67 protein-coding genes (2 of these 67 cut by a window edge) are annotated in these 56,533 nt (G+C 36.0%); 56 read left to right on the top strand and 11 right to left on the bottom strand.

The features are described from left to right. From LF845_RS02025 to LF845_RS01770, 52 genes are all read left to right on the top strand, one after another. A protein-coding gene (locus LF845_RS02025; protein ID WP_242819324.1) for a DUF1385 domain-containing protein crosses the window boundary here: on the top strand, positions 1 to 461 show its 3' portion. It extends 442 nt beyond the left edge of the window; only the last 461 of its 903 coding nucleotides appear in the window; its start codon lies beyond the left edge, outside the window; its stop codon occupies positions 459 to 461. After that, positions 454 to 1,524 carry a peptide chain release factor 1 gene (gene prfA, locus LF845_RS02020; protein ID WP_242819323.1) on the top strand — a complete coding sequence of 357 codons (1,071 nt, stop codon included), beginning with the start codon at positions 454 to 456 and terminating at the stop codon, positions 1,522 to 1,524. The genes LF845_RS02025 and prfA overlap by 8 nt, the downstream gene beginning before the upstream one ends. Before the next feature lie 7 nt (positions 1,525 to 1,531). Beyond that, positions 1,532 to 2,374 (top strand): peptide chain release factor N(5)-glutamine methyltransferase, encoded by an 843-nt coding sequence (prmC, locus tag LF845_RS02015; protein WP_242819322.1) that lies wholly within the window; start codon positions 1,532 to 1,534, stop codon positions 2,372 to 2,374. Beyond that, positions 2,362 to 3,618: a UDP-N-acetylglucosamine 1-carboxyvinyltransferase gene (gene murA / locus LF845_RS02010; protein ID WP_242819321.1), complete on the top strand. Its 1,257-nt coding sequence runs from the start codon at positions 2,362 to 2,364 to the stop codon at positions 3,616 to 3,618. The genes prmC and murA overlap by 13 nt, the downstream gene beginning before the upstream one ends. A 2-nt stretch (positions 3,619 to 3,620) precedes the next feature. After that, entirely contained in the window at positions 3,621 to 4,250 is a 630-nt protein-coding gene (gene hisG / locus LF845_RS02005) for an ATP phosphoribosyltransferase (protein ID WP_242819320.1), read from the top strand. Next, positions 4,247 to 6,478 (top strand): outer membrane protein assembly factor BamA, encoded by a 2,232-nt coding sequence (gene bamA, locus LF845_RS02000; RefSeq protein WP_242819319.1) that lies wholly within the window; start codon positions 4,247 to 4,249, stop codon positions 6,476 to 6,478. Before hisG ends, bamA begins: the two co-directional genes overlap by 4 nt. Before the next feature lie 29 nt (positions 6,479 to 6,507). Continuing rightward, positions 6,508 to 7,026 (top strand): OmpH/Skp family outer membrane protein, encoded by a 519-nt coding sequence (locus tag LF845_RS01995; RefSeq protein ID WP_242819318.1) that lies wholly within the window; start codon positions 6,508 to 6,510, stop codon positions 7,024 to 7,026. Between the two features lies 1 nt (position 7,027). Further along, positions 7,028 to 8,023, top strand: a complete 996-nt coding sequence (gene lpxD, locus LF845_RS01990) for a UDP-3-O-(3-hydroxymyristoyl)glucosamine N-acyltransferase (protein ID WP_242819317.1) — start codon at positions 7,028 to 7,030, stop codon at positions 8,021 to 8,023. A gap of 3 nt (positions 8,024 to 8,026) precedes the next feature. After that, positions 8,027 to 8,458, top strand: coding sequence for a 3-hydroxyacyl-ACP dehydratase FabZ (gene fabZ, locus LF845_RS01985; RefSeq protein WP_242819316.1), 432 nt, complete (start codon positions 8,027 to 8,029; stop codon positions 8,456 to 8,458). Next, positions 8,458 to 9,228 carry an acyl-ACP--UDP-N-acetylglucosamine O-acyltransferase gene (gene lpxA / locus LF845_RS01980; protein ID WP_242819315.1) on the top strand — a complete coding sequence of 257 codons (771 nt, stop codon included), beginning with the start codon at positions 8,458 to 8,460 and terminating at the stop codon, positions 9,226 to 9,228. Before fabZ ends, lpxA begins: the two co-directional genes overlap by 1 nt. 2 nt (positions 9,229 to 9,230) lie before the next feature. After that, complete coding sequence (locus LF845_RS01975; RefSeq protein WP_242819314.1) at positions 9,231 to 10,205, top strand: Gfo/Idh/MocA family protein; 975 nt, start codon at positions 9,231 to 9,233, stop codon at positions 10,203 to 10,205. Beyond that, positions 10,202 to 11,008, top strand: coding sequence for an LpxI family protein (locus LF845_RS01970; RefSeq protein WP_242819313.1), 807 nt, complete (start codon positions 10,202 to 10,204; stop codon positions 11,006 to 11,008). The genes LF845_RS01975 and LF845_RS01970 overlap by 4 nt, the downstream gene beginning before the upstream one ends. Further along, entirely contained in the window at positions 11,009 to 11,473 is a 465-nt protein-coding gene (locus LF845_RS01965; RefSeq protein WP_242819312.1) for a chemotaxis protein CheX, read from the top strand. It abuts the gene before it with no gap. Between the two features lie 5 nt (positions 11,474 to 11,478). After that, positions 11,479 to 12,276, top strand: a complete 798-nt coding sequence (locus LF845_RS01960; RefSeq protein WP_278252125.1) for a prepilin peptidase — start codon at positions 11,479 to 11,481, stop codon at positions 12,274 to 12,276. Next, positions 12,277 to 13,479 carry a tyrosine--tRNA ligase gene (gene tyrS, locus LF845_RS01955; RefSeq protein WP_242819310.1) on the top strand — a complete coding sequence of 401 codons (1,203 nt, stop codon included), beginning with the start codon at positions 12,277 to 12,279 and terminating at the stop codon, positions 13,477 to 13,479. 10 nt (positions 13,480 to 13,489) lie between these two features. Further along, a complete protein-coding gene (locus LF845_RS01950) occupies positions 13,490 to 14,737 on the top strand; it encodes a DUF1015 domain-containing protein (protein ID WP_242819309.1) in 1,248 nt (415 codons plus the stop codon). Positions 14,738 to 14,865: 128 nt separating this feature from the next. Then, the gene (gene ffh / locus LF845_RS01945) at positions 14,866 to 16,215 is read left to right on the top strand and encodes a signal recognition particle protein (RefSeq protein WP_242819308.1); all 1,350 of its coding nucleotides are present in this window, start codon (positions 14,866 to 14,868) and stop codon (positions 16,213 to 16,215) included. Between the two features lie 14 nt (positions 16,216 to 16,229). Further along, the gene (gene rpsP / locus LF845_RS01940; RefSeq protein ID WP_242819307.1) at positions 16,230 to 16,502 is read left to right on the top strand and encodes a 30S ribosomal protein S16; all 273 of its coding nucleotides are present in this window, start codon (positions 16,230 to 16,232) and stop codon (positions 16,500 to 16,502) included. Positions 16,503 to 16,518: 16 nt separating this feature from the next. Continuing rightward, complete coding sequence (locus LF845_RS01935; RefSeq protein ID WP_242819306.1) at positions 16,519 to 16,749, top strand: KH domain-containing protein; 231 nt, start codon at positions 16,519 to 16,521, stop codon at positions 16,747 to 16,749. A gap of 43 nt (positions 16,750 to 16,792) precedes the next feature. After that, positions 16,793 to 17,311 (top strand): ribosome maturation factor RimM, encoded by a 519-nt coding sequence (gene rimM / locus LF845_RS01930; protein ID WP_242819305.1) that lies wholly within the window; start codon positions 16,793 to 16,795, stop codon positions 17,309 to 17,311. Beyond that, complete coding sequence (gene trmD / locus LF845_RS01925; RefSeq protein WP_242819304.1) at positions 17,298 to 18,620, top strand: tRNA (guanosine(37)-N1)-methyltransferase TrmD; 1,323 nt, start codon at positions 17,298 to 17,300, stop codon at positions 18,618 to 18,620. The genes rimM and trmD overlap by 14 nt, the downstream gene beginning before the upstream one ends. After that, positions 18,601 to 18,957, top strand: a complete 357-nt coding sequence (gene rplS, locus LF845_RS01920; RefSeq protein WP_242819303.1) for a 50S ribosomal protein L19 — start codon at positions 18,601 to 18,603, stop codon at positions 18,955 to 18,957. The genes trmD and rplS overlap by 20 nt, the downstream gene beginning before the upstream one ends. 14 nt (positions 18,958 to 18,971) lie before the next feature. Further along, positions 18,972 to 19,397 (top strand): 50S ribosomal protein L13, encoded by a 426-nt coding sequence (gene rplM / locus LF845_RS01915; protein WP_242819302.1) that lies wholly within the window; start codon positions 18,972 to 18,974, stop codon positions 19,395 to 19,397. Between the two features lie 9 nt (positions 19,398 to 19,406). After that, on the top strand, positions 19,407 to 19,793 hold the full coding sequence (rpsI, locus tag LF845_RS01910; protein ID WP_242819301.1) for a 30S ribosomal protein S9: 387 nt from the start codon (positions 19,407 to 19,409) through the stop codon (positions 19,791 to 19,793). A gap of 120 nt (positions 19,794 to 19,913) precedes the next feature. Then, complete coding sequence (locus LF845_RS01905; protein ID WP_242819300.1) at positions 19,914 to 20,162, top strand: hypothetical protein; 249 nt, start codon at positions 19,914 to 19,916, stop codon at positions 20,160 to 20,162. Positions 20,163 to 20,352: 190 nt separating this feature from the next. Continuing rightward, a complete protein-coding gene (gene rpsF / locus LF845_RS01900; protein ID WP_242819299.1) occupies positions 20,353 to 20,817 on the top strand; it encodes a 30S ribosomal protein S6 in 465 nt (154 codons plus the stop codon). 2 nt (positions 20,818 to 20,819) lie between these two features. Beyond that, a complete protein-coding gene (ssb, locus tag LF845_RS01895) occupies positions 20,820 to 21,218 on the top strand; it encodes a single-stranded DNA-binding protein (RefSeq protein WP_242819298.1) in 399 nt (132 codons plus the stop codon). A 15-nt stretch (positions 21,219 to 21,233) separates the two neighbouring features. Further along, entirely contained in the window at positions 21,234 to 21,461 is a 228-nt protein-coding gene (gene rpsR / locus LF845_RS01890; protein ID WP_242819297.1) for a 30S ribosomal protein S18, read from the top strand. A 4-nt stretch (positions 21,462 to 21,465) separates the two neighbouring features. Continuing rightward, positions 21,466 to 22,395 (top strand): DUF2232 domain-containing protein, encoded by a 930-nt coding sequence (locus LF845_RS01885; RefSeq protein ID WP_242819296.1) that lies wholly within the window; start codon positions 21,466 to 21,468, stop codon positions 22,393 to 22,395. Positions 22,396 to 22,405: 10 nt separating this feature from the next. Then, positions 22,406 to 23,347, top strand: a complete 942-nt coding sequence (locus LF845_RS01880; protein WP_242819295.1) for a cation diffusion facilitator family transporter — start codon at positions 22,406 to 22,408, stop codon at positions 23,345 to 23,347. A 1-nt stretch (position 23,348) separates the two neighbouring features. Then, entirely contained in the window at positions 23,349 to 24,578 is a 1,230-nt protein-coding gene (locus tag LF845_RS01875) for an LL-diaminopimelate aminotransferase (RefSeq protein ID WP_242819294.1), read from the top strand. Positions 24,579 to 24,596: 18 nt separating this feature from the next. Next, positions 24,597 to 25,526 (top strand): methionyl-tRNA formyltransferase, encoded by a 930-nt coding sequence (gene fmt / locus LF845_RS01870; protein ID WP_242819293.1) that lies wholly within the window; start codon positions 24,597 to 24,599, stop codon positions 25,524 to 25,526. Positions 25,527 to 25,593: 67 nt separating this feature from the next. Then, on the top strand, positions 25,594 to 26,304 hold the full coding sequence (locus LF845_RS01865) for a DUF116 domain-containing protein (RefSeq protein ID WP_242819292.1): 711 nt from the start codon (positions 25,594 to 25,596) through the stop codon (positions 26,302 to 26,304). After that, a complete protein-coding gene (gene htpX, locus LF845_RS01860; RefSeq protein ID WP_242819291.1) occupies positions 26,288 to 27,139 on the top strand; it encodes a zinc metalloprotease HtpX in 852 nt (283 codons plus the stop codon). Before LF845_RS01865 ends, htpX begins: the two co-directional genes overlap by 17 nt. Beyond that, positions 27,114 to 28,280 (top strand): RsmB/NOP family class I SAM-dependent RNA methyltransferase, encoded by a 1,167-nt coding sequence (locus tag LF845_RS01855; RefSeq protein ID WP_242819290.1) that lies wholly within the window; start codon positions 27,114 to 27,116, stop codon positions 28,278 to 28,280. The genes htpX and LF845_RS01855 overlap by 26 nt, the downstream gene beginning before the upstream one ends. Positions 28,281 to 28,289: 9 nt before the next feature. Beyond that, the gene (locus LF845_RS01850; protein ID WP_242819289.1) at positions 28,290 to 29,210 is read left to right on the top strand and encodes an RluA family pseudouridine synthase; all 921 of its coding nucleotides are present in this window, start codon (positions 28,290 to 28,292) and stop codon (positions 29,208 to 29,210) included. Positions 29,211 to 29,358: 148 nt separating this feature from the next. Then, entirely contained in the window at positions 29,359 to 29,712 is a 354-nt protein-coding gene (locus LF845_RS01845) for an NADH-quinone oxidoreductase subunit A (protein WP_242819288.1), read from the top strand. After that, a complete protein-coding gene (locus LF845_RS01840; protein WP_242819287.1) occupies positions 29,703 to 30,179 on the top strand; it encodes a NuoB/complex I 20 kDa subunit family protein in 477 nt (158 codons plus the stop codon). Before LF845_RS01845 ends, LF845_RS01840 begins: the two co-directional genes overlap by 10 nt. An 8-nt stretch (positions 30,180 to 30,187) precedes the next feature. After that, positions 30,188 to 30,682 (top strand): NADH-quinone oxidoreductase subunit C, encoded by a 495-nt coding sequence (locus tag LF845_RS01835; protein WP_242819286.1) that lies wholly within the window; start codon positions 30,188 to 30,190, stop codon positions 30,680 to 30,682. Positions 30,683 to 30,698: 16 nt separating this feature from the next. Beyond that, positions 30,699 to 31,892: an NADH dehydrogenase (quinone) subunit D gene (gene nuoD / locus LF845_RS01830; RefSeq protein ID WP_242819285.1), complete on the top strand. Its 1,194-nt coding sequence runs from the start codon at positions 30,699 to 30,701 to the stop codon at positions 31,890 to 31,892. A gap of 7 nt (positions 31,893 to 31,899) precedes the next feature. Continuing rightward, positions 31,900 to 32,418, top strand: a complete 519-nt coding sequence (gene nuoE, locus LF845_RS01825) for an NADH-quinone oxidoreductase subunit NuoE (RefSeq protein WP_242819284.1) — start codon at positions 31,900 to 31,902, stop codon at positions 32,416 to 32,418. A 9-nt stretch (positions 32,419 to 32,427) separates the two neighbouring features. Beyond that, on the top strand, positions 32,428 to 34,218 hold the full coding sequence (gene nuoF, locus LF845_RS01820; RefSeq protein ID WP_242819283.1) for an NADH-quinone oxidoreductase subunit NuoF: 1,791 nt from the start codon (positions 32,428 to 32,430) through the stop codon (positions 34,216 to 34,218). A gap of 17 nt (positions 34,219 to 34,235) precedes the next feature. Beyond that, entirely contained in the window at positions 34,236 to 36,530 is a 2,295-nt protein-coding gene (locus LF845_RS01815) for a molybdopterin-dependent oxidoreductase (protein WP_242819282.1), read from the top strand. Beyond that, positions 36,523 to 37,290, top strand: a complete 768-nt coding sequence (locus LF845_RS01810) for a tetratricopeptide repeat protein (RefSeq protein ID WP_242819281.1) — start codon at positions 36,523 to 36,525, stop codon at positions 37,288 to 37,290. The genes LF845_RS01815 and LF845_RS01810 overlap by 8 nt, the downstream gene beginning before the upstream one ends. Positions 37,291 to 37,300: 10 nt before the next feature. Next, positions 37,301 to 38,287 carry an NADH-quinone oxidoreductase subunit NuoH gene (nuoH, locus tag LF845_RS01805; RefSeq protein ID WP_242819280.1) on the top strand — a complete coding sequence of 329 codons (987 nt, stop codon included), beginning with the start codon at positions 37,301 to 37,303 and terminating at the stop codon, positions 38,285 to 38,287. A gap of 10 nt (positions 38,288 to 38,297) precedes the next feature. Further along, the gene (nuoI, locus tag LF845_RS01800; protein WP_242819279.1) at positions 38,298 to 38,738 is read left to right on the top strand and encodes an NADH-quinone oxidoreductase subunit NuoI; all 441 of its coding nucleotides are present in this window, start codon (positions 38,298 to 38,300) and stop codon (positions 38,736 to 38,738) included. Between the two features lie 3 nt (positions 38,739 to 38,741). After that, positions 38,742 to 39,242 carry an NADH-quinone oxidoreductase subunit J family protein gene (locus LF845_RS01795; protein ID WP_242819278.1) on the top strand — a complete coding sequence of 167 codons (501 nt, stop codon included), beginning with the start codon at positions 38,742 to 38,744 and terminating at the stop codon, positions 39,240 to 39,242. A 12-nt stretch (positions 39,243 to 39,254) separates the two neighbouring features. Further along, positions 39,255 to 39,554, top strand: a complete 300-nt coding sequence (gene nuoK / locus LF845_RS01790) for an NADH-quinone oxidoreductase subunit NuoK (RefSeq protein ID WP_242819277.1) — start codon at positions 39,255 to 39,257, stop codon at positions 39,552 to 39,554. A gap of 9 nt (positions 39,555 to 39,563) precedes the next feature. After that, positions 39,564 to 41,480 (top strand): NADH-quinone oxidoreductase subunit L, encoded by a 1,917-nt coding sequence (nuoL, locus tag LF845_RS01785; protein WP_463062121.1) that lies wholly within the window; start codon positions 39,564 to 39,566, stop codon positions 41,478 to 41,480. Between the two features lie 10 nt (positions 41,481 to 41,490). Next, positions 41,491 to 42,987 (top strand): NADH-quinone oxidoreductase subunit M, encoded by a 1,497-nt coding sequence (locus LF845_RS01780; protein WP_242819275.1) that lies wholly within the window; start codon positions 41,491 to 41,493, stop codon positions 42,985 to 42,987. 13 nt (positions 42,988 to 43,000) lie between these two features. Then, on the top strand, positions 43,001 to 44,428 hold the full coding sequence (locus tag LF845_RS01775; protein WP_242819274.1) for an NADH-quinone oxidoreductase subunit N: 1,428 nt from the start codon (positions 43,001 to 43,003) through the stop codon (positions 44,426 to 44,428). An 8-nt stretch (positions 44,429 to 44,436) separates the two neighbouring features. Continuing rightward, positions 44,437 to 44,898, top strand: a complete 462-nt coding sequence (locus LF845_RS01770) for a ferritin family protein (RefSeq protein WP_242819273.1) — start codon at positions 44,437 to 44,439, stop codon at positions 44,896 to 44,898. Between the two features lie 26 nt (positions 44,899 to 44,924). Here LF845_RS01770 and LF845_RS01765 read toward each other — a convergent pair whose 3' ends face one another. Continuing rightward, positions 44,925 to 45,206: a late competence development ComFB family protein gene (locus LF845_RS01765; protein WP_242819272.1), complete on the bottom strand. Its 282-nt coding sequence runs from the start codon at positions 45,204 to 45,206 to the stop codon at positions 44,925 to 44,927. Between the two features lie 49 nt (positions 45,207 to 45,255). On the opposite strand from LF845_RS01765, the gene LF845_RS01760 reads away from it, so the two are divergent. Continuing rightward, positions 45,256 to 46,245: an NAD(P)H-dependent glycerol-3-phosphate dehydrogenase gene (locus LF845_RS01760; protein WP_242819271.1), complete on the top strand. Its 990-nt coding sequence runs from the start codon at positions 45,256 to 45,258 to the stop codon at positions 46,243 to 46,245. Here the strand turns inward: LF845_RS01760 and LF845_RS01755 are convergent, their stop codons facing one another. Both LF845_RS01755 and LF845_RS01750 read right to left on the bottom strand, forming a co-directional pair. Further along, complete coding sequence (locus LF845_RS01755) at positions 46,246 to 47,337, bottom strand: branched-chain amino acid aminotransferase (RefSeq protein ID WP_242819270.1); 1,092 nt, start codon at positions 47,335 to 47,337, stop codon at positions 46,246 to 46,248. It abuts the gene before it with no gap. Positions 47,338 to 47,404: 67 nt separating this feature from the next. Continuing rightward, a complete protein-coding gene (locus LF845_RS01750; RefSeq protein WP_242819269.1) occupies positions 47,405 to 48,028 on the bottom strand; it encodes a LysE/ArgO family amino acid transporter in 624 nt (207 codons plus the stop codon). 133 nt (positions 48,029 to 48,161) lie between these two features. Between LF845_RS01750 and hcp the strand changes: the two genes are divergently transcribed. Next, complete coding sequence (gene hcp / locus LF845_RS01745) at positions 48,162 to 49,796, top strand: hydroxylamine reductase (RefSeq protein WP_423220566.1); 1,635 nt, start codon at positions 48,162 to 48,164, stop codon at positions 49,794 to 49,796. Between the two features lie 16 nt (positions 49,797 to 49,812). Here the strand turns inward: hcp and LF845_RS01740 are convergent, their stop codons facing one another. Beyond that, positions 49,813 to 50,667 carry an NAD(P)-dependent oxidoreductase gene (locus LF845_RS01740; protein WP_242819267.1) on the bottom strand — a complete coding sequence of 285 codons (855 nt, stop codon included), beginning with the start codon at positions 50,665 to 50,667 and terminating at the stop codon, positions 49,813 to 49,815. Positions 50,668 to 50,858: 191 nt separating this feature from the next. Between LF845_RS01740 and LF845_RS01735 the strand changes: the two genes are divergently transcribed. Next, positions 50,859 to 51,062, top strand: coding sequence for a cold-shock protein (locus LF845_RS01735; RefSeq protein WP_242819266.1), 204 nt, complete (start codon positions 50,859 to 50,861; stop codon positions 51,060 to 51,062). A gap of 58 nt (positions 51,063 to 51,120) precedes the next feature. Here LF845_RS01735 and LF845_RS01730 read toward each other — a convergent pair whose 3' ends face one another. The 7 genes from LF845_RS01730 to argC are packed head-to-tail and all read right to left on the bottom strand — an operon-like array spanning position 51,121 to position 56,407. Then, the gene (locus tag LF845_RS01730) at positions 51,121 to 51,336 is read right to left on the bottom strand and encodes a DUF2905 family protein (RefSeq protein ID WP_242819265.1); all 216 of its coding nucleotides are present in this window, start codon (positions 51,334 to 51,336) and stop codon (positions 51,121 to 51,123) included. Next, positions 51,333 to 51,917 (bottom strand): epoxyqueuosine reductase QueH, encoded by a 585-nt coding sequence (locus LF845_RS01725; RefSeq protein WP_242819264.1) that lies wholly within the window; start codon positions 51,915 to 51,917, stop codon positions 51,333 to 51,335. The genes LF845_RS01730 and LF845_RS01725 overlap by 4 nt, the downstream gene beginning before the upstream one ends. 4 nt (positions 51,918 to 51,921) lie before the next feature. Then, on the bottom strand, positions 51,922 to 52,323 hold the full coding sequence (gene mce / locus LF845_RS01720; RefSeq protein ID WP_242819263.1) for a methylmalonyl-CoA epimerase: 402 nt from the start codon (positions 52,321 to 52,323) through the stop codon (positions 51,922 to 51,924). A 16-nt stretch (positions 52,324 to 52,339) separates the two neighbouring features. After that, complete coding sequence (gatB, locus tag LF845_RS01715; RefSeq protein ID WP_242819262.1) at positions 52,340 to 53,776, bottom strand: Asp-tRNA(Asn)/Glu-tRNA(Gln) amidotransferase subunit GatB; 1,437 nt, start codon at positions 53,774 to 53,776, stop codon at positions 52,340 to 52,342. 43 nt (positions 53,777 to 53,819) lie between these two features. Beyond that, positions 53,820 to 54,185, bottom strand: coding sequence for a gamma-glutamylcyclotransferase family protein (locus LF845_RS01710; protein WP_242819261.1), 366 nt, complete (start codon positions 54,183 to 54,185; stop codon positions 53,820 to 53,822). Positions 54,186 to 54,188: 3 nt separating this feature from the next. Then, on the bottom strand, positions 54,189 to 55,409 hold the full coding sequence (argJ, locus tag LF845_RS01705; protein WP_242819260.1) for a bifunctional glutamate N-acetyltransferase/amino-acid acetyltransferase ArgJ: 1,221 nt from the start codon (positions 55,407 to 55,409) through the stop codon (positions 54,189 to 54,191). Next, complete coding sequence (argC, locus tag LF845_RS01700) at positions 55,406 to 56,407, bottom strand: N-acetyl-gamma-glutamyl-phosphate reductase (RefSeq protein WP_242819259.1); 1,002 nt, start codon at positions 56,405 to 56,407, stop codon at positions 55,406 to 55,408. The genes argJ and argC overlap by 4 nt, the downstream gene beginning before the upstream one ends. A 59-nt stretch (positions 56,408 to 56,466) precedes the next feature. Between argC and LF845_RS01695 the strand changes: the two genes are divergently transcribed. Further along, on the top strand, positions 56,467 to 56,533 hold the 5' portion of the coding sequence (locus LF845_RS01695; protein ID WP_242819258.1) for a P-loop NTPase. The gene runs 1,871 nt beyond the window's last position; only the first 67 of its 1,938 coding nucleotides appear in the window; the start codon lies at positions 56,467 to 56,469; its stop codon lies beyond the right edge, outside the window.

Here is a 56,533-nt window from a genome sequence, read left to right as displayed (position 1 = left end):
TATATCTGATTTCTTTTATGAAAGATATTAAAAGGGTTTTTGAGTATCACGGTGCTGAGCATAAGGCGATTTTTACATATGAAAGCGGACTCCCCTTGACAGTTGAAAATGCCAGAGGGATGAGTAGGCTTCATCCCAGATGCGGGACAAGCTTTTTACTGATTGTTATGATAGTCAGTATTTTTGTATTTTCTCTAATACCCAAAGATTCTCATTTTCTCATAAAATTATCATCCCGATTGATTTTGCTACCTGTGATTGCAGGCATTTCATATGAAGTGCTAAAATTAAGCAGTAAGTATAAAGATAATTTTATTGTAAATATGCTTATAAAACCGGGACTATGGCTTCAAAAAATCACTACAAGGGAGCCGGATGATTCTCAGCTTGAAGTTGCACTTATATCAATAAAAGAAGCACTTGGTGAAAATAATGATTCTGAGGAGTTGATATATGTTTAGTAAGCTTGAGGAAATTGTTGATAAATATAATGAAATAACAGGAATGATAAGTGACCCTGCAATAATATCCGATCAGGAAAAGTATCAAAAACTTGCCAAAGAGTTATCAGATTTAAAACCTATAGTTGAAAAATATGAAGAGTATAAAGCAGTATTGACTGTTATTGACGAAGCTAAAGAGATTCTAAAAAGTTCTGATGATAAAGAGCTGGTTGAAATGGCAGAAATGGATATTGATGAAAATAAAGAAAAGATTGCAAAGTTAACAGAGGAATTAAAATTACTACTTTTGCCAAAAGATCCATATGATGAAAAAAATATTTATCTTGAAATTAGAGCGGGTACCGGTGGTGATGAGGCTTCACTTTTTGCCGGGGATCTTTTAAGGATGTATACACGTTATGCTGAGATGAGAAGGTGGAAAGCAGAGATTGTGGATTTTAACGAGACAGGCGTAGGTGGTTACAAAGAGGTAGTTGTTTTAATTAAGGGGTATGGAGCATACAGCAGGTTAAAATATGAAGCAGGCGGGCATAGAGTTCAGAGGATACCGACTACTGAATCTGGCGGAAGGATTCATACATCTGCTTGCACTGTTGCAGTTTTACCTGAGGCAGAAGATGTTGATATAGAAATAAATCCTACTGACTTAAGGATTGATGTGTACAGAAGTAGTGGTGCGGGAGGTCAGCACGTAAATACTACTGATTCGGCAGTGCGTATTACCCACGAACCTACAGGTATAGTTGTTACCTGCCAGGATGAGAGGAGTCAGATTAAAAACAGGGAAAAAGCGATGAAGCTTCTAAAAGCAAAACTTCTTGAGATGGAGATAAGGAAACAAGCTGAGGAGGTTGCAGAAAATAGAAAGCTTCAGGTAGGTTCAGGTGATAGAAGTGAAAGGATAAGGACTTACAACTTCCCTCAAAATAGGGTTACTGATCACAGGATAAATCTTACTATTTATCACCTTGACAGGGTATTGGAAGGCGAGTTGGATGAGCTTATAGACGCGCTGATAACCTTCGACCAAACTGAAAAGCTAAAACAGGCAGGTCTGTAAATTATAAATGTCTTTTGAGCTGAAAAAAGATGTGCCGATAAAAATAGGGGAGCTTTTTTCATACATTCAGACCTATATTCCACATCTTTCAAAAGCAGCTTCCATAGATCTTTTATCTTATTTGACAGGTATTAACAGAAGCGTTGTGTTGACAAAGCTTAATGAACTTGTCCTTACAAATGAGAAAATTATCAGTACTGTGGCACTAGTCAAAAAAGGATATCCTGTCTCATATCTAAGAAAAAAACACGATTTTTTTGGTTATGAACTCTATATAGATGAAAATGTATTGATTCCGAGAGTTGAAACGGAAACTCTTGTAGAGAACGTTCTTAAACGTGTTGATAGGGGGAAAAAATATAAAATTTTAGATTTATGCACAGGCTCTGGTTGTATATTAATTGCTTTGTTAAAGGAGCTTAAAGATTCTGTTGGTTATGGTGTTGACCTAAGCTATGATGCATTAAAGGTTGCTTGGAAAAATATTTATGACTTAGGATTAAATGACAGGGCTTTTCTGATAAATGGCGATGTGCTTAAAATTGACAGCTTTATTAAAGATAAGTTTGATATTATTACAATGAACCCACCTTATGTTAGCAGGATGGGTGATTATTGTGAATTTATAAAGTATGAGCCGGATATAGCACTTTTTGTTGATGGTGATGATACATTTTTTTATAAAAATATGTTGTTTATATTAGATAAATTATGTAAAAAAGGTGGATTAATTTTTTTCGAGATTGGCGCTAATCAGGCTGAAAGGCTTGCTGAGCTGTATTTTGAAAAAAATATAGAGTTTATTGAAGATTATTTTGGACATAAAAGGGTGATGATTTGGAAAAATTAGTTATAAATGGTGGTAAAAAGCTTTCAGGTGATGTAAAAATTAGTGGTGCCAAAAACTCTGCTTTGCCAATACTTTCTGCTGTGCTTCTTGCTGAAGGTAAATACCTTCTTCAGAATATTCCACAATTAAAAGATATTTCTACTATGCTCAAGCTTCTTGAAACACTTGGTGTTTCATCATTGCAAAAAGAGAATGATGTCACAGTTATCAATACCGAAAATTTAGAGCTTTTTACTGCTGACTATGAGCTTGTGAGGACAATGAGGGCAAGTATTCTTGTGCTGGGACCGCTTTTGGCAAAAAGAGGAAGAGCAAAAGTTTCTTTGCCGGGTGGTTGTGCTATAGGAGAAAGACCGGTTGATTTACACATCAAGGCCCTAAAGCAGATGGGTGCAGATATTGAAGTTGAGCATGGGTATATAAATGCAAAATGCAATAAGCTTAAAGGTAGTATAATAAATTTTGATATTGTCACTGTAACAGGCACTGAAAATATAATGATGGCAGCAGCTTTGGCTGAAGGCACAACAGTAATCAAAAATGCGGCTCAGGAGCCTGAAGTAATAGATTTGGCAAGGTTTTTAAAGGGGATGGGGGCTAAAATTACTGGTGAAGGGACTAAAACGATTGAGGTAGAAGGGGTAAGTGAGCTTAAGTCAGTAGACTACAGTGTAATGACTGACAGGATAGAGGCCGGCACATTTTTGGCTGCGGTGGCTGCTACCGGCGGAAAAATAAAGTTGCTTAATTGTCCTGTATGGGCGATGACGTCTGTTTTGGAGAAATTTTCTGAAATCGGGCTTAAAATGGAAGTTAGTGAAGATAGTATTGTGGCTGTTATGGATAAAAAACCGAAAGCGGTTGATGTGACAACTTTGCCTTACCCGGGATTTCCAACAGATATGCAGGCACAACTAATGGCAGTGATGACTTTGTCTGACGGGTTATCTGTGATTACGGAAAATATCTTTGAAAACAGGTTTATGCACGTATCTGAGCTTAAGAGGATGGGGGCAAATATAAAATTAAAAGATAGGTCAGCAGTAATAAAAGGGGAAGATAAGCTTACAGGAGCTCAAGTGATGGCTTCTGATTTGAGAGCAAGTGCTTCTCTTGTGATAGCAGCACTCGCTGCTGAAGGTGAATCACAGGTTCACAGGATATATCATCTTGACCGAGGGTATGAAAAGTTTGACGAGAAATTAAGAGCTCTATCTGCAGATATTAGAAGAGAGAGAGAATAGATATGCAAGATTATATTACAATTGCACTGCCTAAGGGTAGGCTTGCGGAAGAGACTTTGAGTTTGCTTGAAAAACTTAATATTGTTGAAAAAGGTTGCATAGACTTTAACTCAAGGAAGCTGATTTTTGAAGACAGTAAGAATAAAATAAAATTTATTTTGATTCGCAACATGGATGTCACCACATATGTGGAGTATGGTGCTTGTGATTTGGGTGTGGTTGGTAAGGATATAATCTTGGAAACCAGAGCTGATGTATATGAGCTTCTTGACTTCGGTTTTGGATTTTGCAGGATGTGTGTTGCTGCTCCTGAGAATTTTGATGTCACATATTATCATGATATGCGTGTAGCTACTAAATTTGTTAATATTGCAAAGAACTTTTTTCAGGGTAAAGGTATCTTCATAGAAGTGATTAAACTTTACGGCTCAATAGAGATAGCACCTATATTGAATCTTTCCGATGTTATCGTTGATTTGGTGTCAACGGGAGAGACGCTTAGGAAAAATGGGTTGAAAGAGGTAGAGACTATTATGGAGTCTACGGCAAGACTTATTGCCAATAAAAATCTTCTGAAATATAAGCATGACAGACTTAAAAAAATAATAAATACATTGGAAGAAAACTTATGAAAAGAATATTTGTTTTGTTGATTTTATTTTTAAGTACAGTTGTATTTGCGACACAGATAGACAAGGTTAAAATAAATGGTAACAAAAGGGTGCCTGAATCTAAAATCAAACTGTATACGGTCAGTGAAAAAAGTGAGTTTGACCTTGAGAAGATTGACAGTTCAATAAGGCAGCTTTATCAAACAGGCCTTTTCTTAAATGTTAGCGCTGACTTGGAAGTGGAAGGGGATGAAATTGTTCTTATATACAATGTGTCCGAAAAACCTTTTGTAAATAAAATATATTTTGAAGGAAATGATGAAATTAGCGAGGAAAGCTTAAAAGAAAAGTTGGCTATTAATGAGGGTGAGCCTTTTGACAAAAGAAAAATTGAGGCAACTATAAAAGAGATAAGAAAGAAGTATCAGGATGAAAACTTTTTTAATGTTAGAATTAATTATGATATTGAGGAAAGGGAAAACAATAGTGTCGATCTGATTTTTAGCATTGATGAGGGGAAAGAGGCAAAAGTCTATAATATAGAAATACTTGGAAATGAATTTTATAAAGATAAAGAGATTAAGAAGCTTCTTGAAACTGATGAAAAAGGCTTCTTTTCATGGCTAACAGGGAGTGGAAAGCTTGTTAGTGAGGAGCTTGCACTTGATAGAGAAAGAATCAGGGCACACTATCTCAATAACGGGTTTATGAGGGTCCAGGTGGCTGAGCCTGAAATCATTTATAATGATGATAAAACAAAAATTACATTAATTTTTAGAATTGTCGAAGGTGCTCGCTATAAAATAGATAGTATAAATGTAAAAGGGAATATACATATTGATGAAAAAACACTTCTTGATAGAGCCAGCTTAAAACCGGGTGATTATTTTAGCAGTGAAAAATTTCAAAAAGATATAGAAAGTCTTACCGATGCATTTACTTCAATCGGATATCCCTTTGCTAACGTTGACCCTGAAACAAATGTAGATGATGAGAAGCATATTGTAAAAATAACTTATAATATTGAAGAAAATATGCTTTATAGAATTGAGCGTATAGAGATATTTGGAAATGAGAAAACAAGGGACAGGGTAATAAGAAGAGAGCTTAGTATTGCTGAAGGGGATATTTATAGTAGTGCAAGGATTAAAAATTCAAAACAAAATGTTCAATATACGAACTATTTTGAAGAAGTAACTATGACTGAAGAGCCTTTGCCTGATAACAAAATGAAATTAAAGCTAAATGTTAAAGAAAAGCCTACGGGTACATTTAGTATTGGTGCTGGATATTCTACATTAGATGGCTTTGTGGGTACATTACAGATACAGAAAGATAACCTTTTTGGGATGGGGTATTCTTTGAATTTAAAGGGTGAGTTTTCTTCAAATAGGACTGACTATACATTGAGTTTTACAAATAAATGGTTGTTTGACAGGCCGATAACATTTGGATTTGACGTTTATAGCCTTGAGAGAAGCTATTATGACTATACAAAAAAATCAGAAGGGGTTGCATTAAGATTGGGGCATCCGGTAATCGGAAGAAAACTATATATGTATTACAAATTGGCATATGATGTAGAAGATATTTATGACATAGACACGGATGCGTCAGATTATGTTAAAGAGCAGGAAGGGAAAACCACTACTATAAGTTTTACCCCGACCCTTGCTTATAATACTACAAATCACCCTTTGACACCATCAAAAGGGAATAAGTCAAGGTTATACGTAAAATATGCGGGTGGAGTACTTGGTGGTGATAATAATTATGTTAAAATAGGGCTTGAAAGTTCGCAATTTTTCCCGCTATTTTGGAAATTTGTAGGTATGGTTCATGGTGAGGTTGGCTACTTAACTGCCCTTGACAACAATCCATTGCCTATTGACGAAAGATTTAGATTGGGTGGTATGTACAGTGTAAGAGGTTTTAAATATGGAGATATTTCGCCGAAGGATGAGAATGGTTATGATTATGGTGGAGATAAATATGTGTTGTTTAACGTAGAAGCAGTCTTTCCTATTTCAGAGTCAGCAAATCTTATGGGTGTGATATTTTATGATACAGGTCAGGTTTATGACGAGGGCGAAGCGTATTTTTCATATGATTTAAGGAAATCAGCTGGATTTGGGTTTAGATGGTACAGCCCAATTGGACCATTAAGACTTGAATATGGTAAGAAATTAGATAAAAAAGAAGGGGAATCAAGTGACAGGTGGGATTTCTCAATTGGCGGAATGTTTTAAAAAATAAAAATATATTTGGAGGTTATGTTATGAAAAAGATTTTAGGGGTGCTTTTAGTTTTATCCATGTTTATTACTACGGGAGCTTTTGCGGAAGTGAAGATTGGTGTCGTTAATATGCAAAAAGCCCTTGATGAGAGTGATGCAGGGAAAGATGCTGTTGCTAAGATGAAAAAAGAGTATGACCAGATGCAGCAGGAAATTAATAAAGAGAGCGAAACTTTAAAGAAGATGCAAGAGGAGTTAAACAATCAGAGTTCACTTCTTACAGAAGAAGCTAAACAGAAGAAGCTTGATGAATATCAGAAAAAATTAAAAGAAGTTCAAAGACTTGTAAAAGATGCTAATGATGAACTTAAGAAGAAAGAGCAGGATTATGTGGCAAAAATTGCAAAAGAGTTGGCTGAATTGGTTGAAAAACTTGGGAAAGAACTTAACTATGATTTGATAGTTGAAGCAAAAGAGTCAGGTGTAATGTATAACTCCAAAAAGATTGATATTACGGATATTCTTATAGACAGATACAACAAAGAGTGGCACAAGAAATAACATGCTTTTGTCAGAGATTGCAAAGAAGTTAAATGCTGAACTTGTAGGTGAAGATGTTGAGATTTTAAACTTTACATCTTTAGACATGCCAAAAGATAAGAGCTTGTCAATATTAAACTCAAAGAAAATGATTAGTTTTATTGACAACCCTAATGTTGTGGCTGTTGTAACTACCAAGAAGTTTCAGCAGTATGTTAATAAGCCTGTTGTTATCGTAGATGAAATTAAAAGTGCGATGATAGTATTACTCGATCTTTTTTACCCTACTCAGGAGCATGTCGGGCAAGTATCTGATAGAGCATTTGTTTCTAAAAGCGCAAATTTAGGTGACAATATAGTTGTTGAGCCATTTTCCGTTATTAAAGATAGGGTAAAGATTGGCAAAAATGCCTATATTGGTGCAAACGTTATTATCGGCGAAGATGTTGAAATTGGTGAAAATACAAAGATTTATCCGAATGTTGTGATATATGAAGGTTGTAAAATTGGCGACAATGTTACTATTCATTCAGGTGCTATTATTGGTGCAGATGGATTCGGATATCTGAATACGCCTAAAGGTCATATTAAAATAAGGCAAGTGGGAAATGTCGTGATTGAAGATAATGTGGAAATAGGTGCAAATACAACAATTGACAGAGGTGCTTTGTCGTCTACCGTTATCGGTGAAGGCACTAAGATTGACAATCTTGTTCAAATTGGTCACAACGTTAAAATCGGAAAACATTGTATAATAGTTTCCCAGACTGGGATAGCAGGTAGTACGACAATCGGCAATTTTGTTGTAATTGGCGGACAGGTTGGTATAGCTGACCATGTTAATATTTCTGATGGTGTGATGTTGGCCTCTAAGTCTGGTGTTATGTCGGATATTACTGAGCCTGGAGTATATTCAGGAGTCCCTTTGGTTGAACATAGAAAGTGGTTGAAAAACCAATCTGCACTTAAAGATATAGCAAATACTCTCAAGCAAATTGATAAATTTTTGAAAGGGTGAATTATGGATATTAAAACAATAATGAAAAATTTGCCACATAGGTACCCTTTTCTTTTAGTTGATAAGGTGGTTGAACTTAACGATACATCTATAAAAGCTATTAAAAATGTTACAATAAACGAAAATTTTTTTATGGGGCACTTTCCGGGGGAGCCTGTAATGCCAGGAGTTTTGATTGTAGAGGCAATGGCTCAGGCTGGTGGTCTTATTGCACTTAATGAGCAAAGTGACAAGACTCATGAAGATATACTTGTTTATTTTATGGCAATAGATAATGTCAAGTTTAGAAGGCCCGTTGTCCCGGGGGATGTATTAATGCTTGATGTTGAGTTAGTTAAAAAGAAAAGAAATATTTGGAGAATGAAAGGGGTCGCAACCGTAGAAGGTGAGGTTGCATGCGAAGCCGAATTTATGGCTATGGTAAAGGAGAAATAATGATACATCATACCGCAATTATTGACAAAACAGCCGAAGTTTCGGAAAGTGCAATTATCGGACCTAATGTTTTTATAGGTAAGAATTGTATAATACATGATAATGTTCAAATAGGTGTCAACAGTGTAATTGAAGAAAATACCGAAATAAAAAAAGGTACAATACTGTCTCCGAATGTTCACGTCGGCGGTGCTCCACAGGATTTAAGTTACAAGGGTGAAGATACTAAGCTTGTGATTGGAGAAAATTGCAGGATAAGAGAGTTTACTACAATTCACAGAGCAAGTACCAAGGAAGATTGGATTACTGAAGTGGGAAATAATTGTTTTATCATGAACTCTGTCCACATAGCACATGATTGCAAAGTGGGGAATAACGTTATAATGACGAGCTATGCGGCCCTTGCAGGTCATACACATGTTGGGGATAAGGCAGTTATTTCCGGGCTTACCGGCACTCATCAGTTTGTAAGAATTGGTAAAATGGCTATGGTGGGCGGGATGTCAAGAATTGTAAAAGATGTGCCGCCATTTTGTCTTATTGAAGGGAATCCGGCAATTGTTCACGGACTGAATATAGTTGGTCTAAGAAGAAACGGTGTAGGGCCTGAAGCACGCAGCAGCCTAAAAAAAGCTCTTGCTATATTTTTAGATAGAAGCCTGCTTCTTGAAGATGCCATAGCTGAGATTGAAAAACTTGCAGGCTGTGATGAAGTAGTTGAATTTTGTGAATTCCTTAAAAGTTCAAAAAGAGGGATAACCAGGAGATAATTATGCTAAGAATGGGTTTGATTGGTATCGGACGGATGGGGACATACCATCTGAATTTATATGATGAAATACCTTCTGTAAAACTAACGGCACTGAGTGATGTAGATGCAGAAAACCTTAGAGAAAAAGCAGAGAAATTTAATGTTTATTCCAGTGTTAATTATGAAGATATACTTGATAAGGTAGATATTGTAACAGTTGCCGCACCTACCAAATTTCATTTTGAAATAGTAAAAAAGTGTTTGTTGAAAGGGAAACATGTATTGGTGGAAAAACCAATTACAACAAACTTTGAAGAAGCGGTGGAGCTTTTTGAAATTGCCGAGAAGAATAATCTTGTATTACATATAGGGCACGTTGAAAGATTTAATGGTGCCGTGCAGGAGCTTAAAAAAATAGTAGACAACCCCTATCTTATAGAATCAAGAAGGGTTGGGCCGTATGTTGAAAGGATGAAGGATGACAGCATTGTTCTTGATTTGATGATTCACGATATTGATATCATATTGAATATAATGAATAAGGAAGTTATTGATGTGGAAGCAAAAGGGAGTAAGGTCTATTCAAATTTACCCGACTTTGCATCTGTTAGTTTGGTATTTGAAAACAATGCTATTGCCAATATTCTTGTAAGTAGAATTACTCAAAAGAAAGATAGGACGATGAGTATCTCCCAAGAAGACGCATTTATCCATCTTGATTACACAAGTCAGGATATTAATATTTATAGAAAGGGTCTGTCCCAGCATATATTTGGGAATAAAGAGCTGACATATAAAAATGAATATATATTAGAAAGACTTTTTGTTTATAAAGATAACCCTTTAAAGTTGGAAATAAAGCATTTTATTGATTGTATTGAGGGGAAAAAGCCACGTATAGTTTCTGTAAAGCACGAGTTAAGGTCCCTTAAAGTTGCCCTTGAAGTGGATAAAATTTTAAAGAAAAAAGAGGGCAGGTGTGAGGTAAATCCTTGAAAATAGCTCTACTAGCAGGTTATGGTAAGCTTCCTGTATTTGCAGTGAAGTCATTGCAGGAGGCAAATAGAGATTTTATAGTTATTACCTTTAGTGAAGAGTTCAATCAAAGTATAGAAACTGACGGCATTGTCGTTTACAGTCTTAGCGTAGGTCAGGTAGGTAAGATTCTCGATATTTTAAAGAAAGAGAATGTTACCGATGTCGTTTTTGCCGGAAAGGTTAACAAGTCTCTCCTTTATAATAATTTGAAGTTAGATATGAAGGCAGTTAAAATTCTTTTTTCTCTCAAAGACAGAAAGGACGATACGATAATGAACGCTGTCATAAATGAACTAGATAAAATGGGGATAAATGTTTTAAAACAGACGGATGTCCTAAAAAGTCTTCTTGCAGAAGAAGATATTCTTATAGGGAAAAGCCCAACAAATAAAGAAAAAGAGGATATAGAGTTTGGATTTAAGATAGCAAAAGAGCTGGGAAGGCTTGATATTGGTCAAACTGTAGTTATTAAAAACAAGGCGGTAATGGCGTTAGAGGCGATTGAAGGTACTGATGCAGCAATAGAAAGAGGGTTACAGTTAGCCAAAAAAGGTGGAATAGTGGTGAAAGTAGCCAAGCCTGACCAGGATGAAAGATTTGATGTGCCGACGGTAGGAGTTGACACTTTAAAAAAAATAGCGGATAATAAGGGCCGGCTGTTGGCTGTAGAGGCTGGTAAGACATTTATAGTAGACAAGAAAGAATGTGAAAACTTTGCTAAAAAGAATAGAATAACATTAATCTCGGTGCAGGGGGCATAGATGAAGGCGGAGTATATAAACCCATTTATAGAGTCAACACTTTCAGTGTTTAATACAATGATAGGTATAGAGCCCAAAAAAGGTGAGCTTTATTTAAAAAAAGATGATGAGCCCTCTTTTGATATTTCCGGTGTTATCGGTCTTGCCGGTCAGGCTGTAGGGTCAGTTGTAATTAGTTTACCTGAAAAATTGGCTTTAAAGGTTGTGTCAAAGTTTTTAGGTGAGGAAAAGAACCAAGTGGATGATGATGTTGTGGATGCCGTTGGAGAGCTTATCAATATGGTTGCAGGAAGTACCAAAAAAGTGTTTTCCGAGAAAGGATTGAGGTTTAAAATTTCTATTCCAAATGTTATTGTAGGGAAAGGGCATAAAATAAAAAGGCCATCTAATGTCCCGTGCCTAGGAGTATTTTTTAATATAGATGATGAGAAATTTACGGTGGAAGTAGCTCTTAAAGAAAGCTAAAATAGATGTATTCTATCATTTTTTTTATATTAGGCTTAATATTTGGAAGCTTTATGAATGTGCTAATCTGCAGACTCCCTTACGGTAAGTCAATAGTTTACCCAAGCTCAAGTTGTCAAACCTGCGGACATAAAATAAGATTTTATGAAAATATCCCTATATTAAGTTATATATTTTTAAAAGGAAGATGCAGTAGCTGTAAAACTAAAATATCTATACAGTATCCTTTCGTTGAGCTTGCGACAGGGTTTGCATTTTTATTTGCCTACAAATATTTTGGGGTTTCAGTTTTAACCCTTAAAATGATTGTTTTTCTTTATCTTCTGTTAGTAATTGCATTTACGGATTTTTTTACCTCTCTGGATTCAGATAATTTTGAATGCGGTGTAATTCCGGTTGTTTTGACAAGAGGAGGGATTGTTTTAGGTGTTATTTTATCTTTAATGGTTGCACCAGGGTTAAAGACATTTTTGGATTCATTAATAGGTATTTTAGTGGGTGGGCTTATAATTTGGCTCCCAGGCTTTATATACCAGTTGATTACAAAAAAAGAGGGTATGGGTTTTGGTGATGTGGAACTTTTAGCTATGATTGGAGCATTTCTTGGCTATAAACCATTGTTCTTAATACTTATGCTAAGCTCTATTTTTGGTACAATTATTGGAATTCCAGTGATATTAATTAAAAAAGATAGAAATTTCCCTTTACCTTTTGGACCATTCATTTCTATTGCAACTATTGTATATATATTTTATGGTGATTTCCTTGTAAATTTATATTTAAATACAATGTTTGGAGGATAAATGTTACCGGTTGAAGAACAGTTGAAGGTGATTAAAAGAGGAACAGAAGAGATTATTGTAGAAGAGGAGCTTGTAGCTAAGTTAACATACTCATACGAGAACAATATCCCTTTAAGAGTTAAAGCAGGGTTTGACCCTACAGCACCTGATTTGCATCTTGGCCATACAGTTTTAATACACAAAATGAGACATTTTCAGGAGCTTGGTCATCACGTTATATTTCTTATTGGCGACTTTACAGGTATGATTGGAGACCCTACCGGCAAAAATGAGACAAGAAAGGCTTTATCAAAAGAAGAAGTCTTAAAAAATGCTGAAACTTATAAAGAGCAGGTATTTAAGATATTAGACCCGGAAAAAACTGAAATAGCATTCAATAGTAAATGGATGCTTGAGATGGGGACGACTGGACTTATAAAGCTTGCTTCTCAGTATACGGTAGCGAGAATGCTTGAGAGGGATGACTTTGCAAAGAGATATGAATCAAATAAACCTATAAGTATACATGAATTTTTGTACCCCCTTGTGCAGGGGTATGATTCTGTGGCACTAAGATCAGATGTTGAATTGGGAGGCACAGATCAGAAATTTAATCTTTTGGTAGGGAGGGATTTACAGAGAAATTACGGGCAAAAGCCTCAGATAGCTATTACTGTTCCAATCCTTGAAGGGCTTGATGGCGTTCAGAAAATGAGCAAATCTCTTGGTAATTATGTTGGGATTAACGAGCCGGCCAATGATATGTTTGGTAAAATAATGTCTATCAGCGATGAATTAATGTTTAGATATTATCTTTTGCTAAGTGAAAAGAGCCTTGAAGATATAGAAAAAATGAAGAATGATATAGCATCTGAAAAACTTCATCCTATGAAAGCAAAGAAGGACTTAGCTTATGAGATAGTAAGAAGATATCATGGGGAGGATGGAGCTAAAGGTGCCTTGACTCATTTTGAAACACTTTTCTCCAAAAAAGAGATACCGGATGATTTAGTTGAAGTCAGTATTGAGACTGGACTTAGGGTAATTGAAATTATAAACAGATTAAACTTTGTTAGTTCAAACTCTGAAGCAAGAAGACTTGCTAATCAAGGAGGGGTTACAATTAACGGTGAAAAAGTTGCAGATTTAAATACAATCTTGGAAGCAGGGGAGTACATTTTGAAAGTTGGTAAGCGTAAATTTGCAAAAATAGTTGTAGGTTAGGGAGGAAATTATGGTGTATGTTAAACCGTTTAAGGGTGTTAGATATAACTTGGAAAAGTCTCTTCTGAAAAATGTAATTGCTCCACCATATGATGTCATTTCTAAGGAGATGAAAGAGAGCTTACTTACAAAATCCCCTTATAATATTGTGAAGTTAATTCTTCCTGAAGGGGAAGATAAGTATGAGATGGCTGCTAAGGAGTATAAAGAGTGGAAAGAGGAAGGTATCTTAATAAAAGATCAAAATCCATCATTTTACATATATGAGCAAGAGTACGAATATGCAGGCACAGTTTATGTGAGGACAGGATTTGTTGGGTTGCTAAAATTAGAAGAGCTTGGCAAAGGTAAAGTATTTCCTCATGAAAAAACATTGTCTGGGCCGAAAGAGGATAGATTTAATCTGATGAAGGCCTGTAGGACAAATTTTAGTCAAATTTTTGGGCTTTATATGGACAAAGAGAATAAGCTTGAGAGAGTTTTTTCGACTGTTAAAAAGGATATGGCCGTTTCTTCAGCAGTGGATATTTATGGGGTTAAGAATACATTATGGACTGTAAATGATCCTGAGGTTATTGATAAAGTAGAAAAGTTTATGCTAGATAAGGCTGTCTACATAGCTGATGGTCATCACAGATATGAAACGGCATTGAATTTTAAAAAGTATATGAGAGAGCTGAATGGTGATGACCCTGAAAATACAAGACCTTATGATTATGTAATGATGATGTTTGTTAATTTTTATGATGAAGGGCTCAAAATATTTCCTACACATAGAGTGGTGAAGATTGACGAGGGTTTTAGCGAAAAAGATTTCAAAGAGAAGTTGAAAAATTATTTTACAGTTAAAGAGATTGCAAAGGACGAGAAAGAGCAATTTTTGAACGAGGACAGCAACAAAAAAATAGTGTGGAAACATTTAGATAAATACTATGGTTTAACCTTACTTGATAATGTTTTTGAAGGGCTGCATACTGTTTATAGAAAAGTTAATACTTATATTTTACAGGAAGTAATATTAAAAGAAGCATTAGGTATGGATGAAGAGAAAATTTTAAGAAAAGAGGGGATATACTTTGTTCAATCTGAGGAAGAAATTGAGAAGTTGTCGAAAAAGTTCCCAGTTACCTCTTTCTTGCTTAAAGGGATTGACATAGATATTATTAGAGATATTTCCGAAAATGGATTAGTTATGCCTCAAAAATCAACATACTTTTATCCTAAGCTTCAGACAGGGTTAGTTATTAATGAGCTATAGCGTTTGAAGAAGATAAAACAAATATTTAGCATTTTGGGAAGCTGTTGTAAAAAACAGTTGACAACTTGTTGGGCGTGAAATATAAGAGTCTTTCTAAATTTAAATAGGATGCCAAGGGATGGATTAAGATGTTTGGTGCATTAAACGAGAAGTTGCAGTCTGTCTTTAGAAATATTAAAGGTCAGGCAAGAATTAGTGAAGACAACATAAAGGAAGCTATTAGGCAAGTGCGCATGGCACTTCTTGAAGCGGATGTTAATTATAAAGTAGTAAAAAAGTTTATCCAAAATGTTCAGGAAAAAGCCCTTGGTGAAAAGGTCTTAAAAAGTTTAACCCCAGAGCAAGTTTTTATAAAAATTGTAAATGATGAGCTTACTAATATCCTTGGTGGTGATAAGGATGAGAGTAAGCTAAAACTTAGCTCCAACCCCCCTACTATTATAATGCTTGTTGGTTTGCAGGGTTCCGGTAAAACAACCTCTGCCGGTAAATTGGCGTGCCACTTTATGAAAAATGGCAAGTCGGTACTTTTGGTTGCGGATGATATTTACAGACCTGCAGCTATAGATCAATTGGAAACCCTTGGAAAGCAGTTAAAATGTGACGTTTATGCCAATAGGGATACACGTGATGCGGTAAAAATCGCAGAAGAGGGGCTTAATGTAGCCAAAAAATCGGCAAAAGATGTAATGATAATAGATACTGCGGGAAGACTTCATATTGACGAAGATTTAATGAATGAGCTTGCCGCTATCAAAGAGCATTTAAAACCTAACGAGATACTATTTGTGGCTGATGCTATGACAGGTCAGGACGCAGTAAATGTGGCAGCGAAGTTTGATGAACTTCTCGGTATTACTGGTGTAATTTTGACAAAGTTAGATGGTGATGCGAGAGGTGGTGCTGCTCTCTCGATTAAAGAGGTTACTGGTAAGCCGCTCAAGTTTGTTGGTATCGGTGAAAAATTAGATGCGTTTGAACCGTTTTATCCTGACAGGATGGCCTCCAGAATTCTTGGGATGGGGGATATAGTTACCCTTGTTGAAATGGCACAAAGTGCTATTGATGAAGATGAAGCTGAACAGATAGCGGGCAAGATAAGCAAAGATGGAATGGATTTTAATGATATGCTTCAGCAGTTTAAAATGATAAAGCGTATGGGTTCATTTGAAAGTATATTGAGGTTAATTCCGGGCTTTTCAGCAATGGGTGACATAGATATTGACGAGAAGCATATTAAGAGGATTGAAGCAATTATTTCATCTATGACGCCTAAAGAGAGGAAGTATTATAAAATTATAAATGGAAGTAGGAAGAAGAGGATTGCAAGAGGGGCTGGTGTACAGGTAAATGATGTCAATAAGCTGATTAATCAGCTTGAGCAAACGAATAAAATGATGAAAAAACTTACAAAAAAAATAGGCGGGAAGAATAAAATTGACAAAAAATTGTTAAGAAATATATTCCCAATGCGATAAAGGAGGTGTTAGCTGTGGCTACAAAGATAAGATTAATGAGAATGGGAAGAAAGAAGAGACCTTTTTACAGGGTAGTGGTTGCTGATAGTAAAGCAAGAAGAGATGGAAGATTCATCGAAATTTTGGGGTATTACAATCCTCTTGTTGAGCCTGCAGAGGTAAAAATTGACGAAGAGAAGGCTCTTAAGTGGCTGTCAGATGGAGCTATCCCTACTGATACTGTTAAAAATATTTTAAGTAGGGCAGGTATTATAAAAAAGTTTGCTGAGTCAAAAGCTGCTAAGTAAATGATGGAGGTGCACTGTGAAAGAGTTAGTGGAATTTATCGTTAAGTCTCTTGTTGACAATCCTGACAAAGTAATGCTTGAAGAGGTTGAAGGTGAAAAGACTACTGTAATTGAGCTTAGGGTTGATCCTGCCGACCTTGGCAAAGTAATCGGAAAACAGGGAAGAACTGCAAGATCTATCAGAACTATTTTAAATGCAGCTGGAATCAAAAAAGGCAAAAGAGTAGTATTGGAAATTTTGGAGTAATAAATAAGCCCCGTTTTGGGGCTTCTTTTATAAATCAATAAAGATGAAAATCACAAAAATTGGAATAATATCAGGCAGTCACGGCCTCAAGGGGCACTTTAAGCTGATCCCAAAAACAGAAGATGTTGAAATATTTTATGATTTGGAATTTCTTCTTTTGGGGAAAGATGACAAGATAATGTTTTCCTATGAAGTGGAAGAGATAAGGGAGAATAAAAAGAATTTCATTGTCAAGTGTAAAGGTATTGATGATATAGACCGCGCTAAAAAAATTGCCGGCTTAGCTGTTTATGTTTCCCATGAGATGCTTAGAGAGTATATGGGTGAAGATGAGTGCTACTTGGATGATTTTATCGGTGCAAAAGTTATTACCACTGAGGGTAAGTCTATAGGTGTGTTGAACGATATCTATGATAACGGTGGCAATGAAATTTTTGTAATAGAAGGTGAAAACGGTAAGGAGTATCTTATCTCCAATAATGAGTTTCATGTCCCCAAAATTGATGTAGAAAATAAAATTATCGTAGTTGATGAAGCAGGTTTGGTAAGTGAAGACTTATAATGTAATAACTATTTTCCCGGAAATGATAGATGCGATATTTTCTTATGGCGTTATTTATCAAGGGATTAAAAAGAACCTTATTAATATAAATCCGGTAAATTTACGTGATTTTACTAAAGATAAACATAAGACAGTTGATGATTACCAATATGGCGGGGGTCAAGGGTTGCTTTTAAAACCTGAACCAATATGTGATGCAGTGAAAAGCATTAAAACGAATGATAAAAATACACATGTTATTTTGTTGGACCCCAGAGGGAAAAAATACACTCAAAGTGTTGCACAAAGGTTACTTGAATATGATAGCATTACCTTTATCTGTGGCAGGTATGAAGGGGTTGATGAAAGAGTCAGAAAACTTGTGGTTGATGAAGAGATTTCGTTAGGTGATTTTATTTTGACCGGTGGCGAGCTTGCGGCTTCAGTTATAATAGATTCTGTGGCAAGACTTATCCCGGGAGTGCTTGGAGATGAAATGTCTTTTCATGAAGAATCTTTTAGAGATGGTTTGCTCGAGTATCCACACTATACAAGACCTTATGAATATGAAGGACTTAGGGTGCCGGATGTGTTGGTAAATGGCAACCATAAGGAAATAAATGAGTGGAGATATAAAGAATCTTTAAAAATTACTTTACAAAATAGACCTGATTTGCTAAAACATAAGGCTCTTAAAGTCGAAAGTAGTGGATTTGTGTCCCAAATAGTTGAGAGGTTTGAGAAGGGTGTGAGTCTGTATGTTGCTTTGCTGCACTATCCTATGGTAGACAAACATGGCGATATTGTGGCTACGTCCATAACCAATATGGACTTACACGATATATCTAGGTCATGTAGGACCTTTGGCGTTAAAAATTATTTTGTTGTAAACCCTTTGGAGGCTCAAAGGGAAATTGCCAGAAGAGTTTTAACACACTGGCAGGAAGGTTACGGAGCTACCTATAATCCTAATAGGAAGGAGGCTTTTGAGTATACCATAATTAAAGAGAGTTTAAGTGAAGTAATTGAGTTTATAGAGACTAAGGAAGGATGCAGGCCTGTGCTCGTTGCCACGTCCGCTAAGGATGCCCCGAATAGAGCGAAGCTTGAGCCCTTTCTTAAAGAGAATTTTGACAAGCCCATACTGTTGCTTTTTGGCACCGGATGGGGGATGTCGGAAGATTTGATGAAACTGGTGGATGTAATTATTGAGCCCATAAAAGGTGCTGGTAGTTTTAATCATCTGTCGGTAAGAAGTGCTGTTGCTATATATTTAAATAAGATTAATGGCCTTTTAGGAGGAAATAAAGATGAACAACAAGCTAATTGAAGCTATTGAAGCAGAATTTATGAATAAGGATGTTCCTGAATTCCGTGCAGGTGATACCCTTAGAGTTAACTTTAGGATTGTTGAAGGGAATAAGGAAAGGGTTCAGGCATTTGAAGGGCTCGTTATTAGAATTAGACGAGCTGGTGCAAGGACGACATTTACAGTTAGAAAAGTTGTTGGAGATATTGGTGTAGAGAGAACATTTCCGATGTATTCTCCAAGGATAGAGTCCATAGAACTTGTTAAGAGCGGTAAGGTTAGAAGGGCTAAGCTTTACTATATTAGAGATCTTCGTGGTAAGGCAGCGAGAATTAAAGAAAGAAGAAAAGGCTTCTAAGAGGGGTATTAAAGATGAAGACGACTTGGGCAAAAGCTGATAGCGAAAAAAAATGGTACCTTGTAGATGCAAATGATAAGATTTTGGGAAGACTTGCGACAAGGATTGCCATGATTTTAATGGGCAAAAATAAACCTGTGTATACTCCATTTATGGATACAGGTGATTTTGTAGTAGTTGTTAATGCTGAAAAGATTAAAGTGACAGGAAAAAAACTTACTGATAAAGTCTATTATGCTTATTCAGGATATTTTGGTGGACTCAAAGAAAAAACATTGGAGCAGATGCTTGACAGAAAGCCTGAAGAAGTTATCAGATTGGCTGTTAAGAGAATGCTTCCAAAAAATAGACTGGGAAGACAGATGCTTAAGAAGTTAAAGATTTACAGCGGAAGTGAGCATCCTCATTCAGCTCAGCAACCTGAAAAAATAGAGTTTTAGGGGGGATAGATGGATTATTTTTACGGAACCGGAAGGAGAAAAACATCAGTTGCTCGTGTGTTTTTAAAGCCAGGTAATGGTAAAATTACTGTTAATGGTAAGGCATTTGATGAGTATTTTGAAAGGGCTATTTTGAGACAAATTATTATGCAACCGGTAGAAGTGGTAAAGGGTGCAGGTAAGTTTGACCTTTACATCACTGTTACCGGCGGCGGCAAGACAGGTCAGGCAGGTGCTGTAAGACACGGTCTTGCAAGGGCACTTATTACATACAATCCAGAATATAGAAAAAGCCTTAAGGCAGAAGGGTTTCTTACCAGAGACCCAAGAATGGTTGAAAGGAAGAAGCCTGGTAAACCTAAAGCAAGGAAAAGTTCTCAGTTCTCAAAACGTTAATCAAAATTCAAGGCCGGTTATGTCCGGCCTTTTTTATTGCCTCAAAATATTTATTGAATAAAACTATTGCTTTTTTTATAAAAGAAGACTAATTTACTCCTAAAATAATTGGAGGCATATATGAGATTAGAATTATTAGAGTTAAGAAAAGAGTTGGTAGTTGCTCGGGACTTTGTTGATGAGCTTACGGAAGAGGAAAAAGAAGAGCTTGAAGAAGCAAAAACTTATTATGAAACTCAATATACTAAGCTGTCTGATGATGATAAAAGCTGGTTAGATACTCAATTTAATGAGTGGCTTGAGATTTACCTATCCGAATCAGGCGGTTGCGGAAGCGGCTGCTCCGGTTGTAGTTGTCCTTCCCACTAAAAAGATTTTGAAAGAGGGGTTAATTTAACTCCTCTTTTTTTGCAAAACAGAATGATTGAATTTACTACATCGTCTAGATAGGCTATAAATTTGAACAAAAAAACTTGACATTGATATTTAAAGTTGTTAAAAACTCAGTTCACCTTGCTGCGGGTGAAAGCCTGTGGCTGCTAAACCAGAAGGAGGTAAGATGAGAACATACGAAACACTATTTATCGTTAATCCTGATTTGACTCAGGAAGATGCTGTCTCTGTCTTTGAGAAGTTCAAGACACTTGTCACAGAAAATGGCAGCGAAATTATCAATGATGAGGCATGGGGTAAGCTAAGGCTTGCGTATGAGATTGAGCGTAAGACCGAAGGATATTATTTCCTAATTCAATTCAATTCTGATGTGAATGTTCCTGCTGAGCTTGAAAAAAGATTTAAGTATGACGAATCTGTAATCAGATTTATTGTTATTAAAATTGATGGTAAAAAATTCAAGCTTAAGAAGCGTTCTGATATGACTCAAAGAGCACCGAGAAGAGGCGGAAGGAATTTCAGAAGAGATGGTGGTAGGCAGTTTGAAAAGCAGGCTGATACTGAGAAAGAAGAGGTAGAAACTGAAGCTGATGCTGCTGAAGAGGCACCGGCTGATAATGCAGAGGAATAAAAATGGGATTCTTAAATAAAGTTATCCTACTCGGGAATGTTACAAAAAATCCTGAGGTGAGATATATTCCTGGCTCTGGCACACCTGCTGCAAGATTCGGGCTTGCTGTTAACAGGAGATACAAGTCTGGAGATTCAGTTAAGGATGAAGCTTGCTTTATAGATATTGTTGCATTTTCAAGATTGGCCGAGTTTGCTGGCGAATATATTGTAAAGGGGATGCCAATATTGGTTGAAGGTAGGCTCAGTTTTAGAACATGGGAGCAGGACGGAGTAAAAAGGAGCAAGCATGAAATAGTTGCGGAAAATATTCAGCTTGTTCAGAGAAAGGAAAGTTCTGCTGTAAATGATGAGATAGATACAGTATCAGAAGATATTGTTGACGACGATATACCTTTTTAGTAAATAGGAGGAAATATGAGCTTTAAGAAGAAATTTCAGAAGAAAAAGGTTTGTAGATTTTGCAGTGATAAACTTGATATAGATTACAAAGATTCAAATCTCTTGAGGCAGTTTGTTACAGAAAGGGGCAAGATTATGCCTAGCAGACTTACTGGGACTTGTGCAAAACACCAGAGAAAGCTTGCATCTGCTGTTAAAACTGCAAGAATAGTTGCACTTTTACCATTCACATTAAGCAAATAATTATATGGGTGCCGGCTATAGTCCGGCATTTTCTTTTATGTGGCATCCATTGATAAATTATCTTATTGCTGTTGCCTTATTTTCTACAAACATATTTTTCCCGCAGTTTGGCTTTATTCTAACATTTTTTTCTCCAATTCTCATCCTTAAGTATTTAATGGATGACAGGGTTACTGTAAAAGAGCATGTTGGGGCATTAATTTTAACCTGTAGTCTTGCTTTTTTTTCAATATTCTTTTTTGTATATTTTTTGTTACTATGCGTTTATCCGGCTTTTATTGTTAATTTAATCCTTAATAAAAAAAATAATACAAAGATTGATGTAGTAGCTATTGGCGCACTACCGATGTTTGTTTTTGCACTCATAACAATATTTTTCCTGGATGAATACAGGACAGCAATTATTGAATATATGGCCAAATATATTGATATTGTTACAGAAAATTATAAAAATCAGGGTGGCAACTTTGAATCAAACTCATATTTGCAGTATTTAAAAACTAACAGAGATACGATTGCATACACAATTGTTCATTTGATGCCATCGTTAAGTTTTGTATATTCTGTACTTTTAACGGTAATGTGCCGAAAATATTATTTCAGAAGGCTTAGTCTTCCTGAAGTAAGGTATAGAGTTAATGACAAATTGATAGTTTTTCTTATTGTTGGAGGTTTTTTTATATTATCAAAGGATTTTTCGTATAAATTAGTGTCTTATAACACTCTTATTATATTTACTGCACTATTTTTCTTTCAAGGGCTTGATATTTTAAATTTCTATTTTCTAAAGTGGAAGCTGAGTTATTTTTTAAAATTGATATTATATATACTTATTTTTAGCGAACCGCATATGATAATAATTGTAGCTGTGCTCGGTTTGTTTGATAACTGGTTTGATATGACGAAGATTAGTTTTAAAAGAAAAATGAGCTAAAGGCAGGTTTGTGAGCAATAAGTCAGTAGCTTCCATAGTTAGTATAAGTGTTGCTGTTATGCTGACTGTAGTAAAAGGTATTGCAGGCTTTTCTATTGGTTCGCTTGCACTTTTGTCTTCTGCAGTTGATTCTACACTTGATATTTTATCATCAACCATAAATTATTTTGCCATAAAAAAATCTGAAGAGCCCCCCGATGAAAAACATCCTTTTGGGCATGGCAAGTTTGAATCGTTGGCAACTTTTTTACAGTCTTTAATAATATTGGTATCTGGCGGTTATATATTATACAAATCATATGGTAAGTTTATAACAAAAGGTAAAATAGATAATATAGATTCCGGTCTTTATGTGATGATTTTTTCAATAGTATCTACAGTAGCTCTAACGTTGTATCTGCGGTATGTAGCTAAAAAGTCAGATTCATCAATATTAAAAGCAGATGCGATGCATTATGAAATTGATATACTGACCAATGTAGGAATTTTGATATCCTTCTTTATTATAAAATATTTTGGACTTCATGTTGTAGACCCTATAATTTCTGCTGTAATTTCTTTGTATATTATTTATTCAGCAGTAAAGCTTAGTTTTGAGGTTTCTAAAGATTTGCTTGATGTGGAGTTACCTGAGGCAATTAAAAGTGATATAATTAAAATTTTAGATAGCTTTGATAATTTGCATATCGATTTTCATAGAGTAAGGACAAGAAAGTCAGGCTCTCAAAAGTTTCTTGATTTGCACTTGACTCTGTGCAGAGAATTAAGTATCTCAGACGCACATAAGATAGCAGATACTATTGAGAGAAAATTAAAAAACAAGATTGACGATTTGGACGTTACCATACATATTGACCCTTGCGATATTAAAAGTTGCCCCGGGATTGATGCTTGCAATGATTCCAAATTAAGGATAGAGTTAGATAAACTGAAAAATGAAAGTGGAGGATAAAATGTCAGATTTTGTTCAAAATTTAATTGCCGAAAGACTTGGTGGAAATATGTTTGGTAAGGACACCAAGATTTACAAGTTTGAGAAAATAAAAAGGGCAAAAAAGGCAGCTATTGCCGCAAACCCTGGCAAGGAATTAATAGATATGGGTGTCGGAGAGCCTGATGATATGGCAGATGCTCAGATTGTGAATGTGCTTAAAGAAGAGGCTATGAAAAAGGAGAATAGATTTTATTCTGATAATGGCATACAGGAATTTAAAGATGTCGCTGCAAAATATATGAAGGATAGGTTTGGTGTAGATATAGACACTCAGACTGAGATAAATCATGCTATAGGCTCAAAGCCTGCTTTGGCAATGTTTCCGTTTTGCGTTATAAACCCGGGTGATTACGCATTGATGACCATTCCGGGTTATCCCGTAACCGGAACAATTACAAAATATCTTGGTGGAGAAGTATACAATTTACCACTTTTAAAAGAAAATAACTTTTTACCTGACCTTGATGCAATCCCTGAGGATATAAAAAAGAAGGCAAAGTTACTTTACTTAAATTACCCGAATAATCCTACAGGGGCATTGGCAGATAGAGATTTCTTTAAAAAAGTTGTAGACTTTGCGAAGAAAAATAATGTAGTAGTTTTGCATGATGCAGCTTATATAGAATTGACCTACGGTGAAGAGCAGCCGTCCTTTTTGTCTGTCGACGGAGCAAAAGAGGTAGGTGTCGAAATACATTCACTTTCAAAATCCTTTAATATGACAGGCTGGAGAATGGCATTTGTATGTGGTAATGAAACACTTGTAAAAGCCTTTGCCACAGTAAAAGACAATAACGATTCAGGCCAGTTTATTCCTATTCAAAAGGCTGCAGCTTATGCCTTATCCCATCCTGAATTAGTTACCCCTATTAGAGAAAAATATAAAAGAAGACTGAACAAGCTGGCTAAGATTTTAAAAGATAATGGCTTTTTTGTTAATGAACCTAAGGGGACATTTTACCTTTATTTTGAAATTCCAAAGGGGACTAAGAGCGGTAGGAAGTTTACAACTGCCGAAGAGTTTTGTGATTACCTTATCAGAGAAAAACTTATTTCTTCTGTCCCTTGGGATGATGCCGGTAATTTTATCAGATTTACTGTAACTTTTGAAGCAAAGGATTTGGCTGATGAGGACCGTGTTATAAATGAAATAGCAAAAAGACTTTCTGAGGAAGAGTTTATTTTTTAGTTTTAACGAGGAGGAGTTGTGGATGTAATTTTTATGGGGACACCGCTGACTGCGGTGCCCATTTTAAAAAGTCTAATAGATGATCCTGACATAAATGTTAAGTTAGTCGTATGTCAACCGGATAAGCCGAAAGGGAGAGGGAATAAACTTACCCCGCCCCCTGTTAAAGAGTTAGCCATTGAGCACAATATAGAAGTATTTCAACCTGATAAATTGAGAAACAACGAGGAAGCGTTAAAAAAGCTTAAAAGTTACAGTATAGATTTTCTTGTAGTTGTAGCCTATGGTAAGATTTTACCAAAAGAGGTTTTGGATATACCAAAAAAAGCTCCTATAAATGTGCACTATTCCCTTTTACCAAAATATAGGGGTGCTGCTCCTGTAAATTGGGCTATTATCAATGGAGAGAAGGAGACAGGTGTAGCTACTATGCATATGGATGAAGGGCTTGATACTGGTGATGTACTTTTAGTCGAGAGTGTTTTGATAGACAAAAAAAATACTGAGGAGCTTTTAATAGAGTTATCTGATATAGGTGCAAAGCTGCTTCTCAAGACGTTAAAAGAGTTTGATACGATTACCCCTGTCAAGCAGGATGACTCTAAAGCGACATATGCTCCGATGATGAAAAAGGATGATGGACTTATTGACTGGAATAATGATGCCGAATATATTGAAAGGCTTATAAGAGGTTTTTACCCTTGGCCTTCAGCCTTTACTAAATTGAATAATTTAACATTTAAAATATTTAAAAGTGAAGTTGTGGATGAAGATTATTCTAATATTAAGCCGGGTACTGTTTATGAAATAAACCGTGACAATATCGTTGTCAAATGTGGTAAGAGCTCACTTAAACTGCAGGAAATTCAGCTTGAAGGGAAGAAGAGAATGGATGTAAAAAGTTTTCTTTCCGGTTACAAATTAGAAAAAGGGACTATTCTTGGATAAAAACCTAAAGCCTGAAAAGAAAAGATTATTTATTTTCCTTTTAGGCCTGTCATCTTTAGTAATAATAATGTTACTTGCCTTAGTCTGGTATGTATCATTTTATGGTATAGGAAGATTTTCGGATTTGGCCGGAATAATCTTTTCACTGATTGTGGCTCTATTTGGGATTTTTCTTGGCGTATCTACTTTAATTATTGTTTTGACGGTGGTTTCTGGTAAGCAGACAAGGTTGGCAAAACGAATGAGAGGGCTTGTTACAAGATTTTTATTTCCAGTAGTGCTAAAGGTAGCAAAGATTCTTAAGATTGATAAAGATAAAATAATCAGGTCTTTTGTAGCAGTAAATAATGAGCTTGTTATGGAGTCACTTTTAGGCAAAAAGGTGAGAAAGCCACTTGTTTTATTGCCACACTGTATTCAGTTAGAAGATTGTGAACTTAAAATTACCAGAGATATCAAAGTATGTAAGAAGTGTGGAAAGTGTGATATAAAAGGGCTTGCAAATATAGCAGAGAAATATAATTTAATTATGAGTGTTGCAACCTGCGGAACTATTGCAAGAAGGATTGTTAAAGAGACAAAACCTGATCTGATTATTGCGGTTGCATGCGAGAGGGACTTGTTGAGTGGTATTCAGGATACGTATCCATTGCCGGTTATTGGTGTGTTAAACGAGAGACCTTTTGGGGACTGTTTGAATACAAAGGTAAACATTAATACAATTGAGGAATTAATTAAAAGAATATATATAGGAGGAAAAGATGGGAAACACTCTTAAAACAGTATTTTTTATGACGCTATTGACAATACTGTTTATACTTTTAGGGGGCATGCTTGGCGGGCGAACAGGGATGATGTTTGCCTTTATATTTGCCTTAGGAATGAATTTCTTTTCATATTGGTTTAGTGACAAACTTGTTTTGTCGATGTACAGAGCTAAAGAAGTTACTGAGGCGGAAGCTCCTGAACTATATTCAATTGTTAGAAATTTGGCTCAAAAGGGCGGACTTCCAATGCCAAAAGTGTATATTATGCAAAATCCTGCTCCTAACGCTTTTGCAACCGGTAGAAATCCAAAGCATGCAGCAGTAGCTGTAACTACCGGTATATTGCAGTTGCTAAACAGAGAAGAGCTTGAGGGTGTTATCGGTCATGAGCTTGCTCATGTCCACGGCAGAGACATATTGATTGGGACAATCGCTGCTACATTTGCTGGAGCTATTATGATGCTTGCAGATTGGGCTAGATGGGCGATGATATTTGGCGGAAACAGGGATGAAGAAGATAACCCTTTAGGCGCTGTAGGAGCTATAATTGCCATGATTATCGCACCGATTGCTGCATTATTGGTACAAATGGCAATTTCTAGGTCAAGAGAATATCTTGCGGACCAAAGAGGTGCTGCGTTGTGCGGAAATCCTCTTGCTCTTGCAAGTGCTTTGAAAAAAATATCTTACGGTGTAGAGTCAATGCCGATGGATGCAAAACCTGCAACTGCACATATGTTTATAATGAACCCCTTATCAGGCAGAAGCTTGATGAATCTTTTTTCTACTCACCCTCCTGTAGAGGAGAGAATTAAAAGACTTGAGAGAATGGCTTACGGTGGATAATAACAGAAGGAGGCTTTATAGCCTCCTTATTGATTTTTACTGCGGCAAACTTTCAGAAGATTATTTTGAAGATGTTACTTACCGCAAAATATACAGAAAGATTTACTTTCAAACCTTCAGGCACCTATTATTTATAGAAAAGGCAATCTCAAAGTATTTAAAGAAAGATACCCCTGTAGAGTTATATGCAGCTTTAATATTAGGTGCAGTACAAATTCTTTTTATGGATGATATCCCCCATTATGCTGCGGTGAATGAAACGCTTAACTTACTTAAACCTAAGCAAAGGGGGTTTGTTAATGCTGTTTTAAGGAAAGTAATTTCTGATAAAGAAGTTATTTTAAAAGATTACAATGTGTTAGAAGATTTCCCCGAGTGGATTATTAATAGAGTTAGAAAAACTTTTGGAGAGGAATCGGTAGAAACAGTATTGCAAGCTTATAATACACCGCCCCAAAATTTTTACTTAGACTTAAATGTGTTTAAATTTTTGCCTTATGATGAATTTTCAAAAGTACCAAGCGATGCTTTGGCGATAGATAAAGCATCAGCTTATATTCCACTTTTGAGCAAAGGGTGCAATGCACATAAAATACTTGATGCATGTGCAGCGCCTGGGGGAAAGACTGTTATTTTAAGTAAACTTCACGGTAACTCGCATATAAATGCATTTGAAAAAGATAAAAAAAGAGCTGAAAAACTTAATAAAAACATTCAAAAGTATGGTTGTCAAAATGTTAAAGTTTTCAATGAAGATGTGCTCGGTTTTGAACATACAGATAAGTATGATCTAATTTTACTTGACGCTCCTTGTTCATCGTTGGGTACAATAAGACGCCACCCTGAGGTCAAATTTTTTAGAAATCCAAAATTGCTACAAAAGAATGCATCAAACCAATATAAATTTCTAACAAAATTATCCAACCTTCTAAATGATAAGGGGATTATTATTTACAGTGTTTGTTCCCTTGAACAGGAAGAGGGTGTTGATATCGTAAAGAGCTTTCTTAAAGAAAATAGTGACTTTGAGTTAGTTAAAATTGATGAGCCAGAAGCGTTTCTAAAAGACGGATTTTTTTATTCGCTAATTCATAAAACAGGTTGCGATGGTTTTTTCGGTGCTGTTTTAAGAAAGGTGTGAAATTATAAGATGTATAAAATTGTTGAAGAATATACTTTTATAGTAGAGACCGACTGTAAAAGGGTTGATATCTTTTTGAGTGAACAGCTTTCTAAAACAAGAAGTTTTTGTCAAAAACTTATAGACTTGGGACTAATAAAAATAAATGGCAAAATTGTAGAAAAATCTTCAGTTAAAGTAATTACTGGTGACTCTATAAATGTTTTGATACCTGAAGAGGAAAAACCCAATCTTGAGCCTAAAGAAATTGACTTTGAGATAATTTATGAGCATGATGAATATATTATTATAAATAAACCCGCAAATGTGGTTGTTCACCCTGCGCCGGGTAACTTTGATAATACTCTTGTAAACGGACTTTTACATAAATTTTCGTTTGAAGTAGATGAGGGGGATTTCAGGCCAGGGATAGTGCACAGGTTGGATAAAGATACTTCAGGACTTATGATTATCACTAAAAATTATATTGCTAAGGAGAAATTTGCAGATTTGTTTAAAAATCGCGATATAGAAAAAAAATACAAGTGTGTTTCATGGGGAAAACCAAAAGAAAATACTTATAAAATTGAAAACAATATAGGCCGTCATAAGATTAATAGGAAAAAGATGTGTGTCCGTGAAGATGGTAAGCATGCTAAAACAGATGTTTTTATTTTGGACAGGTTTAATAATGAGTTTTTAGCAGATGTGAAAATTTATACAGGAAGGACACATCAGATTAGAGTTCATATGTCATATCTAGGTTTTCCAATTATCGGAGATGAGCTTTACGGGAATAAAATTTCTTTGAATTATCCCATAAAAAGGCAGGCGCTCCATTCATACTATCTTAGATTTAATTGCCCTTTTGATAATAAATTAAGGGAATTTGAAATAGAAGTTCCTGAAGATATGGCTAAACTTATCAAATATCTCAAACAAAATATGTAGTCATTATAGATTTTTTAAATATAATCTATAGTAAAAAAAGAGGGATTATACAACCATATCCCTTGTCATAAAACGATGTTTCTTGTTGACACTTATTAATGTCTATGATACATAATGCATACTGTATACAAAATACAGAGGTGAGAATATGAGCGGATATCTTCCAATAGCGTTAATGTTAGTAATTTCTGCACTGATAGGTATTATCAGTGTGAGTGTAGGTTTTTTGATAAGACCTAGGAAACCTGAAAAGGTTAAGTACAGTGTTTATGAATGTGGTATGCCGGAATTTAGTGACGCAAGAAAGCGTTACAACGTAAGGTTCTATGTAATTGCTATGCTTTTTGTTATTTTTGACGTGGAGACAGTTTTTCTTTTCCCTTGGGCGGTAGCATTTGATATGTTAGGGATATTTGGTCTGATTGAAATGATTTTGTTTATCGTAATTTTAGTATTTGGTTACTTCTATGCTTGGAAGAAAGGAGCGTTAGAATGGGCTTAATGGAGCATAAGTTTTCAGATAACATTATTACTGCTACTGTTGATGGTGTTATAAACTGGGCTAGAAGGTCTTCCCTTTGGCCGGTTACATTTGGTCTTGCTTGTTGTGCTATCGAGATGATGGCTGTTGGTGCTTCTAAATATGACCTTGACAGACTTGGCGTAATATTTAGGGCTACCCCAAGACAGGCTGACCTTATGATTGTTGCCGGTACCGTGACCAGAAAAATGGCACCGGTTGTAAGAAAAGTGTATGATCAGATGCCTGAGCCAAAGTGGGTTATAGCGATGGGAAGCTGTGCTACCAGTGGCGGTATATTTGATACCTACGCAACAGTCCAAGGGGTAGATGAGATCGTTCCTGTTGACTTTTATATCCCAGGTTGTCCTCCAAGGCCAGAGGCGCTACTTGATGCGATTGTTGCATTGCAGGAGAAAATTAAAGGCAACAAGGTCTTGAGAAAGTGAGGTGTATGATGGGATTTGAGAGTTTGTTGAAAGAATTGTCTGCAAAGTATGAAGGCAAGATAAATGGCTACAGCCAGTATGGTTGTAACTTTATAAATGTGCCGGCTGAAATAGGCAAGGATGTTTTGAGAAGTCTGAGCAGTGAGTTTGGGTTTAAGTATCTTGCAGATATCGTTGCTATTCATTGGCCGAAGAAAAAGGAAAAGTTTGAGCTTTCATATAATTTGCTTAATGTAGATGCAAGATTGAGAGTTTTCGTAAAGATTGCATTGGTTGAACCTGAGTACGAAACAGTGACAGATATTTGGAAATCGGCAGATTTCCTTGAAAGGGAGCAGTATGACTTGGTAGGTGTTACTTTTAAAGGTCATCCTGATTTAAGAAGAATCCTTATGCCTGATTTCTTTGAGGGACATCCGCTGAGGAAAGATTATGGTTTGAAGGATAGAAAGTGGTTTAATTCGGCGGATGAACAAAACCTTGGTATTAAATTTACAAAATAAGGTTTGGGGATAGATTATGGAAAATATAAGCGTAAAGGATAATTTGAGTGAAATAATAACGGTCAATATGGGGCCTCAGCACCCAAGTACACATGGTGTTTTGAGGCTTGTAGTTGATCTTGACGGCGAGACTATCGTGGATGTGAGACCTGACATAGGCTTCCTTCACAGAGGTGTAGAAAAATTAGCTGAAAATAGAACTTACCATCAATTTATACCTTTAACTGACAGACTTGACTACCTTTCTCCTTTGTCAAACAATTTAGGTTATTGTTTGGCTGTCGAGAAGTTTTTTGGTGTAAAAATACCTGAAAGGGCTGAGTATTTGAGAGTTATTTTTGCGGAGCTTTCAAGGGCTGCAAGTCACCTTGTATGGATTGCTACGCATGCTCTTGATATAGGTGCCATGACTGTATTTTTGTATGCTTTCAGGGAAAGGGAGCTCATTCTTGATATGTTTGAAATAGCAACAGGCCAAAGGATGACGAGCTCATGGATTAGAATTGGAGGTATTAGAGAGGATGTGCCACCTCTTTTTATGGAAAAGTTGGCTGAATTTGTATCTATATTTGATGAAAGAATAGATACTTATGAAAGGCTTTTGACTAAAAATAGAATTTGGCTTATGAGGACTAAGGGGATTGGTTACCTTTCTAAAGAGGATGCATTAAGTTATGGTGTTAGCGGTCCTATAATGAGAGGTTCTGGTGTTGACTTTGACCTCAGACGTGATGAGTCATATGGTATATATGATAGGTTTGAGTTTGATGTTCCCGTTAGGCAGGAAGGGGACATATATGCGAGATATCAGGTAAGGATTGAGGAGATGAGGCAGTCCAACAGGATTTTAAAGCAAGCTTTAGAGCAGATTCCCGAAGGACCTGTGATGACCGATGACCCGAGAGTGTCAATGCCTTCTCATCAGGAAGTATATGAAAGGATGGAAGCGCTTATTAGAAGATTTTACCTTATATCAAAAGGCTTTAAGACTCCAAAGGGTGAAACCTATGCTTGTGTGGAAGCACCTAAAGGTGAGCTTGGTTATTATATAGTAAGTAATGGTGAAGAGAAACCATATAGATTAAAGATTAGGGCGCCCTCTTTTGTTAACCTTGGTGCAGTAAATAAAATGGCTAAGGGTGCTATGGTAGCTGACCTGGTCGGTATAATCGGTAGCGTAGATATCGTTCTTGGTGAAATAGATAGGTAGGTGCAATATGTCTGATAAAACTTTAGAAACTCAAGAAAACCAAGAAGAAGTTTTACAAGAGATAGACTTAATCGGCGTTGATGAAATTTGTGCTAAGTATGCCGGCAAGAAAGGTGCGGTTATTCCGGTTTTACAACAGGTCCAGGAGCATTATGGGTATCTTTCAAAAGAGATGATAGAGAGAATAGGTGAAAATATCAATGTTTCTCCCCACCAACTTTATGGGGTTCTAACCTTCTATGCCCAGTTTTATACAACACCTAGAGGTAAGTATGTAATTAGGGTATGTCGTGGTACTGCTTGCCACGTAAAAGGTTCAGGAAGGATATCTGAAGTGGTTAAGGAAGAGTTTGGAATAGGTAACGGAGAGACTTCTGACGATCTTAAATTTACCTTGGAAGAGGTTTCCTGTATCGGTGCTTGCGGTATGGCTCCCGTTATTATGATAAATGACAAAACCTATGGCAACTTGACCCCTGAAAACGCAAGAGCGATTTTCAGAGAATATGCTAATAAAGAAGAGTAGGGGTAAAACATGGGTGAATATGTAGTAGAAAATTTGGAAGTTCATGTTTGTATGGGTACAGCCGGAGTTGCTTCCGGAGGTACTGAAGTAATGGAAGCTTTCAGAAAAGCGTTTGAAGATGCGGGGCTTCCAGCCGAAGTAAAGGAAAGAAATTGTAAAGTCAAGGCTACAGGTTGTAGAGGTCTTTGTGCTAGAGACGTTCTTGTAGATATTTATATTCCTGGCAAAGAGCCTGTAACATATGAGCATGTTACGGCGGAAATGGTACCGACCATTGTGCAAGAGCATGTCGTCGGTGGAGAGGTTGTAGCTAAATGGGCTGCAAAAAAGGATTATTATGAATTCTATGAGCATCAAAAAAGGTATGTTTTGAAAGACTGTGGCAAAGTTGATCCCGATAGTATAGATGACTATATTGCGCATGGTGGTTATGAAGCTATTAAAAAAGTATTAAAAGAGATGACCCCTGAGCAGGTGATTGAAGAGGTTAAAAAGTCAGGACTTAGAGGTAGAGGGGGCGGCGGTTTCCCTACAGGACTTAAGTGGACTTTTTGTAGAAATTCTCCCGGGGATTTAAAATATCTCATCTGTAATGCAGATGAAGGTGACCCAGGTGCATTTATGGATAGAAGTATTATAGAGGGTAATCCTCATGATGTAATTGAGGGGATGCTTATTGCAGCTTATGCTATTGGCTGTAAAGAGGGTTATATATATTGTAGAGCGGAGTATCCACTTGCAATTCAAAGAGTAAAAAGAGCCTTGAAAGTAGCTGAAGAAAGAGGCTTCTTAGGCAAAAATATATTAGGTACGGACTTTGAGTTTCATCTTCACTTGAAAGAAGGTGCCGGAGCGTTTGTTTGTGGAGAAGAAACTGCTCTTATGGCTTCTATTGAAGGGGAAAGAGGGATGCCTCGTTCAAGGCCACCATTCCCAGCTGTAAAAGGGTTATGGGGTAAGCCTTCAAATGTAAACAATGTTGAAACTTTTGCCAATTTGCCGATGATTATCTTGAATGGTGCAGATTGGTATGCTTCAATTGGTACCGAAAAATCTAAAGGTACAAAAATCTTTGCCCTTAGCGGTAAAGTTAAAAGTACAGGCCTTATAGAAGTCCCAATGGGTATTACTGTTCGCCAGCTTATCTTTGAAGTCGGTGGAGGTATCCCAAAAAAGAGAAAGTTTAAGGCTGTTCAGCTTGGTGGTCCTTCAGGTGGTTGTTTGCCTGAGAGCTTGCTAGACACACCAATTGACTACGACTCTCTTATTGCTGCCGGTGCAATGATGGGTTCCGGTGGTGTTGTTGTAATGGATGAAACAAACTGCATGGTTAATGTGGCACACTTCTTTTTAACATTTACTCAGCGTGAGTCATGCGGTAAATGTATTCCGTGTAGAATAGGGACAAAAACAATGCTTGATATACTTGCAAGGATTACAAAAGGTCAGGGTAGAGAAGGTGATATAGAGCTTCTGGAAAGTTTGGCTCAAGATATTAAAGTCTCTTCGTTATGTGGTTTGGGACAGACTGCACCTAACCCTGTTCTTACGACAATCAGATATTTCAGGCATGAATATGAGGCTCATATTAAAGAAAAAAGGTGCCCGGGTAGAGAATGTACCGAATTAGTAAAGTTTGAGGTACAAGAAGACGCATGTAAAAAATGTGGTATCTGTTTTAAGGTGTGTCCGGTAAATGCAATTACCTGGGAAAAAGGAAAAGTGGCATACATTGACAAGAGCAAGTGTGTTAAATGTCGTGAATGTATTGTAAACTGTCCTTTTAACGCAATAGATTAAGAAAAGAGGGTGAGCGTATGGTTACCGTTAAAATAGACGGCAGAGAAGTACAGGTAGAGCCAAATAGCACGATTTTACAAGCTGCGGAAAAAGCTGGTGTCCATATTCCGGTATTATGTCATCATAAGACATTAAATCCGTTTGGAGCCTGCCGTGTTTGTTTGGTCGAGGTTGTTGGAAACCCTAAGCTTATGACTGCCTGTACCACACCTGTAACTGATAAAATGGAAATAGTTACACAGAACGAAAAACTACAAAAATTGAGAAGAACGGTTATAGAGCTTCTCCTTATCAACCACCCGTTAGACTGTCCTGTTTGTGACAAGGGTGGGGACTGTATGCTTCAGGATCTTACATTTGAGGTTGGCCTTACGAATGTAAGGTTTGACCCGAAACCAAACGATACGCCATTTGACCACACAAACCCATTTATTGAAAGAGATATTGATAGATGTGTATTGTGTGGAAAATGTGTAAGGATTTGTGACGAAGTTGTTAATATTCAGGCAATAAGCTTTATAAACAGAGGTACGGAAACATACATTGGGACCTCATTTGACCAACCGTGGAATTGTGAATACTGCGGTCAATGTATGAGCGTTTGTCCTGTCGGTTCATTGAATAACAGGGTATATTTGTTTAAAAACAGACCTTGGAATCTTGAAAAGACAGAGTCTGTTTGCGGTTTTTGTTCATGCGGATGTTCAATTATAGTTGAGCATGAAGATAATGAAGTTTATAAAATCTCCGAAGATCCTGATTTAGGCGTAAACCATGGCTTTTTATGTGCAAAAGGGAGATTCGGGTATGAGCTTATTAACTCGCCTGAAAGGGAGAAGACTCCAAAGATTAAAAAATCGGGGGAATTTTCAGAAAGCAGCATAGAAGAGGCAATAGAATATGTTGCCGCTAAAATAGGTGAAATAAAAGGTAAGTATGGTGCTGATTCGATTGGGGTATTGGTCTCTCCAAGAGTAACTAACGAAGAAGCATTTCTTGCTCAAAAATTTGCCAGAGAAGTAATCGGAAGTAATAATGTTTTCTCATTTGAAACAGTTAATGCTTTGCCTGAAGGCACATATGAGGATGTGGAAAACTCTGACAATCTGGTAGTGCTAAACATAGATGTAACCGAGTCAAATCCTGTGCTTGGTTATGCCGTAAGAAGAATGGGCAGAAAAGAAGAGACTACACTTAGTGTATTCTACCCAAAAGTGACTTCACTTAAGAGAGTAGCAACCAACTTTTTTACCGGCAAGCCGTCAGAGGTATATGAAAAGATAGAAAATTTTGTAAATGGCCTTAAAGGTGATGGAGAATTTAAAGATTTGGCAGAAAGTTTTAAAAGTGCCAAAAAACCAGTTTTAATCTATAATCCATACGATGAACTCGATTTATATTATGTTAATGAGATAAAATCGCTGGTTAGCAATGTAATTACAGTACCTTGCAAAATTAAGAACAACTCTCAAGGTATTATAGATATGGGTTGTACCCCTTACTATAAACCGGGTTATGTAAAAACAGAAGCACAGGCTGATTTTCGAAAGGTGTTGGAAGATGGTAGCTTAAGGGCACTTGTAATCTTAGGTGAAAATCCTCTATTACACCCTGAGTATAGTGACCTTGGCGATATTTTAGGCAAGCTTGACTTTTTGGTAGTTACAGATCCGTTTATGAGTGAAGTCGCGGAGCTATCTGAAGTATATATACCTGTATCACTTTTTGCTGAAAAAGATGGTACATTTACTAACTTTGAGGGAAGGGTTCAGAGCTTAAACAAGGCTGTAGACAATGGAGTAATATCTGATCTTGAGTTTTTGGCATTACTATCTGCAAGGTTAGGCGTAAACCTTCCTAAAGGTATTGATGAGGTTCAAGATTTAATCAGAAAAGAGGTGCCGCTATACAATGATGTTGATTTTAATGGTGGAACAGTCAAATATCCGTTTGTGTTAGACGGAGCATTTGCTCTTAAAAAGGTTTCGCCAAAAGGTAAAGGAAAATTTAAAGTTTTTCCTGGTTCATTAAGACTTCATTCAGGTTCATTTACAAGAAGGTCTAAAGATCTGAGCAAAGTATATGCGGAGCCGGCAGTCGAGATAAGCATCTCAGATGCCTCTAAGCTCAACGTGACCGATGGGGATTATATAATTTTGAAGTTTGAAGATACAACTAGAAAGTTTAGAGTTGCTGTAGTTAAAGGTATGCCGGATGGTGTTGTTTCTTTGCCTAATGATTTCAAAGAGACAGCTGATCTCTTCCACAAAGGGAAGTATTTAAAGGTAGATTTAGTTAAACATAATGGATAATAAATTACAGGAAGCTTTGAGGATGTATAATATGGGAAACTATTCCGGAGCAATTGAGATACTTAGTGGGTATATACAGGACAGTAAAGATAGTGATGGTTTAGCCAATTACTATCTTGGTCTTTCCTTGTATGACTCAGGCAGACTCAGTGAGTCGGAGAGGTATTTTAAAAATGCAGTTTCCCTTAATCCAAAAAGTGCCAAATATTATTATAGGCTTGGGCTTGCATGTGCAAGGCTGATGAAGTTTTCCGAGGCGATACAATATCTATCTAAGGCGTTAGAGTTGGCTGAAGATAATATGAGAGCCAAATACATGCTAGGGACAGTCTATTTTAAGATTGGTAACCTGCAAGAAGCAAAAAAAATATTTAATGAGATTAAAGAGAATAATGAAGAAAATGCAGCAGCTGTATATTATTTGGGGTTATGTGAGTACTATTTAGGTAATATTAAAGAAGCAGAAGAGCTATTTAAAAGGACTCTGGCGATCAACAGTGACTATTTGGATGCTTATAAAAAGCTTGGCGATTTATACTTTACAAGGCACGATTATGAAGAGGCATCCAAATGTTATTTTAAGGCATACAGCAGAGGGATAATGGATATAACACTATTGCTTAATTATTCCTTAGCTCTGATAGGATTGTCGCAATATGGCGAGGCAGAAAAAGTCCTTGAAACTGCAAGTAAAAATTATCCTAATAACCCCGAAGTTGAAAAGTTGGTTGAAGTTTTTAAAGATATAAAAAAATTATAAGAGGTTGGCTATGCTTTTACAGATTCTCTTAGTAGTAATCAAAATCCTAATCGTTATCACAGTTTTACTTTTAGGTGTAGCCTATATGACCTGGCTTGAAAGAAAAGTTATTGGTCATATGCAGGTAAGGCTTGGTCCGACACATGTAGGTTGGAAAGGTTTGTTGCAGCCTATAGCAGATGGACTGAAACTTGTCGCTAAAGAGGACATAGTTCCTGATATGGTTGATAAGCCGGTTTATATTATAGCTCCGCTATTAAGCTTAATTCCGGCGTTATCAGCATTTGCGGTTATCCCTTTTGCTGATAAGTTTACACTGTTTGGCTATCAGATCCAGCCATACATCAGTGATGTCAACATAGGTCTTCTTTATGTGTTAGCTTTGTCATCTGTTGGTACATACGGGCTTATTATGTCTGGATGGGCGTCAAACTCAAAGTATGCGCTTCTTGGAAGTTTGAGGTCTTCAGCGCAGGTTATTAGTTATGAGACTGCAATGGGACTTGCCCTTATTGGACCGATTCTTTTGGCAGGCACTGTTAGCCTTAAAGGGATTACTGAGGCTCAGGCTGGAGGGCTATGGTATATAGTTCCACAATTTGTGGCATTTGTTGTATACCTTATCTCTGCAATAGCCGAAACAAACAGGGCGCCTTTTGACTTGCCAGAGGCAGAGACAGAGCTTGTTGCTGGTTTTCATGTGGAATACTCAAGTATGAAGTTTGCAATGTTCTTTTTGGCAGAATATTCAAATATGTACGTAGTTTCTTCAATAGCTGCAATAGTTTTTCTTGGTGGATGGAATGGTCCTGTTTTACCGGGATTTGTATGGTTTGTGTTGAAGGTTTTATTCTTCATGTTCTTCTACCTGTGGCTAAGGGCTACATTGCCAAGGCTTAGGTTTGACCAGCTTATGGCGCTTGGTTGGAAAATATTGATACCTATTGCCTTAGCAAATATAGTTATAACATCTATAGTTGTTTATGTGATAAGGTAGGGGGTGCTTAATGAAGAATATATTTGATACGATATTTTTTACTGAAATATTCCAGGGCTTAGGTGTAACTCTTAAGCACATGTTTAAAAAGCCTGTAACAGTCAGGTACCCTTATGAAGAGTCCCCTATCTACAAATTTAGAGGGATTCATTATATGAATGTCGATGAGAGAGGGGTGAGCAAATGTGTTGGTTGCTACCTTTGTGAAAAGGTCTGCCCTGCTGAATGTATTCATATAGAAACAGATGCCGGTCCTAACGGTGAGAGATTGGTAAGGAAGTTTGAAATAGATTTATCAAGATGTATTTACTGTGGATTTTGTGAAGAGGCTTGCCCTAAAGATGCAATTCACATGAGTGACAGGTATGATACTGTAGATAGCACCAGGGATAATTATATTATCAACATGAGATACATGGTAGAGAATAGGAAAAATGTCAAAGGAGAATAGATTATGGAACAGGTGATTTTTTATATTCTTGCGTTTGTAGCTATAGTTTCGTCCCTGTTTATGATAACTAGGAATAACCCTGTGCACTCAGCATTATGGATGCTTCTTACTTTTTTTGCAGTTGCCGGAATCTTTGTACAATTAGATGCAGAGTTTGTTGCTGCAATTCAGGTATTGGTATATGCAGGGGCAATTTTGGTTTTATACCTGTTCGTTGTTATGCTTCTTAACCCTAAATCACATGGGTTTATAAAGGTTCCGTTCAGGTATGTAATCGGAGTTGTCGCATCTATTATAATAGTGTTTCAGGTGCTTATGACTCTTAAAAGCTCTGAAGTAATTGGTAAACTTGGATGGGTAACTCCTCAGTTGGCGCAAGAACTTGGTAATGTTAAAATGTTCGGTAAAGAGCTTTTTACGACCTATTTGGTGCCCTTTGAAATTGCATCTATATTATTGTTAATAGCAATGATTGGAGCAATAGTTCTTGCTAAAAAGGATTAAGGAGGAGGGTTTATGACTTTACAGCATTATTTAGCACTTAGTGCAATTATTTTTGGTATAGGGATGACTGGAGTTCTTGTAAGGAGAAACTTGATCGTAATGTTTATGTCATTAGAGCTTATGCTTAATGCAGTAAATATAAATTTAGCAGCATTTTCTAAATATTTACATGCAATGAACGGCCAAGTTTTTATAGTTTTTGTTATGGCAGTTGCTGCTGCTGAGGCTGCGGTCGGTTTAGCCCTGATCATTACTCTCTTTAAAAATAAAGAGACAATTAATGCAGATGAAGTAAACTTTTTTAAGGGATAGGAGATAATGATGATAGAGTTATTAATTCTGTTGGCACCTTTAGCAGCCCTATTAATTAATGGTATATTCGGAAGGCTTTACATTAAAAACAATGCTCATTACATTGCAATAGCAGGTGTTCTTGTGTCTCTACTTGTTTCTCTGATTACTTTTGTCAGAGTCATGGGGGGACATACTGTAGATACTGTAGTATATGAGTGGGTTTTAGCCGGAGATATAAAGATACCTTTTGGAATACTTGTAGACCAACTAACGGCTTACATGCTTGTGGTGGTAACTTTTGTAAGTACTATGGTACATATATACTCCATTGGCTACATGCACGATGATCCTGGTTACTGGAGATTTTTCACATATCTTTCAATATTTACATTTTCAATGTTAGTTCTTGTATTAGGTAATAATTTCCTAATGCTTTTTGTTGGTTGGGAGTTAGTTGGACTGTCCTCTTACCTTCTTATCGGTTTCTGGTATGAGAAGAAGAGTGCAGCAGATGCCAACAAAAAGGCATTTGTAGTAAACAGGATAGGGGACTTTGGTTTTTATGTTGGCTTGCTTTTAGTGTTGGTAACTTTTAGAAGTCTAAACTATTCAGATGCCTTTAATCATGAAGCGATAGTGCATGTTAAAGAAGCAACATTTAAAGTTTTTGGTGCGAATTTAAGCCTATTGGATTTAATGACTTTTGGGCTTTTCTGCGGTGCAATTGGCAAATCTGCCCAATTTCCACTTCATGTGTGGCTACCTGATGCAATGGAAGGTCCTACACCGGTTTCAGCCCTTATACATGCTGCTACAATGGTAACGGCAGGTGTTTATATGGTTGCTAGGTGCAATCCATTATTTGCTGAAGCCCATATTACAAGTAATATAGTCGTCTATATAGGTATGTTCACTGCATTATTGGGTGCTACAATAGGTCTTACTCAGTTTGACCTTAAGAGAATCCTTGCCTACTCCACTGTTAGTCAGCTTGGATATATGATAATGGCTACTGGTGCAGGAGCATACATAGCTGCAATTTTCCACCTTTTTACTCATGCATTCTTTAAAGGGCTTCTTTTCTTAGGTTCAGGTAGTGTAATGCATGCAATGGAAAATGATCTTGATGTTAGGAAAATGGGTGGACTTAAGGCTAAGATGCCTATTACAAGATGGACATATTTAATAGGATGTATGGCAATTTCTGGTGCGGTTCCATTGATGTCAGGGTGGTTCTCAAAAGATGAAATCCTTGCAATGACATTTGCAAGCGGACACTATTTCCCATGGTTTGTGACAGCTGTTGTTGGTGGAATGACTGCATTTTATATGTTTAGGTCATACTTCCTTGTATTTGAGGGCACACCAAGGGATAAACATAAGTTTGATCATGCACATGAATCACCACTAACAATGACTGTTCCATTAATATTACTTTCTATACCAGCAATTTTCGCTGGACTAGTGTTTGGTCTTCCATTAGAAAATGGTATTATCCATAAAATGCTTTCTCATGTTGTAGCTGGTCATGGTGAAGGCGGACATCATCTAAGCCATGCAACAACATATGGTTTAATGGCTCTTTCAACCGTTATCGGTATAATAGGTATTTACATAGCTTATGTATTTTATGTTCAAAAACCGGATGTATTGCCTGCTAAGACTGCTAAGGCTGCAGGTCCGATTTACAAATTATTCTACAACAAATGGTATTTTGACGAGATATATCAGGCATTCATAATTAACCCATTGGTCATGATATCAAAATTCTTATGGAAAGGTTTTGATGCCAATGTTATTGACTTTATTGTCAATGCATTCGGATGGGTGGCAAAGTTTCTCGGTAGCGTGCTTAGACATCTACAGACCGGGAGAATTCAAACATATATATTTAGCATGGTAGTAGGTGTCATCCTGCTGCTAACAATATTCTACATAGGTTAGGGGGCAGAGTATGATGGCGAATATTTTGACTATATTAATCTTCTTCCCGGTTTTAGCTGCATTCTTTCTCTTCCTCTTTTTTAGAAGTGGAAAGGCTACAATGTGGGGTGCATTTATTGCAAGTATTATCGAGCTCGTGTTGACAATGCCGCTTATGACAAATTTTGATAAATCTAATCCTGGCATGCAGTTTGTTGAAAAGTACGACTGGATCAGCTCATTTGGCATTCAGTACTATGTTGGGGTAGATGGCATTTCGATTTTAATGGTATTTTTAACCACATTGCTTACTGCAATAGCTATTTTGGGCTCATTTACATATATTCAAAAGAGACAAAGAGAGTTTTACATTGCAATGCTTATATTGGAAGCAGCAATGGTAGGTGTATTTGTCGCACTTGACTTTTTCCTCTTTTACATTTTGTGGGAAGCAATGCTAATTCCTATGTACTTGATAATCGGTGTATGGGGTGGTGCAAGAAGGATTTATGCTGCAGTTAAATTCTTTCTTTATACACTTGCAGGTTCTGTATTTATGATGCTTGCAATTATCGCACTGTATTTCAAACATGGTAGCATTACTGGAAATTACACATTTGATATTCTCGCGATATCAAGCCAATCTTATGGTGGAGGATTGTTTGAAACATTAGTATTTTTGGCATTCTTTGTTGGCTTTGCTATAAAGGTTCCAATGTTTCCGGTACACACATGGTTACCTGATGCACACGTTGAAGCACCGACTGCGGGTTCAGTAATACTTGCTGGTGTACTTCTTAAAATGGGTACTTACGGACTTTTAAGGTTCTGCTTGCCTATCACACCTATTGCGTCTATTAACTTTATGCCTTTTGTTGCAATACTTTCCGTAATTGCGATAATTTATGGTGCTCTTGTGGCCATGGTTCAGGAGGACATAAAGAAACTAGTTGCTTATTCATCAGTTAGCCACATGGGTTTTGTAACACTTGGAATTTATGCGTTCAACCAGTCAGGTATAGAAGGTGGTATTCTTCAAATGTTTAATCATGGTATTATTACGGGTGCACTCTTCCTACTTATCGGTTTGTTATATGAAAGGACTCATACAAGGATGATTGCAGATTACGGCGGAATTGCATCAAAGGTTCCAGTATATGCTACAATTTTCTTGATATTTACAATGGGGTCAATCGGTCTACCAAGTATGGGTGGCTTTATTGGTGAGTTTTTAGTACTGGTAGGAAGCTTCAAAGCATTTTCAAATATGGCAATCATAGCAGCTTCAGGGGTAATTTTTGCTGCTGTGTATATGCTATGGATGTATCAGAGAGTGTTCTTCCAGTCTTACAACACTGGTTTACACAATTTGACTGATATGAATGTAAGGGAAGTAATTTATATAATGCCTCTAATAATTTTGGTATTTTGGACAGGTATATACCCAGAGACCTTTACTTCTTATATGCATGAGAGTGTAAAACAGCTGGTAGAACAGATTCAAAGTATCAAAGTAGCGATGAATTAAGGGAGGGGATAAGATGGGTCAGAGTATAGTTTCAATTTTACCAGAAATATTGATGACCATTTTCGGATTAATGCTTATTGTTATTGATGTTATGAGTAAGGATGAGAAAAAGTCCGGAGTTGGATATTTTGGAATCGCTTTTATCCTCCTAACGCTGCTAGCATCTGTGCCAGTTGGAGGTTTTAAGATTGTTGGGTTTGATCAGATGTTAGTGTGGGATTCGTATGCATATGCATTTTTCATAGTATTTGCAATTGCCTATATCCTAACCACGCTTGGCTCTGTAGACTACTTGAAAGCTAATGGCATAAATAAGGGTGAGTATTATACTATCCTATATTTTAGTATAATTGGCATGATGTTTATGGTAAGCGCTACAGACCTTTCTGTACTTTACTTAGGTCTTGAAACAATGGCAATTGCTATGTACATAATGGCTGGTTTCAATAAAAAGGATAAGAGATCAAATGAAGCTGGGATTAAGTATTTCATAATTGGTGCTTTTTCATCAGGTATACTGTTGTACGGCTTAACTTATGTGTATGGTTATACTGGAAGTACAAAGTATTCTGTCATAGCTGAAATGTTGAGAACAAACGGCGTAGAAAACTTGAACATTAAGCTTGGTCTTGTAATGATGCTTGCAGGATTTGCATTTAAAATTTCTGCTGTGCCATTTCATATGTGGGCTCCGGATGTGTATTCAGGAGCACCAACACCGGTTACAGGGTTTATGACTGTAGCACCAAAAGCTGCTGCATTCGGCGCCCTTATAAGATTTGTAATGGTTGCTCTTGAACCAGCAAGTGTTCAGTGGCAATTATTTTTCTCCATCTTAGCTGTTCTTACAATGACTTATGGTAACCTTGTGGCTATTGCACAAAACAATGTTAAAAGAATGTTAGCTTACTCCGCAATTTCACATGCAGGTTATATGCTAATTGGCCTTGTTGCTGCAAATGATTTAGGATATAAAGCGATTGCCCTTTATATGATTATTTATGGTTTTATGAATATTGGTGCTTTTACGATACTTGGACAGCTTAAAAATAAAGGAATAATTGATGATGAAAGACTTGAAAGTTTTGCAGGTCTTTCCAAAAAGCATCCACTTGCTTCACTTGCAATGTTAATATTTATGTTTTCACTCGCAGGTATTCCGCCATTGGCTGGATTTGTTGGTAAATTTTATATATTTTCCGCTGCCATTAAGAGTGGACTTGTGTGGCTTGCTATAGTCGGTGTGGTAAATAGTGCGATTGCTTGTTACTACTACATGAGAGTAACAATTTACATGTACTTCAAAGAGGCTGAATACGATGCTTCAATTGAAATGAAGCCTGCCAGCTCAATTGCTACTTTTATCGCAGTTGTATTTGTCCTTTTAATTGGTGTATTTCCATCATTTTTCATAAACATAGTAAAAATGATGTTAGTATAGGGTGAGGTATGGAAATAACAATTAAAGAAGCATTGGAAGATGCTAAAAGAAAGGAAGAGTTAGCTTACGAGTTTTATATGAAGCTTTATGACTACGTAAGTGACTTGGGCGCCAAAACAATAATAAAAGAGCTTGCAGAAGAAGAGGTTAAGCATAAAAATCTTATTCAGGAGATGATTGATACCGGTAAGATTGACAGTGTGGGGCTTGATACAAAATACTACTATACAGACCTTGGCATTACTAACCTTGTCCTTCCAAAAGTTATTACTGAGGATATGTCAGTGCAGGATGTTCTGAGAATAGCTATGAAGCATGAGGATAATTCAAGGGTATTTTATGAAAAACTCGCAGAAAAATATAGTGGTACCCCTGCTGAGGAAGTATTTAATCGACTCGCTGTTGAGGAGTCGTTACACAGAAATACGATACAAAAGATGTACGAGGATATAGTTCTCAGTGAGAATTAAAAAGCAGGCCTAAAAGCCTGCTTTTTTTATAAGTGGTGAGGATGTTTTTTCACAATTTCAGATGCAGTTAAAAGCTCTGAAAGTATACCTTCATCGCTAATCTTTTTATAGGCTTCTGAAAAATCATCTTCACTTACCTGATAGTGTGGGGGAATATTGTTCAAAGTTATGGCAACAATATCAAGTATACAATCTCTACAAGTGCATATAGTGTCATCATTTTCAATGAGCTGAATTAAAAGTTCCCAGACCCTTTTCTCATTGATATTGTGTATTTTGTCATAATCGTATATATTAATTTTCGGCATAAAACCCCCTTTGTACCAACATAATACATTTTACCATCGGAGGTATAAAATGCAAGGAAAAATAGCAGTAATTGGCGGTGGAAGTTGGGGCACTGCACTTGGTAATCTTATGTCCGAAAATGATTACAACGTAACAATATATGCATTAGAACAAGAAGTAGTGAGAGGTATAAATCTATACAATGAAAATCCACTATTTTTAAAAGGTTCAATACTTGACAAAAATCTTAAAGCTGAATTTTTAGAAAAGTTTAAGGGAGGGTATGACAAAGTTTTATGGGCAGTGCCAACTCAATTTACAAGAGAGACTTTGAAGAAGATGGGCAGTTTATTGGCAGGTAAATCGATAATAGTGGCAACAAAAGGGATTGAAATAAATACGGGTGAGCTAATAATAGAGATTATTTCAGATATGATAGATGCTAATCTGTCAATTCTTTCAGGTCCTTCATTTGCAAAAGAGGTGGCAAACAGGAAACCGACTGCAGTAAGTATTGCATCAAAAGATAAAAGAGAGGCAGAAAAATGGCAAGAAATACTGTCAAATTCATATTTTAGAGCTTATACAACTGATGACGTAGTGGGAGTAGAAGTTGGAGGTGCAATAAAAAACGTAATAGCCATTGCTACAGGTATTTGCGACGGTTTACAACTTGGACACAATGCAAGGGCAGGAATTATTACACGCGGTCTTGCAGAAATAACAAGACTTGGTATTAGTCTTGGTGGCAAAAAGGAAACCTTTATGGGCTTAAGTGGCATGGGTGATTTAGTATTAACATGTACGGGAGATTTAAGTAGAAATAGAAGTGTAGGACTTAAGATAGCAGAGGGGTATACACTCGAAGAAATATTAAAAAATATGAAAATGGTGGCTGAAGGGGTTTTTACAGCAAAAGCAGTAAAAAATCTTTCCGAAAAGCTGAATATAGAGATGCCAATATCAAACGAAATATACGAAATACTTTACAACAATAAAAATCCTAAACAATCGTTGTTAGATTTAATGAATAGACCACTAAAAGAGGAGCATGCCTGATTAGGCATGCTTCCTTTCAACCTTTTTTAACCAACCTTTTTTATCCTTAATTTTACCATATTGCAGACCGGTATAATATTCATATATCTTTTTAGAGATAGGACCAATCTGACCGTTGCCGACAGTTAAAGATGTACCGTCTTCAAAAACATATTCACCCACAGGTGAAATTACTGCAGCAGTGCCAAAGCCGCCTGCTTCGACAATTTTACCAGCTTTTACGTCATTTATAAACTCATCTATTTTTATTCTTTTCTGAATAACATTTAAACCAAGTTCATTAGCAAGCTCAATAATTGATAGAGATGTTATAGATTTTAAAATTGTATCTGTAAATTCAGGTATAACAACAGTGCCGTCAGCAGTTATGTGATAGTGGTTCATAGCTCCCGCTTCTTCAATGTATGTGTTTGTAGTATCAAGGTATAATACCTGATTTGCTCCGAATTTTTTTGCAAACTCACCAGCTCTGAGAGAAGCGGCATAATTACCGGCAGCTTTTGCATAGCCAGTGCCACCTGGGGTAGCTCTATGAAATTTTTTAGTAATTAATAACCTAATAGGCTTTGAAAAACCATCAGGATAGTAAGGGCCGCTTGGAGAAAGAATAACAGCAAATTTATATTTTGCACCCGGGTGCACGCCTAAGGAATCATCCACTGAAAACATAAAAGGTCTAATGTAGAGTGAGGCACCTTCCTGCAATGGAAACCACAGTCTATCAACATCTATTAATGTATGTATAGCTTCAATCTGAAAATCTACAGGAATATTTGGCATACAAAGACAGTCCGCTGAAATGTTTAATCGTTCAGCATTTTTGTCAACTCTAAAGGTATAAATTTCGTTATCAGGGTGCATAAAAGCCTTAGCACCTTCAAAAATTGCTTGAGCATAATGAAGAACAATTGCGCCTGGTGCAATACTGAAGTCAGAATATGGTATAACATGAGCATTTTTCCATTCGTTATCGATATAATCTGCCACAAACATATGGTCAGTACGAAGTTTTCCAAAAGGTAATTTCTCTTTTGGAGCAAGTTGTGACTGAAGTCTCTCTGAGCTATCTTTTAATTTTAAATTTATCTTCATAACTACCCCCATATTAGTGATAGATATGATATTTCTAACTAATAAAAAAGTCAAGCAACTGTTTTAACTAAAGATTATTAAATGGTATATTGTAAATTTTCAAGGCGATAATCAACATCGTAATACCTATAATCAATTCAAGTATTTTCCAGGAGAGTTGCCTTTGAAAAATAGGAGCAAATAATTTTGCACCATAACCTAAGGAGAAGAAAAATACGAAAGAGGCAAGCATAGCACCAATGACAAAATAATACTTATAATTGCCATATTGAACAGAAATAGAGCCCAACAATAAGACTGTGTCTAAGTAAACGTGAGGGTTAAGCCAGGTAAAACCTAATGTTAATATTATAATACTTTTAATATTGCTATTAACTTGATTTGTCATTTCTAATGAATGTGACTTAGTTAAAGCAGAGTATAAATTTAATAATCCATAATATGTTAAAAAAATTACACCAAAATATTTAGTAACCACTAATAGCATAGGCATTTTTTTTACTATGAAGCCAAGTCCTGAAACACCAACAAATATAAGAAAGGCATCTGACAATGCACAGATAATGCATATTAAAAAAATATGATTATTTTTGATTCCTTGCTTTAAAACGAAGGCATTTTGTGCACCTATAGCCAGTATTAATGAAAACCCCAGTGTAAATCCGTTTATAAATGAACCATAAAAAGTCATTCAGCTCTTATATATAAAAGGGAATATTTTGCAAGTTTAAAAATAAAAAGAGTATTTTTGACTTAAATCAAGTTAATAGTTTTTTTCTATGTTATATTATGATTAACAAAAGCAGAAGGAGGAAAACATGAGTATGTTTTGTTATCAATGTTCAGAAGCGTCAAAAGGTGTAGGATGTAATATTAAAGGGGTATGTGGTAAAAATGACGAAGTAGCTACCCTGCAAGATTGTTTGGTTTATACCCTAAAAGGTCTATCATATGTGGCAATCAAAGCCAGAGAAAAAGGTATTAATACTGAAGAGGCGGATTTATTTGTATTGGAAGGGCTTTTTTCTACAATTACAAACGTGAATTTTGACCCTGAGAGATTTGTTGAATACAACAAAAAAGCATTAAAATTAAGAGATGAATTGGCTGAGAAAGTTGGCGATTTAAGCGGTGCTCCTGATGCAGTTACATGGAAATCAAATCAGACTAAAGAAGATTTTCTTGCAAAAGGTACTGCAGTAGGCGTTTTGTCTGAAGCAAATGAAGATATCAGGTCACTGAAAGAGCTTATTATCTACGGACTTAAAGGTGTTGCAGCGTATGCTGACCATGCATATGTGTTAAAGTATAAAAATAGTGAAATAACTGAATTTACTGAAAAAGCACTTGTTGAAACTTTGAGAAAAGATATTACTGTTGATGAGTTGGTTGCATTGACACTTAAAACAGGTGAGATAGCGGTTAAAACTATGGCACTACTTGATGAAGCTAATACTACAAAATATGGCAAGCCTGAAATTACGGAAGTGTATACAGGATTATATGAAGGTCCCGGTATTCTTGTGAGCGGTCACGACCTTTTGGATTTGGAAGAGCTTTTGATTCAGACCGAAGGCACAGGCGTGAAGGTATACACACATGGTGAGATGCTTCCTGCTCATGCTTATCCTGAGTTTAAAAAGTATAAGCATTTGGCCGGCAATTTTGGGACAGCTTGGTTTAATCAGACAAAAGAATTTCCTCTTTTTAACGGTCCCATCCTTTTTACAACTAACTGTATTGTTCCACCAAAGGACGAATATAAAGATAGAATATTTACAACAGGGCTTGTTGGCTGGCCTGGTATAAAACATATCCCAAATGCGCCTGAAGGGAAAATGAAAGACTTTTCTGCAATGATTCAAATGGCTAAAGATTTGGGCGGACTTACTCCTATTGAAGGGAAAAAGATAGTTATCGGTTTTGCTCATGACCAGGTATTAAGCCTTGCTGATAAAGTTATTGATGCCGTTCAGAGTGGTGCAATAAAAAGATTTGTAGTAATGGCTGGTTGTGACGGAAGGTTGAAAGAGAGAGAATACTATACTGAGCTTGCTAAAAAGCTTCCTAAAGAGGCTGTAATTTTGACTGCCGGTTGTGCAAAATACAGATACAATATGCTTGACTTAGGTGATATTGGTGGTATCCCAAGAGTGCTTGATGCAGGCCAGTGTAACGACTCATATTCGTTAGCCTATATTGCATTGAAATTAAAAGAGGCTTTAGGGCTTGATGATATAAATGACTTGCCGATTTCATATGATATTGCATGGTATGAGCAAAAAGCTGTATGTGTACTATTGGCACTTCTTTACTTAGGTGTTAAAGGTATCAGGCTTGGACCAGTCCTTCCTGCATTTTTATCACCAAATGTTGCCAAAGTATTGGTAGAAAACTTCGACATTAAGCCAATCGGCTCAGTAGATGAAGATTTAGAAGCAATAATGGCAGGAAAATAAGGTAAAAAAAGGGCGGCTATTTGTCGCCCTTTATATTTTTAAGAAACATATAAATTGAGCTAAAATCTTTTTCAGAATACCCCATATTTGAGGCTATACTATATATATTTTTAGTACAATTACTCAAGATAGGCAGGCTATATTTCTCAAACATTTCATCCGCATAGTTTAAATCTTTTAAAAGTGTTTTCAAATCAAAGTGAGCATCAAAGTTTTCAGTTAAAAGTTTTTCTTTTTTAGCATTAAATATTAATGAGTTGCCCGCACCATTTTCTAAAACTTCCATAATATTGTTTTTTTCAATACCTATTTTTTCACCAAAGGCGAGTGCTTCAGAAATTGCAAACATAATATTTGACATTACGAGATTGTTTATCAGCTTCAGCTTTGTTGCCAACCCCTCTTTGGTAAAGTGAATAACTTTTTTTCCAATGTGTTTTAAAATATGCTCTATTTTTCCAAAAACATCATCCCCGCATGAAGCAAGGACTGTAAGCTGACCGTTTAAAGCAGGGACTACACTTCCAATAACGGGAGCTTCAACATAAGAAGAGTTTAAATCAGAAAGTTTTTGATGAAAATTTAAAACACTTTCAAAATGATTTGTAGTGGTATCTATTATGATTTTATTATTTAAACCAAAATTGATAAGACCATTTTCTCCAAATAGAATCTCATCAACCGCTATGCTGTCAGAAAGGTTAAGAATAATAATATCGTTTTCTGCAATCTCTTTAAGACTACTTGCCTTGATTTTTACATTTTTTACTTTTTCAAAAGTCCTGTTAAAACCCACAATATCATAGTAACTACTAAGGTTAGTAGCTATTGCAGAGCCAAGCTTTCCAAGACCTACGAATGAAATTTTCATGTTAACCTCCTACTTGCATATTTTATAACCTATTTTTCTTAAAATCAATGGTTGGAGAAATTACCACATTAAAAAGAGAATAAAAAACAATTTATAATGGCATTTTATTTCAATATTGTTTGACATATTTTTGTAATAGTGATAACTTATAACTGAAGCATTGCTTCAGTAAAAATATGAGGTGAATTAACATGAGTAACACAGGTACCGTTAAGTGGTTCAACGATTCAAAAGGCTATGGTTTTATCACTAGTTCAACTGGAGAGGATGTATTCGTACATTACTCAGCTATCACAATGGAAGGCTTCAAGTCTTTAAAAGAGGGTGATAAGGTTACATTTGAAGTAGTAGAAGGACCAAAAGGACCACAAGCAGCTAATGTTTCAAAAGCATAATTGAAACTAAGGCTTTAAACTGATTAAAAGATATATCCGCCTCATTGAGGCGGATTTTTTATTTTCTGAAAAAGATATTTAAGAGTATGGTCAATATTATACTTATGATTATTGATGTAGTAAGGGGAAAATAGAAACTGAAATTTCCTTTCTTAAAATAAATATCTCCAAATAATCTTCCTAATCCTATTTTTTCTCCTGCGATAAAAATAAACCCTGCGATTATAAATATTACCCCTAAAAGAATTAACATCCGTCCTATACCTGGGTTCATACAGCCTCCACAGAGTTGTCAGATTCAATCCTATTAATTAGTTGATTACTTAATTGTTTGTCATATCTGTCAGTTTCGCTGAATATACATCCGCAATATTGTTGCCTGTAGATTTCCATACTTTTTGATTTTTCAATCCCTGTTTTCCAACCTTCTCTGAAGTCATAGTAGTAAAAACCTACATTGTATTTTTTGGAGTATTTTTCACAAATTTTGATAATTTCTTCATGGTTTTGATATTTACTATACAGAAGTGAAGAGGAAAAACAATCATAACCCTTTTCTGCAGCATACTTTGCAACATTTTTAATTCTTATATCATAACAGAATGAGCATCTTTTTCTGCTGTCTAAAAATTCACTGTTTAAAAATACTGTTAAACCGTATTCATTTGATACCAAACATTTTAAATTATAATAACGGGAAACATCTATTGCTCCGTTTAGTCTTTTATATAATTCGTGCATAGGATGGATATTGGGATTGTAAAAGTAAGTTGTTACATCGAAACCATTTTCGAGTAATATTTCAATAGGGTAAATAGAACAGGGGCCACAGCACTGATGGAGCAATATTTTCATATTACTATTTCTCATCCATAGAAAGTTCGGTTAAAACTCCGTTGGTTGACTTGGGATGAACGAAAGCCACCAATTTGTGATGTGCACCTTTTAGAGGAGTTTCGTTTATTAATTTAAACCCATCTTTCTTTAACATTTCAAGTGCCTTACCTAAATCTTGAACATCATAACAAATATGATGAATCCCCTCACCATTTTTTTCTATATATTTGAATATGGGGCTGTCTTCAGAAGTAGGTTCCAACAATTCAATATTACTTTCACCAATCTTAATGAAAGCAACTTTTACTTTTTGACTTGCAACCTCTTCAAAATGGTATGGTTTAGCCCCCATGCTTTCATAAAATGCGAGAGAATTTTCAAGATTTTTTACTGCGACTCCAATATGGTCTATTTTGTTTAACATAACTCCCCCTTAATACTTATGATAATAGTTTATTTATAATTTCATTGACCAGCTTTGGATTAGCTTTCCCTTTTGTCTCTTTCATTACTTGGCCAACAAAAAATCCCATCAATTTTTGTTCACCATTTCTAAAACGTTCGGCTTCTTTTGGAGAGTTTTCTATGATTTTACATATTATTGACTCAAGCTCACTGTCATCTGATATCTGCACCAGCCCCTTTTCTTCAATAATAACTGAAGGATTTTTGCCAGTTTCAATCACTTCTTCAAAAACATCTTTTGCAATTTTACCGCTTATCTTACCTTCATCAATTAGTTTTACGATTTCTGCAAGGTATTCCGGAGTTATCCCTGCATCAAAAATGTCACAGCCTTTATCGTTTACCACTCTCAATAGTTCTGACATTATCCAGTTTGACACTTTTTTAGGGCTATTTACGAGATTAACTGTTTCTTCAAAGTATGTTGCATAAGATTTTACACTGGTTAATACAGATGCATCATATTCCGGCAGTCTATAATCGTTGATAAATTTTTCTTTTAATTCATCTGGTAAAATTGGGAGAGTTTCTCTTATACTTTCAATAAAATCGTCATCAAGTACTAAAGGTACCAAATCAGGGTCTGGAAAATATCTGTAGTCATGAGCTTCTTCTTTGCTTCGCATCGAAATTGTTACATTTTTATCCGGGTCCCATAGCCTTGTTTCCTGGACTATTTTCCCGCCTTCTTTTATTACTTTGATTTGTCTTTTTATCTCATATTCGATAGCTTTTTGAACATTTTTAAATGAATTCATATTTTTTATTTCTGTTTTTGTGCCAAACTCTTTTTGGCCAACTGGACGCACTGAAATATTGGCATCACATCTTAGTGAGCCTTCTTCCATATTGCAGTCAGAGACTTCTATATATTCAAGTATAGATTTGAGCTTTTGCAAATACTCTTTAGCTTCCTCTCCGCTTCTCATGTCAGGTTCACTGACTATTTCCATAAGGGGTACACCTGTCCTGTTTAAATCGATAAAGCTCGAAGAAGAGTCTCCGAGATTTTCGCCGTGTATTGATTTTCCGGCATCTTCTTCCATATGTATTCTTGTTATACCTATTCTTTTTACTTTGCCGTCAATGTTTATATCGATATATCCATGCTCACAAATAGGCAACTCATATTGAGATATTTGATAACCTTTTGGCAAATCAGGATAAAAGTAATTTTTTCTGGCAAAGATATTTTTTTTGTTTATTCTGCAGTTTAATGCAAGTCCCGCTTTTGTGGTGTATTCAACTACTTTTTTATTTAAAACGGGCAACACCCCCGGCATCCCAAGACATACAGGGCAAACATTTGAATTTGACTGAGAACCAAATTTTGTAGAGCAACTGCAAAATATTTTTGAATCAGTTCCAAGCTGAACATGAACCTCCAAACCGATAACCGCTTCAAAATCCATATCTAAAGACTCCTTTATAATATCTATTTAATATAAATTATTTTTAATTTACCCAAATGCCGGTAGCGATTTCCGACAATTCGCTTTTATCTACATCTTCAATTATATAAATATACGCATCAATGCACGAGTCATTATGTGCTCTATAGCACTTCCCCAAAACACGCTTTAGGTAGTATTCCACATTATCAAGGAGCTTAAACACTGCTTTTGTGTTGAAAAAAGTTAAAATTTCCCCATGAATTTTATTATTCCCCTGAGGAATATAAACAGGTCTGTTTTGATATTTGTAAAGAGTTCCGTATGTATAACCTTTTTCAATGTTTAAAACATACTTTTTATACATAGGGAAGAAAATACCGTCAGATTTTAATTGCCCGTAAAAAAAGATTTTATCTACAAATTTCATCTATTATGTCCTGTAATCAGTATTAATTTTTACATATTCATATGTCAAGTCGCAAGTGTAGACACTAAAAGATTTTTTTCCTACGTTTAAGTCAATTGTTATTTTGTACTCGTTGTTTTTCATAATTTCGTGAGCTTTATTTTCAATATTAACATCAATAATTGTCGATTTTGACACATAGTGTAGTTTGTTAAAATATATATCAATGTTATCCGGATCAATCTCTATTAGTGATGCTCCCACTGACGCCAAAAGTCTTCCCCAGTTTGGATCAGCGCCGAAAAACATAGTTTTAACGAGTGGAGAATTCGCTATTTTAAAAGCACATTTTTTAGCATCTTCCTCAGTTTTAGCATTTTTAATTTCTATTTCTACAAGTTTAGTTGCGCCTTCACCATCTTTTACTATCATTTTTGCAAGAGTCAGGCATACGAAAGTCAAAGCAGCTTCAAACTTTTTTAAGTCGTCAGCGGAATTAATTGCTATCCCACTGAGTCCATTGGCAAAAATATAAACAGAGTCGTTTGTACTCATATCCCCGTCAACAGTAATTTTGTTAAAGCTATTTCCTACTGCATTGCTTAACGCTTTTGATAGAGTATTTTTGTCGATTAATGCATCGGTAGTGATAAATGCCAACATAGTGGCCATAGATGGAGATATCATTCCGGCACCTTTTGCCGCACCACCTATTACATATGCACCGTTTTCAGTTTCTACAAGGACAGCAATGCTTTTGGAATAGGAGTCTGTGGTCATAATAGCTTCATTAAAGCCGTCGTGATAATCTTCAATATTTTCTATTAATTCATTCGACTTATCAATAAACTTATTGGCAGGCAGTTGATTTCCTATCACACCTGTTGAAGCCATTAAAAGTGAGTTGGGTGGTAATTTTAATTTATTTTCATAATGCTTAATAATGTTAAGCGTATTTTCTATTCCTTGCTTACCCGTGCAGGCATTTGCGTTGCCGCTATTTACGATTATTCCTCTAAACTCGTCATTTTTGGTGAGTAAATCTTTACAGACAATTACCGGGGCAGCTTTGACTCTGTTTTCCGTAAAAGTTGCAGCTACAGTACAGGGGGACTCACTTAAAAGTATCCCTAAATCCTTTTTTGTACTGTTTTTACCTTTAATATCAGCAGAAATTCCTGCAGAGCTGAAACCGATAGGTGTGCATACCCCACCGTTTTTAATTTCGTTAAACTGATTTTTCATAAAAGTCCGTCCTTTTCATCAAAGCCGGCAGCTATGTTCATATTTTGCACTGCCTGACCGCTCGCACCTTTAATAAGATTGTCGATACAGCTTACTATAATTACAATATTTCCTTCTTCAAAAATGTTTATATCCACGAAATTTGTCCCGGATACATCCTTAATGGTTGGGATTGAGTCGTCCTTTCTTACCCTTACGAATATAGAGTTTTTATAGTAATCTTCAAGGATGGTTTTTAATTTTATATTGCTTGTTTTTTTTAGATAAATTGTACTTTCTATCCCTCTGTTAACGGGGAGTAAGTGAGGCGTGAATGTAATATGCGTATTATTTAGAGCTTTTGAAAGGATAAAATCTATTTCAGGGTTATGCCTGTGGGAAAAAATTCCGTAGGGCTTAAAATCTTCATTTACTTCACAAAAATGTGTTTTTGCACTAGGATTTTTTCCAGCTCCGCTTACCCCTGACTTAGAATCTGCTACAATAAAATTATTATCAACAACCCTCTCTTTAAGCAGTGGAAATAGTGGGACGATTACAGAAGTAGGGTAACAACCAGGGTTTGCAATTAGCCGTGCCTGTTTTATTTCATTATAAAATATTTCAGGTATCCCATAAACACTTTGCTCAAGAATATCGGCAGCATTATGCGGTGTATTATAAGTTTTTTCATACACTGCCTGGTCTTTTATCCTAAAATCTGCACTTAAATCTATTACCAATTTACCTTTTTTGTAAAAAAAACTGGCAGCATCCTGGGATGCACCATGTGGCAAACACAAAAATACCGCATCGACTTTATCTGATATGTTATTATAATTATTCGATTCAAGAGTTAAATCACAAATTTTTGTAAGATACGGGTATATATTGCTTATTTTGCTACCGGCTGAGCTATCGCTTGTAACTGCTGAAATTTTAGCAGAAGAATGCCTTGCCAATATTTTGATTAATTCAAACCCTGTGTATCCGGTTGCTCCGATTATTCCAACGCGCATATTTGCATCCTTTTTAAAAAATATTTACAACCTTTATAAAAATAGGCTATAATTCTATTATGAAAAGTAAAAATTGTAAAGTATTAGCTGTTACAAGTGGTAAGGGAGGGGTTGGAAAAAGTAATT

The organism is Deferrivibrio essentukiensis (assembly GCF_020480685.1).
In the GTDB taxonomy this organism is placed as follows: Bacteria; Chrysiogenota; Deferribacteres; order Deferribacterales; family Deferrivibrionaceae; genus Deferrivibrio; species Deferrivibrio essentukiensis.
This window is presented reverse-complemented; position numbering and strand designations above follow the sequence as displayed.

Bases quoted from the DNA above. Each gene is read 5' to 3' on its own strand.
- prfA (WP_242819323.1), top strand. From the start codon at position 454: ATGTTTAGTAAGCTTGAGGAAATTGTTGATAAATATAATGAAATAACA.
- prmC (WP_242819322.1), top strand. From the start codon at position 1,532: ATGTCTTTTGAGCTGAAAAAAGATGTGCCGATAAAAATAGGGGAGCTT.
- hisG (WP_242819320.1), top strand. From the start codon at position 3,621: ATGCAAGATTATATTACAATTGCACTGCCTAAGGGTAGGCTTGCGGAA.
- bamA (WP_242819319.1), top strand. From the start codon at position 4,247: ATGAAAAGAATATTTGTTTTGTTGATTTTATTTTTAAGTACAGTTGTA.
- LF845_RS01995 (WP_242819318.1), top strand. From the start codon at position 6,508: ATGAAAAAGATTTTAGGGGTGCTTTTAGTTTTATCCATGTTTATTACT.
- lpxD (WP_242819317.1), top strand. From the start codon at position 7,028: ATGCTTTTGTCAGAGATTGCAAAGAAGTTAAATGCTGAACTTGTAGGT.
- fabZ (WP_242819316.1), top strand. From the start codon at position 8,027: ATGGATATTAAAACAATAATGAAAAATTTGCCACATAGGTACCCTTTT.
- lpxA (WP_242819315.1), top strand. From the start codon at position 8,458: ATGATACATCATACCGCAATTATTGACAAAACAGCCGAAGTTTCGGAA.
- LF845_RS01975 (WP_242819314.1), top strand. From the start codon at position 9,231: ATGCTAAGAATGGGTTTGATTGGTATCGGACGGATGGGGACATACCAT.
- LF845_RS01965 (WP_242819312.1), top strand. From the start codon at position 11,009: ATGAAGGCGGAGTATATAAACCCATTTATAGAGTCAACACTTTCAGTG.
- LF845_RS01960 (WP_278252125.1), top strand. From the start codon at position 11,479: ATGTATTCTATCATTTTTTTTATATTAGGCTTAATATTTGGAAGCTTT.
- tyrS (WP_242819310.1), top strand. From the start codon at position 12,277: ATGTTACCGGTTGAAGAACAGTTGAAGGTGATTAAAAGAGGAACAGAA.
- LF845_RS01950 (WP_242819309.1), top strand. From the start codon at position 13,490: ATGGTGTATGTTAAACCGTTTAAGGGTGTTAGATATAACTTGGAAAAG.
- ffh (WP_242819308.1), top strand. From the start codon at position 14,866: ATGTTTGGTGCATTAAACGAGAAGTTGCAGTCTGTCTTTAGAAATATT.
- rimM (WP_242819305.1), top strand. From the start codon at position 16,793: ATGAAAATCACAAAAATTGGAATAATATCAGGCAGTCACGGCCTCAAG.
- rplS (WP_242819303.1), top strand. From the start codon at position 18,601: ATGAACAACAAGCTAATTGAAGCTATTGAAGCAGAATTTATGAATAAG.
- rplM (WP_242819302.1), top strand. From the start codon at position 18,972: ATGAAGACGACTTGGGCAAAAGCTGATAGCGAAAAAAAATGGTACCTT.
- rpsI (WP_242819301.1), top strand. From the start codon at position 19,407: ATGGATTATTTTTACGGAACCGGAAGGAGAAAAACATCAGTTGCTCGT.
- LF845_RS01905 (WP_242819300.1), top strand. From the start codon at position 19,914: ATGAGATTAGAATTATTAGAGTTAAGAAAAGAGTTGGTAGTTGCTCGG.
- rpsF (WP_242819299.1), top strand. From the start codon at position 20,353: ATGAGAACATACGAAACACTATTTATCGTTAATCCTGATTTGACTCAG.
- ssb (WP_242819298.1), top strand. From the start codon at position 20,820: ATGGGATTCTTAAATAAAGTTATCCTACTCGGGAATGTTACAAAAAAT.
- rpsR (WP_242819297.1), top strand. From the start codon at position 21,234: ATGAGCTTTAAGAAGAAATTTCAGAAGAAAAAGGTTTGTAGATTTTGC.
- LF845_RS01885 (WP_242819296.1), top strand. From the start codon at position 21,466: ATGGGTGCCGGCTATAGTCCGGCATTTTCTTTTATGTGGCATCCATTG.
- LF845_RS01875 (WP_242819294.1), top strand. From the start codon at position 23,349: ATGTCAGATTTTGTTCAAAATTTAATTGCCGAAAGACTTGGTGGAAAT.
- LF845_RS01865 (WP_242819292.1), top strand. From the start codon at position 25,594: ATGTTACTTGCCTTAGTCTGGTATGTATCATTTTATGGTATAGGAAGA.
- htpX (WP_242819291.1), top strand. From the start codon at position 26,288: ATGGGAAACACTCTTAAAACAGTATTTTTTATGACGCTATTGACAATA.
- LF845_RS01850 (WP_242819289.1), top strand. From the start codon at position 28,290: ATGTATAAAATTGTTGAAGAATATACTTTTATAGTAGAGACCGACTGT.
- LF845_RS01845 (WP_242819288.1), top strand. From the start codon at position 29,359: ATGAGCGGATATCTTCCAATAGCGTTAATGTTAGTAATTTCTGCACTG.
- LF845_RS01840 (WP_242819287.1), top strand. From the start codon at position 29,703: ATGGGCTTAATGGAGCATAAGTTTTCAGATAACATTATTACTGCTACT.
- LF845_RS01835 (WP_242819286.1), top strand. From the start codon at position 30,188: ATGGGATTTGAGAGTTTGTTGAAAGAATTGTCTGCAAAGTATGAAGGC.
- nuoD (WP_242819285.1), top strand. From the start codon at position 30,699: ATGGAAAATATAAGCGTAAAGGATAATTTGAGTGAAATAATAACGGTC.
- nuoE (WP_242819284.1), top strand. From the start codon at position 31,900: ATGTCTGATAAAACTTTAGAAACTCAAGAAAACCAAGAAGAAGTTTTA.
- nuoF (WP_242819283.1), top strand. From the start codon at position 32,428: ATGGGTGAATATGTAGTAGAAAATTTGGAAGTTCATGTTTGTATGGGT.
- LF845_RS01815 (WP_242819282.1), top strand. From the start codon at position 34,236: ATGGTTACCGTTAAAATAGACGGCAGAGAAGTACAGGTAGAGCCAAAT.
- LF845_RS01810 (WP_242819281.1), top strand. From the start codon at position 36,523: ATGGATAATAAATTACAGGAAGCTTTGAGGATGTATAATATGGGAAAC.
- nuoH (WP_242819280.1), top strand. From the start codon at position 37,301: ATGCTTTTACAGATTCTCTTAGTAGTAATCAAAATCCTAATCGTTATC.
- nuoI (WP_242819279.1), top strand. From the start codon at position 38,298: ATGAAGAATATATTTGATACGATATTTTTTACTGAAATATTCCAGGGC.
- LF845_RS01795 (WP_242819278.1), top strand. From the start codon at position 38,742: ATGGAACAGGTGATTTTTTATATTCTTGCGTTTGTAGCTATAGTTTCG.
- nuoK (WP_242819277.1), top strand. From the start codon at position 39,255: ATGACTTTACAGCATTATTTAGCACTTAGTGCAATTATTTTTGGTATA.
- nuoL (WP_463062121.1), top strand. From the start codon at position 39,564: ATGATAGAGTTATTAATTCTGTTGGCACCTTTAGCAGCCCTATTAATT.
- LF845_RS01780 (WP_242819275.1), top strand. From the start codon at position 41,491: ATGATGGCGAATATTTTGACTATATTAATCTTCTTCCCGGTTTTAGCT.
- LF845_RS01775 (WP_242819274.1), top strand. From the start codon at position 43,001: ATGGGTCAGAGTATAGTTTCAATTTTACCAGAAATATTGATGACCATT.
- LF845_RS01770 (WP_242819273.1), top strand. From the start codon at position 44,437: ATGGAAATAACAATTAAAGAAGCATTGGAAGATGCTAAAAGAAAGGAA.
- LF845_RS01765 (WP_242819272.1), bottom strand. From the start codon at position 45,206: ATGCCGAAAATTAATATATACGATTATGACAAAATACACAATATCAAT.
- LF845_RS01760 (WP_242819271.1), top strand. From the start codon at position 45,256: ATGCAAGGAAAAATAGCAGTAATTGGCGGTGGAAGTTGGGGCACTGCA.
- LF845_RS01755 (WP_242819270.1), bottom strand. From the start codon at position 47,337: ATGAAGATAAATTTAAAATTAAAAGATAGCTCAGAGAGACTTCAGTCA.
- LF845_RS01750 (WP_242819269.1), bottom strand. From the start codon at position 48,028: ATGACTTTTTATGGTTCATTTATAAACGGATTTACACTGGGGTTTTCA.
- hcp (WP_423220566.1), top strand. From the start codon at position 48,162: ATGTTTTGTTATCAATGTTCAGAAGCGTCAAAAGGTGTAGGATGTAAT.
- LF845_RS01740 (WP_242819267.1), bottom strand. From the start codon at position 50,667: ATGAAAATTTCATTCGTAGGTCTTGGAAAGCTTGGCTCTGCAATAGCT.
- LF845_RS01735 (WP_242819266.1), top strand. From the start codon at position 50,859: ATGAGTAACACAGGTACCGTTAAGTGGTTCAACGATTCAAAAGGCTAT.
- LF845_RS01730 (WP_242819265.1), bottom strand. From the start codon at position 51,336: ATGAACCCAGGTATAGGACGGATGTTAATTCTTTTAGGGGTAATATTT.
- LF845_RS01725 (WP_242819264.1), bottom strand. From the start codon at position 51,917: ATGAAAATATTGCTCCATCAGTGCTGTGGCCCCTGTTCTATTTACCCT.
- mce (WP_242819263.1), bottom strand. From the start codon at position 52,323: ATGTTAAACAAAATAGACCATATTGGAGTCGCAGTAAAAAATCTTGAA.
- gatB (WP_242819262.1), bottom strand. From the start codon at position 53,776: ATGGATTTTGAAGCGGTTATCGGTTTGGAGGTTCATGTTCAGCTTGGA.
- LF845_RS01710 (WP_242819261.1), bottom strand. From the start codon at position 54,185: ATGAAATTTGTAGATAAAATCTTTTTTTACGGGCAATTAAAATCTGAC.
- argJ (WP_242819260.1), bottom strand. From the start codon at position 55,409: ATGAAAAATCAGTTTAACGAAATTAAAAACGGTGGGGTATGCACACCT.
- argC (WP_242819259.1), bottom strand. From the start codon at position 56,407: ATGCGCGTTGGAATAATCGGAGCAACCGGATACACAGGGTTTGAATTA.